General features: G+C 39.8%; 47 protein-coding genes (1 of these 47 running past the window's edge). 26 read left to right on the plus strand and 21 right to left on the minus strand.

Annotated features, from left to right (window positions below; all coding sequences use genetic code 11):
• Positions 1–194 precede the first annotated feature (194 nt).
• Positions 195–623, minus strand: a complete 429-nt coding sequence (locus ACTB0Y_RS07765; RefSeq protein WP_463206246.1) for a hypothetical protein — start codon at positions 621–623, stop codon at positions 195–197.
• A gap of 117 nt (positions 624–740) precedes the next feature.
• Positions 741–2,906 carry a S46 family peptidase gene (locus tag ACTB0Y_RS07770; RefSeq protein ID WP_463206247.1) on the minus strand — a complete coding sequence of 722 codons (2,166 nt, stop codon included), beginning with the start codon at positions 2,904–2,906 and terminating at the stop codon, positions 741–743.
• A gap of 608 nt (positions 2,907–3,514) precedes the next feature.
• On the opposite strand from ACTB0Y_RS07770, the gene rlmN reads away from it, so the two are divergent.
• The 3 genes from rlmN to ACTB0Y_RS07785 all read left to right on the plus strand — a co-directional run bounded on the left by rlmN (position 3,515) and on the right by ACTB0Y_RS07785 (position 6,347).
• Positions 3,515–4,555, plus strand: coding sequence for a dual-specificity RNA methyltransferase RlmN (gene rlmN, locus ACTB0Y_RS07775; protein ID WP_463206249.1), 1,041 nt, complete (start codon positions 3,515–3,517; stop codon positions 4,553–4,555).
• A gap of 147 nt (positions 4,556–4,702) precedes the next feature.
• The gene (locus ACTB0Y_RS07780) at positions 4,703–5,578 is read left to right on the plus strand and encodes a patatin-like phospholipase family protein (RefSeq protein ID WP_463206250.1); all 876 of its coding nucleotides are present in this window, start codon (positions 4,703–4,705) and stop codon (positions 5,576–5,578) included.
• Positions 5,571–6,347 carry a lysophospholipid acyltransferase family protein gene (locus ACTB0Y_RS07785; protein ID WP_463206251.1) on the plus strand — a complete coding sequence of 259 codons (777 nt, stop codon included), beginning with the start codon at positions 5,571–5,573 and terminating at the stop codon, positions 6,345–6,347. Before ACTB0Y_RS07780 ends, ACTB0Y_RS07785 begins: the two co-directional genes overlap by 8 nt.
• A gap of 59 nt (positions 6,348–6,406) precedes the next feature.
• Here ACTB0Y_RS07785 and ACTB0Y_RS07790 read toward each other — a convergent pair whose 3' ends face one another.
• The 3 genes from ACTB0Y_RS07790 to ACTB0Y_RS07800 form a co-directional block, all read right to left on the minus strand.
• Entirely contained in the window at positions 6,407–7,462 is a 1,056-nt protein-coding gene (locus ACTB0Y_RS07790; RefSeq protein ID WP_463206252.1) for a class I fructose-bisphosphate aldolase, read from the minus strand.
• A 138-nt stretch (positions 7,463–7,600) separates the two neighbouring features.
• Positions 7,601–8,587: an FKBP-type peptidyl-prolyl cis-trans isomerase gene (locus ACTB0Y_RS07795; RefSeq protein ID WP_463206253.1), complete on the minus strand. Its 987-nt coding sequence runs from the start codon at positions 8,585–8,587 to the stop codon at positions 7,601–7,603.
• A 15-nt stretch (positions 8,588–8,602) separates the two neighbouring features.
• Positions 8,603–9,061 carry a peptidylprolyl isomerase gene (locus ACTB0Y_RS07800; protein WP_463206254.1) on the minus strand — a complete coding sequence of 153 codons (459 nt, stop codon included), beginning with the start codon at positions 9,059–9,061 and terminating at the stop codon, positions 8,603–8,605.
• 268 nt (positions 9,062–9,329) lie between these two features.
• Between ACTB0Y_RS07800 and ACTB0Y_RS07805 the strand changes: the two genes are divergently transcribed.
• A complete protein-coding gene (locus tag ACTB0Y_RS07805; protein ID WP_463206255.1) occupies positions 9,330–9,854 on the plus strand; it encodes a hypothetical protein in 525 nt (174 codons plus the stop codon).
• A 16-nt stretch (positions 9,855–9,870) separates the two neighbouring features.
• Complete coding sequence (locus tag ACTB0Y_RS07810; RefSeq protein WP_463206256.1) at positions 9,871–10,590, plus strand: hypothetical protein; 720 nt, start codon at positions 9,871–9,873, stop codon at positions 10,588–10,590.
• A 635-nt stretch (positions 10,591–11,225) separates the two neighbouring features.
• Here the strand turns inward: ACTB0Y_RS07810 and ACTB0Y_RS07815 are convergent.
• The 3 genes from ACTB0Y_RS07815 to ACTB0Y_RS07825 form a co-directional block, all read right to left on the minus strand.
• Positions 11,226–13,763, minus strand: coding sequence for an adenosylcobalamin-dependent ribonucleoside-diphosphate reductase (locus tag ACTB0Y_RS07815; RefSeq protein ID WP_463206306.1), 2,538 nt, complete (start codon positions 13,761–13,763; stop codon positions 11,226–11,228).
• 219 nt (positions 13,764–13,982) lie between these two features.
• A complete protein-coding gene (locus ACTB0Y_RS07820; RefSeq protein ID WP_463206257.1) occupies positions 13,983–15,224 on the minus strand; it encodes a 3-deoxy-D-manno-octulosonic acid transferase in 1,242 nt (413 codons plus the stop codon).
• A complete protein-coding gene (locus ACTB0Y_RS07825) occupies positions 15,224–15,973 on the minus strand; it encodes a hypothetical protein (RefSeq protein ID WP_463206258.1) in 750 nt (249 codons plus the stop codon). The genes ACTB0Y_RS07820 and ACTB0Y_RS07825 overlap by 1 nt, the downstream gene beginning before the upstream one ends.
• Positions 15,974–16,419: 446 nt before the next feature.
• Here ACTB0Y_RS07825 and ACTB0Y_RS07830 point away from each other — a divergent pair, with 446 nt between their 5' ends.
• The 5 genes from ACTB0Y_RS07830 to ACTB0Y_RS07850 all read left to right on the plus strand — a co-directional run bounded on the left by ACTB0Y_RS07830 (position 16,420) and on the right by ACTB0Y_RS07850 (position 21,782).
• Entirely contained in the window at positions 16,420–17,148 is a 729-nt protein-coding gene (locus ACTB0Y_RS07830; RefSeq protein WP_463206259.1) for a type III pantothenate kinase, read from the plus strand.
• The gene (locus ACTB0Y_RS07835) at positions 17,132–18,412 is read left to right on the plus strand and encodes a hypothetical protein (protein ID WP_463206260.1); all 1,281 of its coding nucleotides are present in this window, start codon (positions 17,132–17,134) and stop codon (positions 18,410–18,412) included. The genes ACTB0Y_RS07830 and ACTB0Y_RS07835 overlap by 17 nt, the downstream gene beginning before the upstream one ends.
• Positions 18,413–18,427: 15 nt before the next feature.
• Positions 18,428–19,768: a tetratricopeptide repeat protein gene (locus tag ACTB0Y_RS07840; RefSeq protein WP_463206261.1), complete on the plus strand. Its 1,341-nt coding sequence runs from the start codon at positions 18,428–18,430 to the stop codon at positions 19,766–19,768.
• Between the two features lies 1 nt (position 19,769).
• Positions 19,770–20,348 (plus strand): LPS export ABC transporter periplasmic protein LptC, encoded by a 579-nt coding sequence (gene lptC / locus ACTB0Y_RS07845; protein WP_463206262.1) that lies wholly within the window; start codon positions 19,770–19,772, stop codon positions 20,346–20,348.
• A gap of 171 nt (positions 20,349–20,519) precedes the next feature.
• Positions 20,520–21,782, plus strand: a complete 1,263-nt coding sequence (locus ACTB0Y_RS07850) for a hemolysin family protein (RefSeq protein WP_463206263.1) — start codon at positions 20,520–20,522, stop codon at positions 21,780–21,782.
• Positions 21,783–21,833: 51 nt separating this feature from the next.
• On the opposite strand, the gene aspS is transcribed toward ACTB0Y_RS07850, so the two are convergent.
• Positions 21,834–23,603: an aspartate--tRNA ligase gene (gene aspS, locus ACTB0Y_RS07855; protein WP_463206264.1), complete on the minus strand. Its 1,770-nt coding sequence runs from the start codon at positions 23,601–23,603 to the stop codon at positions 21,834–21,836.
• Between the two features lie 309 nt (positions 23,604–23,912).
• Here aspS and ACTB0Y_RS07860 point away from each other — a divergent pair, with 309 nt between their 5' ends.
• Positions 23,913–24,596, plus strand: a complete 684-nt coding sequence (locus tag ACTB0Y_RS07860; protein ID WP_463206265.1) for a fibrobacter succinogenes major paralogous domain-containing protein — start codon at positions 23,913–23,915, stop codon at positions 24,594–24,596.
• Positions 24,597–24,601: 5 nt separating this feature from the next.
• Here the strand turns inward: ACTB0Y_RS07860 and ACTB0Y_RS07865 are convergent, their stop codons facing one another.
• The 4 genes from ACTB0Y_RS07865 to ACTB0Y_RS07880 all read right to left on the minus strand — a co-directional run bounded on the left by ACTB0Y_RS07865 (position 24,602) and on the right by ACTB0Y_RS07880 (position 29,215).
• Positions 24,602–25,123, minus strand: coding sequence for a LiaF domain-containing protein (locus tag ACTB0Y_RS07865; RefSeq protein ID WP_463206266.1), 522 nt, complete (start codon positions 25,121–25,123; stop codon positions 24,602–24,604).
• A 15-nt stretch (positions 25,124–25,138) separates the two neighbouring features.
• The gene (gene lon, locus ACTB0Y_RS07870; RefSeq protein ID WP_463206267.1) at positions 25,139–27,568 is read right to left on the minus strand and encodes an endopeptidase La; all 2,430 of its coding nucleotides are present in this window, start codon (positions 27,566–27,568) and stop codon (positions 25,139–25,141) included.
• Between the two features lie 109 nt (positions 27,569–27,677).
• Positions 27,678–28,859 (minus strand): GlmU family protein, encoded by a 1,182-nt coding sequence (locus ACTB0Y_RS07875; RefSeq protein ID WP_463206268.1) that lies wholly within the window; start codon positions 28,857–28,859, stop codon positions 27,678–27,680.
• 95 nt (positions 28,860–28,954) lie between these two features.
• Complete coding sequence (locus tag ACTB0Y_RS07880; RefSeq protein ID WP_463206269.1) at positions 28,955–29,215, minus strand: type B 50S ribosomal protein L31; 261 nt, start codon at positions 29,213–29,215, stop codon at positions 28,955–28,957.
• A gap of 477 nt (positions 29,216–29,692) precedes the next feature.
• Here ACTB0Y_RS07880 and ACTB0Y_RS07885 point away from each other — a divergent pair, with 477 nt between their 5' ends.
• Positions 29,693–30,049, plus strand: coding sequence for a hypothetical protein (locus tag ACTB0Y_RS07885; RefSeq protein ID WP_463206270.1), 357 nt, complete (start codon positions 29,693–29,695; stop codon positions 30,047–30,049).
• A gap of 46 nt (positions 30,050–30,095) precedes the next feature.
• Here the strand turns inward: ACTB0Y_RS07885 and folB are convergent, their stop codons facing one another.
• Positions 30,096–30,446 (minus strand): dihydroneopterin aldolase, encoded by a 351-nt coding sequence (folB, locus tag ACTB0Y_RS07890; RefSeq protein ID WP_463206271.1) that lies wholly within the window; start codon positions 30,444–30,446, stop codon positions 30,096–30,098.
• A gap of 147 nt (positions 30,447–30,593) precedes the next feature.
• Here folB and ACTB0Y_RS07895 point away from each other — a divergent pair, with 147 nt between their 5' ends.
• Together ACTB0Y_RS07895 and ACTB0Y_RS07900 are read left to right on the plus strand one after the other, a co-directional pair.
• Positions 30,594–32,303, plus strand: a complete 1,710-nt coding sequence (locus ACTB0Y_RS07895) for a glutamine--tRNA ligase/YqeY domain fusion protein (protein ID WP_463206272.1) — start codon at positions 30,594–30,596, stop codon at positions 32,301–32,303.
• Between the two features lie 121 nt (positions 32,304–32,424).
• A complete protein-coding gene (locus ACTB0Y_RS07900; protein ID WP_463206273.1) occupies positions 32,425–32,712 on the plus strand; it encodes a hypothetical protein in 288 nt (95 codons plus the stop codon).
• A 147-nt stretch (positions 32,713–32,859) separates the two neighbouring features.
• On the opposite strand, the gene ruvC is transcribed toward ACTB0Y_RS07900, so the two are convergent.
• Positions 32,860–33,480 (minus strand): crossover junction endodeoxyribonuclease RuvC, encoded by a 621-nt coding sequence (ruvC, locus tag ACTB0Y_RS07905; protein ID WP_463206274.1) that lies wholly within the window; start codon positions 33,478–33,480, stop codon positions 32,860–32,862.
• 92 nt (positions 33,481–33,572) lie between these two features.
• Between ruvC and ACTB0Y_RS07910 the strand changes: the two genes are divergently transcribed.
• Positions 33,573–35,264, plus strand: coding sequence for a DEAD/DEAH box helicase (locus ACTB0Y_RS07910; protein WP_463206275.1), 1,692 nt, complete (start codon positions 33,573–33,575; stop codon positions 35,262–35,264).
• Positions 35,265–35,341: 77 nt separating this feature from the next.
• On the opposite strand, the gene ACTB0Y_RS07915 is transcribed toward ACTB0Y_RS07910, so the two are convergent.
• Positions 35,342–36,562 carry an aminotransferase class I/II-fold pyridoxal phosphate-dependent enzyme gene (locus ACTB0Y_RS07915; protein ID WP_463206276.1) on the minus strand — a complete coding sequence of 407 codons (1,221 nt, stop codon included), beginning with the start codon at positions 36,560–36,562 and terminating at the stop codon, positions 35,342–35,344.
• Positions 36,563–36,969: 407 nt separating this feature from the next.
• On the opposite strand from ACTB0Y_RS07915, the gene ACTB0Y_RS07920 reads away from it, so the two are divergent.
• The 6 genes from ACTB0Y_RS07920 (at position 36,970) to ACTB0Y_RS07945 (ending at position 45,538) form a co-directional block, all read left to right on the plus strand.
• Positions 36,970–40,188, plus strand: coding sequence for a SusC/RagA family TonB-linked outer membrane protein (locus ACTB0Y_RS07920; RefSeq protein WP_463206277.1), 3,219 nt, complete (start codon positions 36,970–36,972; stop codon positions 40,186–40,188).
• A gap of 23 nt (positions 40,189–40,211) precedes the next feature.
• A complete protein-coding gene (locus tag ACTB0Y_RS07925) occupies positions 40,212–41,636 on the plus strand; it encodes a SusD/RagB family nutrient-binding outer membrane lipoprotein (RefSeq protein WP_463206278.1) in 1,425 nt (474 codons plus the stop codon).
• A gap of 66 nt (positions 41,637–41,702) precedes the next feature.
• Positions 41,703–42,944 carry a choice-of-anchor J domain-containing protein gene (locus ACTB0Y_RS07930; RefSeq protein WP_463206279.1) on the plus strand — a complete coding sequence of 414 codons (1,242 nt, stop codon included), beginning with the start codon at positions 41,703–41,705 and terminating at the stop codon, positions 42,942–42,944.
• A 67-nt stretch (positions 42,945–43,011) separates the two neighbouring features.
• On the plus strand, positions 43,012–43,800 hold the full coding sequence (locus ACTB0Y_RS07935) for a DUF3147 family protein (RefSeq protein WP_463206280.1): 789 nt from the start codon (positions 43,012–43,014) through the stop codon (positions 43,798–43,800).
• 68 nt (positions 43,801–43,868) lie between these two features.
• Entirely contained in the window at positions 43,869–44,300 is a 432-nt protein-coding gene (locus tag ACTB0Y_RS07940) for a nucleoside deaminase (RefSeq protein WP_463206281.1), read from the plus strand.
• A 698-nt stretch (positions 44,301–44,998) separates the two neighbouring features.
• A complete protein-coding gene (locus ACTB0Y_RS07945) occupies positions 44,999–45,538 on the plus strand; it encodes a glutathione peroxidase (protein ID WP_463206282.1) in 540 nt (179 codons plus the stop codon).
• Position 45,539: 1 nt separating this feature from the next.
• On the opposite strand, the gene ACTB0Y_RS07950 is transcribed toward ACTB0Y_RS07945, so the two are convergent.
• From ACTB0Y_RS07950 to ACTB0Y_RS07960, 3 genes are read right to left on the minus strand one after another with little or no spacing between them, the layout of a single operon-like run.
• A complete protein-coding gene (locus ACTB0Y_RS07950) occupies positions 45,540–46,250 on the minus strand; it encodes a ComF family protein (protein ID WP_463206283.1) in 711 nt (236 codons plus the stop codon).
• Positions 46,250–46,612, minus strand: coding sequence for a YraN family protein (locus tag ACTB0Y_RS07955; RefSeq protein ID WP_463206284.1), 363 nt, complete (start codon positions 46,610–46,612; stop codon positions 46,250–46,252). The genes ACTB0Y_RS07950 and ACTB0Y_RS07955 overlap by 1 nt, the downstream gene beginning before the upstream one ends.
• Complete coding sequence (locus ACTB0Y_RS07960) at positions 46,609–47,526, minus strand: S66 peptidase family protein (protein ID WP_463206285.1); 918 nt, start codon at positions 47,524–47,526, stop codon at positions 46,609–46,611. Before ACTB0Y_RS07960 ends, ACTB0Y_RS07955 begins: the two co-directional genes overlap by 4 nt.
• A 124-nt stretch (positions 47,527–47,650) precedes the next feature.
• Between ACTB0Y_RS07960 and metG the strand changes: the two genes are divergently transcribed.
• On the plus strand, positions 47,651–49,681 hold the full coding sequence (gene metG / locus ACTB0Y_RS07965) for a methionine--tRNA ligase (RefSeq protein WP_463206286.1): 2,031 nt from the start codon (positions 47,651–47,653) through the stop codon (positions 49,679–49,681).
• A gap of 74 nt (positions 49,682–49,755) precedes the next feature.
• Here metG and ACTB0Y_RS07970 read toward each other — a convergent pair whose 3' ends face one another.
• Positions 49,756–52,782 (minus strand): VPS10 domain-containing protein, encoded by a 3,027-nt coding sequence (locus tag ACTB0Y_RS07970; protein WP_463206287.1) that lies wholly within the window; start codon positions 52,780–52,782, stop codon positions 49,756–49,758.
• A gap of 100 nt (positions 52,783–52,882) precedes the next feature.
• Positions 52,883–54,523 (minus strand): ABC transporter substrate-binding protein, encoded by a 1,641-nt coding sequence (locus ACTB0Y_RS07975; protein ID WP_463206288.1) that lies wholly within the window; start codon positions 54,521–54,523, stop codon positions 52,883–52,885.
• Positions 54,524–54,589: 66 nt separating this feature from the next.
• Here ACTB0Y_RS07975 and ACTB0Y_RS07980 point away from each other — a divergent pair, with 66 nt between their 5' ends.
• From ACTB0Y_RS07980 to ACTB0Y_RS07995, 4 genes are all read left to right on the plus strand, one after another.
• Positions 54,590–55,105, plus strand: a complete 516-nt coding sequence (locus tag ACTB0Y_RS07980) for a DUF7935 family protein (RefSeq protein ID WP_463206289.1) — start codon at positions 54,590–54,592, stop codon at positions 55,103–55,105.
• A 108-nt stretch (positions 55,106–55,213) separates the two neighbouring features.
• Complete coding sequence (locus ACTB0Y_RS07985) at positions 55,214–56,809, plus strand: SPOR domain-containing protein (RefSeq protein WP_463206290.1); 1,596 nt, start codon at positions 55,214–55,216, stop codon at positions 56,807–56,809.
• Positions 56,810–56,820: 11 nt separating this feature from the next.
• A complete protein-coding gene (locus ACTB0Y_RS07990; protein ID WP_463206291.1) occupies positions 56,821–57,576 on the plus strand; it encodes a polysaccharide biosynthesis/export family protein in 756 nt (251 codons plus the stop codon).
• Positions 57,577–57,622: 46 nt separating this feature from the next.
• A protein-coding gene (locus ACTB0Y_RS07995) for a GumC family protein (RefSeq protein ID WP_463206292.1) crosses the window boundary here: on the plus strand, positions 57,623–57,671 show its 5' end (the start). 2,252 nt of this gene lie beyond the right edge of the window; 49 of the gene's 2,301 nt are visible here — the first part of the coding sequence; it begins with the start codon at positions 57,623–57,625; its stop codon lies off the right edge, out of view.

A 57,671-nucleotide genomic window follows, 5' to 3' on the forward strand; every position in this document is an offset into this window, starting at 1 on the left:
TAGAATAACCCATAATTGTAAATTTTAATTAAACATATCTAGTCATATAACTAGATAAAAATAGTAAAAAAAATCACAACTTCCAAAAAAAAGTCGTGATTTTATCTAGTAAAACGCCAAACTCAAGTACCCCGCTGCAAGCGGGGGAACAGCATGATTTAATTTAGGTGAAAAATAGCAAAACAGCAATAAAATTATTCCATAATTTGTATACTATCCAAATACCATCGGTTCTTTTTCTTTAGAAAAAACCGTTTTTCCATGTAGCTGGAGCGAGGTATGTATATTTTTTCTACCATTTTATTGTTAATGGTGTCGATCATCATTTCATAATGATCGGGGTATTCATCCATGCTTCGCACCGTACGCGGCAGTGTTTTACGGGTAAAGCTATTGTGGAATTCCCTGTTGGCATTACCACCTACGGGGTCTTCTTTGACGTGCCCATAAAATTCATAAACATTGAGTGGATAATTGATGCGATTGTAGTGAAAAACACTATCACGGTAAAACTTTTTTTGAAACTGTTGGAAACTTTCCGGTTTGGTAAAAGGGTTTCTAATACCACAACCGGCTCCAACAAGTAACAAAATAATCAAAACTAAAGTCGATTTTAACTTCATTTGGTTTGGGTTTGTATATGTAACAACTTTTTAAGTGTTCTGTTGTGTCCCAGAAAATTGAAGCTAAAAAAAGCAGCGCCGGGTTGACGCTGCTTTTCTGAAATTATGTGAATTGGCTTATTGTTTCACGATGGTCATTTCGTCGATAAGGTTTTGTGCACCTGCAAATTTGTCAATTACGAACAATACGTAACGAATATCAACACATATGGTGCGTTGTACCTCCGGCTCAAATGCAATGTCACCACTCATGGCTTCCCAGTTTCCGTCGAATGCAATACCAATCAGTTCGCCCTTTCCATTCATAACTGGACTTCCCGAATTACCTCCGGTAATGTCGTTATTAGTAAGGAAACCTACGACCATTTCGCCTTTGTCGTTGGCATAGCGGCCGTAATCTTTGGCTTTATAAAGCGCTTTTAGTTTTGGTTTTACATTAAACTCGCGCACATCAGGGTCTTCTTTTTCCATTACTCCCTCGAGTGTAGTGTAATATTTGTAATGTACAGCATCTTTCGGGTCATAGCCGCCTACAGTACCATAGGACAGGCGCATAGTTGAGTTGGCATCCGGATAGTATACTTTGTCTTTGTTCATTTTCATTAATCCGGCTACGAACAGGCGTTGTCCTTTTTCATAGCTTGGGGCCATTGCACGAAGCTTCCCTGCCATACTACGGTAAGTGTCAATGATGTCGTTGCCGGCAGCAAATGCAGGGTCGTTTTGAAGCTTATCCAGTTCAGGCGATTCAAGATATTTGGCCAGTTTAGCGGTATCTACAAAAATTGATTTTTCAAACAGGTTGTTTACCCACTGGTCTATGTTGTCCTGAGTTTTGATTTCTTCTTTTATAAATGCAGGGTATTTGGCAGTGTCTACCATCTCCATGTATGTTCCAATCATGGATTTCATCACTTTTTTGTCGAGTTGTGGCTCGTAATCTTCGAAAAATCCGTTCATGCGACCTTGCATGCGTGTTTTATATTTGTTAAGGAATTCTGTACTGTCGGGATGCTTTTCCAATGCCCGTTCCATCCCGGTTCCGGCACGATAGCTGTAAAACAAAATTTCCGTACCTCCCATAAGTGTTTCATAAAGCACGGTAAGGTCACCTTGTGCTTCAGCAGTTTGTTCCTGGAATTCTTTTATGAGGTCTAATGCTTCGCCATATTTTTTCTGGCGTCTTTTCTTGTCGTTTACCCAATTGCTGAATGCTTCTTCTAATTTTTGTTTTTTCTCCACTACATTCAGGTTGCGCAGTCCTTTATTTTGTCCAATTGAATATTTCCAATAGTTGGCAGAGCGGGCAAATTTAGAAGCGTATTTAATACGTACTTCATCGCTTTTGTCCATGGCTGCTTTCCATATTTCCTGTTTAATCCCACGAATTTCTGCACGGAACTGGTTGGTGTATTTCATTTCATTTTTCACGCCCCATGAAGTAAGGTAACGCTGTGTAGAACCCGGGTAACCCATAATCATGGCAAAATCACCTTCTTTAACACCGTCAAGTGAAATTTTAAGGTGACTTTTGGCTTTCATAGGTTTGTTGTCGTCTGAATAAGGAGCAGGTTTTCCTTCAGGACCTGCATATACGCGGAACATAGAGAAGTCGCCTGTGTGGCGTGGCCACATCCAGTTGTCGGTGTCTGAACCGAATTTTCCGATTGATTCTGGTGGAGCACCTACCAGACGTACGTCGAGGTAATCTTCATAAACAAAAAGTACATACTGGTTGCCTTTATAAATACCGCGCACATTGGCACGATAATGACTGTCTTTAGTTGCTTCAGTAACAATTACGTTACTTACCGAGTCAATAATGTTCTGGCGCTCGCTCTCGGGCATATCTTTGTTTACTTCTTTCAATATTCTTTTGGTCACTTCTTCTGCTCTTATCAGAAATGAAGCTGTTTTGCCGGGGTTGGGCAGTTCTTCATCGTATGATTTTGCCCAGAAACCGTCTGTAAGGTAATCGTGTTGCACAGTACTGTGTTCCTGTATTTCACCATATCCACAGTGGTGGTTGGTGAGTAATAATCCATTTTCTGAAACTACCTCTGCGGTACATGAACCGCGGTCAAGCGCCACTATGGCGTCTTTCAGGCAAGCCTGGTTAATACTGTAAATGTCCTCAGCCGAAAGCTTGAGGCCCATTTCTGTCATGGTACCAATGTTGAGTTTTTCAATTAGCATGGGTAGCCACATCCCTTCATCAGCACGCACCTGGGCGATCTGAAACATCAGGGCTAATCCGGTGAAAATCGCAAGAATTTTTTTCATTTGTAAAGGTTTTATATTTCAATGGTCAGATGAAAATTCCAAAAATTGTCCCCATAAGGCAATCCAGTCTTAGGTTCTTCTGTTGAGATATATCGGAAATTCCATACGTTATTTATTCATTTGGATGGTTTTTGTTTTTAACCGGCACGATAGCGTCCGTTAATTTTTTGCAAAAACCTGTTCTTAATTTTAATTTGGCTAATGCCTTTGCAAATTTAGCACTTTGATAATACAAGGCAAATTTAGCTCATTTTTGTCAAGATTGTGGTCATTTACGTACACTTGTGGGGTATTTTATAGTTTAAAAGTAATTTAGCGCAAAATTGTTCATTTTTTTCAATGCTTTGTTGTGCTGATAAGTACATGTCAGAAATCATTTGCTTTGTGTTGCCTGAGTGGTAGATTCACAGGCGTTGATGCATGTATAAAAAACCCTTCTTTTTATGCTTTATAGTTTTACTTACAACAAATGGGCTTTATAGTATGATTTTTGATAATGTAACATCAGTTCAGTGTAAAAACAAAAGGCTTATAACTTATTCATTTTTTATCCCTTTAACTTACATCGAATAAATAAGGATATAAAGGAATTATTAAAATACGTTTTTGTGGAAAAAAAGGATTTAAGAACGATAACCGAACAGGAGATGCTTGATTTTTTAGAGAGACACAAGCAAAAGCCATTTCGTGCCAAACAGATAAATCAATGGCTGTGGGAGCGTGGTGCAACGAACATCCGTGCAATGAAAAACTTGCCCGGCACATTGCTCGATGCTATGGAAGAGGAGTTTGATATAACTGCGGCACGGGTGCAGGATTCTAAGACCGCGAGAGATGGGACATCAAAAGTAGCTTTTGAGTTTCACGACGGGCAGGTGGCCGAAGGGGTTTATATTCCTTCCAGAAGTCGGGTAACGGCGTGCGTATCATCACAAACAGGTTGTAAACTTAACTGTACTTTTTGTGCTACAGGTCAGCTCACTCATGGCCGCGATTTAACTGCCGGTGAGATTTTCGATCAGGTTGTAACCATTAAGAATATGGCTGAAGCGCAAGGTAACCGGCTCACCAATATTGTTTATATGGGTATGGGTGAACCGCTACTGAACTACGACAATGTATTGCGATCTATAGATTTTATCACCGGTAAGCCCGGGCTTGAAATGTCGCCATCCAGAGTCACCTTGTCTACAGCTGGTATCGTCCCGGGCATCGTAAAACTGGCCGACGATGAGGTGCGTTTTCATTTGGCCATATCTCTGCATTCGGCAATTGATGATACGCGCAAAAGGTTGATGCCGCTCAACAAGAAATATCCTTTGGATGCGCTTTCAGAAGCCATTCAGTATTATCACGAAAAAACCGGTGAACGTATTACTTTTGAGTACCTGATGCTTAGAGGTGTGAACGATTCGCTGGATGAAGCCGCTGCCCTGGCGAAATTTTGCAAGGCATTTCCGGTAAAGATTAATCTAATTGAATACAATCCGGTAGAGGAATTTGATTTGAAACCTTCGACACAAGAAACGCTCAATGCTTTTGTGCAATTTTTGGAAAAGCGCAACATGATTGTAAATGTGCGCAGAAGCAAGGGACAACAGATCGATGCGGCTTGCGGGCAGCTTGCCAACCGCTCTGTAAAGCAATAAAAACAGGTTAGTGTGCTTAATTTATGCGGATTAGCCATTGCGGTTGTTTGTCTGTAAGATTTTCTGTATAATATTTTCACAATAACCTGAATTGTGTAAATTCGTTTTTTGCATGAATTCTCATGCACATAATAAATAGAATCAACCATGGAAAAAAAAGATGCCATATTAATTTTGTCCAGTGGCGGTGCAAGAGGACTTGCGCAAATAGGAGTGATTGAGGAACTGGAAGCCAATGGATGGAATATTACTGCCATTGCCGGAAGTAGTATAGGCGCCTTGATTGGTGGTTTCTATGCGGCAGGTAAGCTCAATGATTTTGCAGAATGGGTAAAAAAGCTCGATCGCATTGACGTAATGCGCTATTTTGATGTAACCTTCAGTAGCCGTGGTTTTATTAAGGGCGAACGCATAATGAAAGAAATGCGCAGAATAATGGGCGATGTAAATATTGAAGACCTGCCCATGCGGTACCGGGCTGTATCGGGTGATATTGTGAAGCATGAACCTGTGGTATTTGATAAAGGCGACCTTATTAATGCAATACATGCCTCTGTGTCTATTCCCGGTGTTTTTACGCCGTATCAACTAAATGGTGCGCTTTTGGTTGATGGAGCTGTTACCAATCCAATGCCCATGAGCCTTTATGAACTCTCTGACCAGGAGAAAATGATAGCTGTAAACCTTAATGCCCGAATTCCTTATGAAATGGAGGGGAAGGTACGCAGCAAAAAGGAGCAGGAGCAATCAGAAAAAGTTTTCCATCAATGGAAAGAAAACGTAAGGAAGGTTTTTAATACAAAAAAAAGCAAGTCAGTGAAAAAACCCGGACTTTATGGCGTGCTTTTTCGTTCATTTGAGATGATGCAGGAATCGTACACCATGGAACTGATTAAAAGATATCACCCCCATGTTTTGGTTGAATTGTCGCGTGAGTCTGCCGATACTTTTGAATTTAATAAAGCTGAAGAGCTGATTGCTTATGGCAGACAGCAAACGAAAAAAGCACTGGAGCATGAATAAATTAGCTATTGTGTTGCTTTCACCTCTCGCTATAGCTCGGTTGCTGGTAGCCGTTTTATTTACGTTTGCATTGTATTTAATTGTAACCAGTATAGATATCTTTGCGCCAAAGAAACCCGAAAAATTGCTCTGGAAATTTATGGGTTGCTGGAGCCGTAATATGCTAAGCATAATGGGCGTAAAGGTTCATGTGGAGATAGAAGAAAAGCCCGATAAACCCGCTTTGATACTGTCTAATCACCGGTCATATATTGATATTTTCATAAATCTTGCTATTAATCCGGGGCGAATTATTGCAAAGAAAGAAGTTGCCAGCTGGCCTTTGATCGGCAGAGGCATAAAAATTTATGATGTATTACAGATCGATCGCAGTAGCATGAACAGCCGGATAGAAAATATCCGGAAAATGGAAAATGTATTGCTCAGTAATCAATCACTGATTATTTATCCCGAAGGCACCACGCACCGCGGACCCGGAATTGGCCCTATCCGCGAAAGTACTTATCGTATTGCATCCAGCAATAATTTTCCGGTTTATCCAGTGGCCATTGAATACAAAAACCCGGATGATGCCTGGGTTGGAAAAGATCTCTTTGTACCGCATTTTATTCGTAGGGCAGGAGTAATTAAGAGACACGTAGGTGTAAAAGTCGGAAAGTCTATCCAAACTACCGACAATAAAGAGCTGAAGGCTTATGTGGAGGGTTTCATGCAAAGAGAGACCATGCACATGCGTGAGCAGTTTGATCGGCAGAATGAGAAGCGTTAGTTCAAAAAAGTGAGGGCTTCTTTAGTGCTGAAACCCTCACATATAAAAACCTTATGTTTTTAAGCAATGTCTATTTGGTCTTCCAGATACACATCCTGTATGGCGTTGAGCAGTTTCACACCTTCTTTCATGGGTTTTTGGAAGGCTTTACGCCCTGAAATGAGTCCCATGCCACCGGCACGTTTGTTAATTACAGCTGTGGTTACGGCATCGGCCAGATCTGATTCGCCCTTGGAAGCCCCGCCTGAATTGATCAATCCTGCACGGCCCATGTAATTATTGGCCACCTGGTAGCGTGTCAGGTCGATGGGATTGTCGGAGGTAAGCTCAGAGTAAACTTTGTCATGCGTTTTCCCAAACTTGATGGCTTTGTATCCACCGTTGTTGGTGGGCTGTTTTTGTTTTATAATATCAGCCTGTATGGTTACACCCAGGTGGTTGGCCTGTCCGGTTAAATCGGCCGAGGTATGAAAATCCTGGTCGCGTTTGAATTCTGAATTGCGCAGATAACACCACAGCACAGTGTACATCCCCAGTTCATGGGCTCGCTCAAATGCGGCAGCTACTTCCTGTATTTGCCGGTTCGATTGGTCGGAGCCAAAATATATGGTGGCGCCTACGCCCATAGCACCCAGTTCATAAGCTTCCTCAACCGAACCAAACATAATTTGATCGTGCGTATTCGGGTAAGTCAGCAACTCGTTATGATTTAATTTAACGATAAACGGAATTTTGTGGGCATATTTGCGCGAAACGGCTGCCAGCACCCCAATGGTAGATGCTACACCGTTCGTACCACCTTCAATGGCAAGTTTCACAATGCTTTCAGGGTCAAAATATTCCGGATTTGGGGCAAATGAGGCTCCGGCGGAGTGTTCTATGCCCTGATCAACAGGCAGGAGCGACAGGTAGCCTGTTCCACCCAACCGGCCATGGTTGAATGTGGCTTGCAAATTTCGCAGCACTTGTGGCTTGCGGTTGGTGTGATAGAACACCCGGTCTATAAAGTCAGGGCCGGGGAGGTGCAACTTGCTTTTGTCAATGGTTGTAGATTTGTGTTCCAAAAGCTTTTTTGCATCATCGCTAAGTAATTCAGCAATTTGTTCGTAATTCATGGTATTTTGTTTTTTTGAGTTTTGTACCCAAATTTACAAAACTCCGGCTAAAATGTTGAGCATGGAACTAATTCATTTTTAGGAAATAAAAAAAGGAGGCCCGAAAGCCTCCCTGTGTATAATCAAATGAGATTTGTTTTATTCTACTACTTCAAGTAGTTCTATTTCGAAAATAAGGGCTGAATAAGGTTTGATTTCACCTTTATTGGTTCCACCGTAAGCAAGATCTTGTGGAATATAGAATTTATACTTAGCGCCTTCTTTCATGAGTTGTACACCTTCTGTCCAACCCGGAATTACCTGGTTCAAACCAAAAGTAATGGGCTCACCACTTTCTACACTACTGTCGAAAACAGTACCGTCAATTAAAGTACCGTGATAATGCACTTTTACCTGATTTGTAGCAGATGGACTTGCGCCAGTACCTTTTTTCAATACTTCGTATTGCAAGCCTGATTCTGTTACTTTCACTTCAGGGCGCTGCTTGTTTTTCTCCAGAAAATCTTCACCGGCCTTTTTGTTATCGGCATATTGTTCAGCATTGGCAGACTGTTGTTGTTGCTGTGCTTCCATTTGTGCGGCACGGGCTTTTTGTACCATTTTATTCAACAGGTCTGTACCTGTTTTCTGGTCAATTTGGCTGGAGTCTGTCATTACGTCATTGATGCCGGTCATTACAAAAGAACTGTCGATATCAGAAGTAGCCTTGAGTTGTACCAATGTGCGGTTAATACCTTCTACTAATTGTGCGCCAAGTGCATATCCAAAACTGTCGCTGATGTTTTGCATTTGCTCTTCGGATGAAGCTTTGGGCATGGTGTAAGTAGAGTCAGCCTGTATTTTTTGAATTACTTTGCTCAGTGTCGTTTGAACTGAACGGAAGTCCATAGCTTTTTCTCCACTGGTAAAGTCTTCAGCACCTTTAAGGAACCATTTGGTATCGATAAATTTCAGTACTTTGAATTTTTCCATTTGGTCGAGAAACCCCTCTGCTTGTAGTGCACCAAGTGCATAGCTTGTAGAGTCTTTTTGGGTTTTCATTTCTGATTTAGATGCATTTTGATTGTTGCATGCAAAGAATACTGTGCTAATAGCCAGTATTGCAATAATTTGTGTCAATTTCATGTTAATTCGTGCTTTTTATGATTCAATAATTGTAATTTTCTTAATTAAGTCGCCAGCTTTAATATCGTCAATAATATTATCACCCTCAATGATTTTGCCAAAACAAGTGTGTTTACCATCAAGATGTTGTGTGTTTTGGCGGCCGTGAACAATAAAAAACTGCGAGCCTCCTGTGTCGCGACCTGCATGGGCCATTGACAATACACCTCTTTCATGGTATTGTTTGTCGGCATCGGTTTCGCATTTTATGGTGTAACCGGGGCCGCCTGTACCTGCGCGTGGGTCGTCCGGGTCTTTGGAATGAGGGCATCCACCCTGTGCAACAAAACCGGGTATTACCCTGTGAAAACGCAGTCCGTTGTAAAACCCGTCATTAGACAATTTTACAAAATTTTCTACTGTGCCAGGTGTCTCTTCTTCATAGAGTGTAGCCACCATTGAGCCTTTTTCTGTTTCAATTTTAGCCTGCTTCATTTTTTAGATTTAAGCCTGATTATCATCAGGTTTTATTTGGTTACTATTTGTTGATTATCAGGAATTATACAAAATACAAAGGTAAAAAAAATGTGCTGCGGTGCAATACGGTCTGGTATTTTGTATTAATTGCTGCGGTGTGCGCCGCTTTGTGTTTGTTAATGAAATGTTTATATCAGGGAAATGCATGAATTTCGATTATATTCGCTTCATTTATAGCCAAAACATTATTACTTTTGCAGATTGGCAGATCAAAACAAGCCGCTATATGAAAATAATACAGTTTGCCCTTTTTCTCTTATTTGCTTTGTCCTTTAATCAGGGTGCAGCGCAAAAATGTCGTTATGAAATAGACGAAATTGATGCTGTAACAGAGCTGATTGTAAAAAGAACTGAACCCGTAGAGATAACCGAAGTAAATGACCACCCGCTTTATATGAAGGCTCAATGTATTGGTGAAAATAAATACCTGAAGGTTCGGTACTACCGTTACAATAGTTTTACCATAAATACTTCAAAACCTTTCGAGATTATTTTCACCGATCAGACCAGTGTGCAAATTCAGGCTCGCGATATGCCTGAGAGTAAAAATACTGGTGGATTTATCAAGGTTTCTTCGTTGCTTATTTTTGACCTTACTAAAGATCAATATCAGCAACTGCTTAAAAAACCGGCCACTCAAATTAAATATTTTATTGATGGGGGTGGTTATATTAGAAAAGATGTCAGAAAACGTGATCAGGAGAATATTCAGTATATCATGCGATGTGTTCTGCTGGACTCTGATTCATAAATAGATCCTGAATAGCATGAAAAATTTATTGTACCTATTCTTTCTTATTTTTTTGCTTTTCAGGGCATGTGCCCCAACTGAAAGTATTTATGCAGGAAAGATTGGTGCTAATAATGAAATGCCACGGTATTGCCTGCAGCCCAGATTATTGTTTTACGAGGTGCTGGTCAACGAAAATTGGGTACGGTTGTGGCTGCATACAAACAATTCTATCACAAAAGGGCAATTGTTAAAGAATCCATTAAAGATTTATATTGCCGAAAAAAACAAACGTAATATTATTTATTTTCTGAAGTATAAAAATGTATTTGATTCTAAAGTTCAGGAAGGAAAAGATACAACAAAAAGCCACCGCCAACTTGTGCTTTATGAACTTAGTGATGAAGATACAACAGATGTTACCTCAAAATATAATTTTAAAGTTACTGCTGATTTGGACGACCAACAATATGACCTGAAAATAGATTGTCCACGGCATCTTATCTCCGGCCTGGAAGAACCTGTAATAGGTATTGAATCTTTAACCAATATAGATCCGGATAATTCAGAAAGGGTGAATTTACGTACTTCACCAGAAAGTGTAAAGCAGTATTCATCCAAGCTTAATACTGCTTCAAACAGAGACTATCCATCGCGCCAAAAGTCTGAATATAGGTCGGCTGCATACCATTCCTTTGATTTAGATATTGAATTATGGTTTAAGTTATATCTCTCCCAAACTACCTCCGACCTATAATGCAGGTTGTAAAGAATGGTGTTAAATACCTGTTGAATAAAATCAAAATAACAACTTTATTTGTAATCAGCTAAAATTGCAGGTTCGTTATAATCGCAAATTTGAAATGAATCTTTAGGCTGAAAAGTTTTTTTTCAGTTACTTTGTTAGAGAAATAGTCGATTTTTAAATATTCTGGTCTCAAAACCGCCAAAATTCAACTCCAGGGGAATATTTGAAAGATCATGCTTAAAAGTTTGCGTGGTCTTGTCTTTACCTGGAGGGGTGCTTGGCGGTACCTTGAGGCAGAAGCATAAGACCACGCATTTTTTATGAATTATGAAAAGGAAATAATTCTCTATGGATTATTATTCGATTGCCCTTTTGGTAAAGAGTTACCTGGCTGTCCTTTTCATGAAATTCGGAAACTTTCATTTGAGGAAAGATACGATCTTGTACAGAAGTTACCGGAATCTGTTATTGACAGCTGGTTGGCTCATCATCGGCAATGTTTAAAGTCACGCTGATTTCTCAAAGGTTTATAAACAAATAAACAACATTTTCATATAATTTGCTATTAATTAACGAATTCGTTGATTTTTTGCTCATAAAAAAACCCGCTCACCGAGCGGGTTTTAATGTACTCATAATTTTTATTAACCGCATTCTGAAGAACCGCAATCAGAACAAATCAGACATCCTTCCTGGTAAACCAGGTTTTCTGAATTGCAGTTTTTACAGCGTTGACCGTCTGCTTGGGTCCCGTTTGGTATGTAACGCTTAAGAGCCCGCTCTACACCATTTTTCCATGTGTTGATGTTGGCACTATCCAATTGCAGCGATGCTACAAGCGTAACCACGTTAGGTATGGGCATTCCGTAACGCAATACGCTGGAAATTAATTTGGCGTAGTTCCAGTACTCTTTATCGAATTTATGAGAAAGGCCTTCAATTGTAGTACGATATCCGTATTTGTTTACATACTGGAAGTCATACCTTGTAACATTATTTTCATCTTTATTTTTGATGATGTAACCTGTTGAAATTGATTTGGGTACCGGTAGTACATCTTCATCTACCATACCGGTGAAAATTTCGTAAGGTTGTCCTTCGAGCAAGCCAATGAATGCAATCCATTGTTCCTGGTTGTTTTTAAACCTGACAATATCTGCTTTTAGCTTATTGGGGCGTTTAAGTTCACGGGTTACTTTATTCTCTTTTTTATCGTCTTTTGAGATGAGTACACCTGAACGTGAACCATCACGATACACAGTAATACCTTTACAGCCTGATTTCCATCCTTCTTCGTAAACTTTGCCAACCACTTCTTCTGTTACATCTTTGGGGAGGTTAACTGTAACAGAGATGCTGTGGTCTACCCACTTTTGAATGGCACCTTGCATCTGCACTTTTTTCACCCAGTCTACATCGTTGGAAGTGGACTGGTGGTAAGGAGATTTGGCTACTACTTTATTTAGTTCCTTTTCGTCGTATTCGCGTACTTTTTCTACATCGTAACCGTTGGCTTCGAGCCAAATGATGAATTTATGATGAAACACAGCATATTCTTCCCAGCTGTCGCCTACTTCGTCGATAAATGTAACTTTTACGTCTTTATCGTTGGGGTTTACTTTTCTTCTTCTTCGGTATACGGGAAGAAATACGGGTTCAATTCCCGAAGTGGTTTGGGTCATTAGACTTGTGGAGCCTGTTGGCGCAATTGTGAGCATGGCAATGTTTCTTCTACCATTTGTTTCCATGCTTTTGTACAATTCCGGGTCTGCTTCTTTTAGCCTTTTTATAAATGGGTTGTTGGCCTCTTTTTTTGTATCGTAAATGGGGAAAGAACCACGTTCTTTTGCCAGGTTTGCCGATGATCGGTACACTGACAACGCAAGTGTTTTATGTACTTCTACAGAAAAGTCAATACCTTCTTTGCTGCCATAGGGTAGCCCCAGAGCTGCCAGCATATCGCCTTCAGCGGTGATTCCTATACCTGTGCGTCTTCCCTGTTCAGCTTTTTCTTTTATTTTTTCCCAAAGTCTTTTCTCTACATGTTTTATTTCTTCGTCTTCCGGGTCATTGTTGATTTTTTCCAGAATGGCATCAATTTTTTCAACCTCCAGATCAATAATATCGTCCATCATTCGGTGGGCAATAGCTGCATGTTTTTTGAATTTTTCGAAGTTGAATTTTGCTTTTTTATTAAATGGGTTTTCAACATATCCGTATAGATTTATGGCCAGCAAACGGCAACTGTCGTAGGGGCATAATGGAATTTCTCCGCATGGGTTTGTCGATACAGTTTTAAATCCATGCTCCGGGTAGCTGTCGGGCACCGATTCTTCTGAAATCGTATCCCAGAACATAATGCCGGGTTCGGCTGATTTCCATGCATTATGTATAATTTTTTTCCAAAGCCTGCGTGCATCAATTTCTTTGGTAAATGTAGGCTTGTCACTATCGATCGGGTATTGTTGAATGTATGGTTTGTTGTCAATTACAGCACGCATGAACTCATGGTCGATTTTCACCGAAACGTTGGCTCCTGTGATCTTTCCCTGTTCAAGTTTTGCATTGATAAAGTCCTCGCTGTCCGGATGTTTAATGCTAACGGTAAGCATTAGTGCTCCGCGGCGGCCATCCTGGGCTACTTCACGAGTTGAATTCGAAAAGCGTTCCATAAAAGGTACAAGTCCGGTAGAGGTAAGTGCACTGTTTTTGACCTGGCTGCCTTTGGGCCTGATATGCGACAAGTCGTGCCCTACGCCACCTCTACGCTTCATAAGTTGTACCTGTTCCTGGTCGGTTTTCATAATTCCACCATATGAATCTGCAATACGGTCGTTGCCTACCACAAAACAGTTCGATAGTGAAGCTATCTGATAAGTGTTGCCAATTCCAGCCATTGGACTTCCCTGAGGTACAATATATTTGAAATTTTTCAAGATATCGAAAATTTCTTGTGCCGACATGGGGTTGGCATACTTCTTCTCGATGCGGTGAATCTCGTTGGCAATGCGCCAATGCATGTCATTGGGGTCTTTTTCGTAAAGATTACCCTGTGAATCCTTCAGAGCATATTTATTAATCCATACGGTTGCTGCTAATTCGTCTCCATTGAAATATTCAATTGAGCTTTCCAACGCCTCCTGAAACGTGTAATTCTTTTGTGCTTTTTTGGTTGCGACCATTTCCATTTTTTCGACCCGGTTAGTGTGTTAATAATCAAATGCTTAGCGGGCAAAAAGCATAAGCTGCTTTTTTGCCAATTTAGTTTCTCAGCGAATTTAAATTTAAAGATGATAAAAGTAAAATTGGTTTATTAACACTATGAAGAAAGAGGGGGGTAAAAAATTGGATAATAGTTGGTTAATCGGTTGATTTCTATTTTCGCAAAAATAATGTGTTAATCATTGGTTAATGATCTGCTTTTCAATTTCTTGCAAGATCATGTCAGTGGCTCCCAACTGGTGCTCAACGAATAACCGGGTTTGCTCTGACTTCTCCTTTAGATATTCTTTGTTACTATGGAGTTTTTCGACTATCGTTTTCAGTTCTTCGTAGCCAGTTATTGGAAAAGCAATTTTGTTATTGACCATTGAAACAGCTTCGTGGAATTTTTTATATGCCGGTCCAAAAATTACGGGTATACCATAAACGGCCGGCTCCAAAATGTTGTGAATGCCTTTACCAAAACCTCCGCCAATGATTGCTATATTGCCATAACGGTAGAGTTTTGACAACAGGCCAATGCTGTCGATAATGAGCACGCGTGCTTCAGCTGCCTGTTTTTCAGTTGTGTCTGAAAGTCTTACTACCCGGGCTTCTATATTTTTTTCGATGCGTTCATACTGTTTTTCATTTAATTCATGCGGGGCAATGATATATTTTATGGTTTCGGAGCCGTTATTACAAAGTTTTATCAGCATCTCGTGCTCGGCCGGCCAGGAGCTTCCTGCTACCAAGGTGAAGTGATTGGCAGCAAAGTTTTTAACCAGACTGATTTCAGTGTTTTGTTCGGCAATTGCTGCAACTCTATCGTACCGTGTGTCACCAGCAACAGTAATATTCTGTATGCCATGTTTCTTTGCAATTTCGGCTGAATTGTTGTTTTGCGCGAAAAAGTGTTCGAAATAATGCAAATGTTTTTTGAACCATTTGCCCCAGGGTTTATAAAAGATTTGTCCGGGACGAAACAGGGTTGAAATGGAATATAATTTTGCATCACGTTTTTTGGCGTAATGAATAAAGTTGTACCAAAATTCATATTTAATGAATATGGCTATGTCGGGATGAGCATGCTCTACAAAATACCGGGCATTTCGAATAGTATCTGCAGGCAAATACATAACGAGATCGGCATTTTTGTAGTTTTTTCTTATCTCATATCCCGATGGTGAATAGAAAGTGAGCAAAATGAATACATCGGGATAACGGGTTTTGATTTTTTCAATTAATGGCCGTCCTTGTTCAAATTCACCGAGGCTTGCGCTGTGGAACCAGCAAACCTGCTTGTCGTGGGGTATATCAGTGAGCTTGTTTTTCCAATTTTGCCTGCCTTTCACGAGCTTTTTTGCTTTAGCATTGCTAAGAGCGGCAATTCTGATCAGAACCGCATAAAAATATATGCCGGTGGAGTATAAAATGCGCATTAATAATAATAAATTTCAGTTGCCATTCTTTTATGCAATGAAATCACCCATCCTATTTTTATTGAATAAAGTAAATCGAGCCGTTGCTCATCAATTTTGCGTTCTTCAATAATATCCCAGCTTCGCCGGTTTTGTGTAAAACCCTGAGTGAATTCCATACCCGCATAAAAGTTCCATGTTGCTTTTTCATGAAAAAACATATAACCCACAAACTGTTTTGTCATTAATCCGTTACAAAGCCTGTCGTAGCCTTTTATGTATTTGTCGGTTAGCTGAGGTATGTTATTGCCACGTTCCTCTATCCAGATTTTATGTTGTAAAAAACCCACGCCGCCTGAAACCATAATCCCCGAATTGGGGTTTGGGTTGAGCACAGGAATAATATAGCCTACATTTGCAGCAATGCTAAATCCATCAAGTTTTTCAGCAACAATACCGGGTTCACCGTAAAAGTTAGTAATCCATCCATCTTCATTTTCCAGGTAGTTGCGATATTCAGGATCTTTGATTCCCTGACTGAAAAGATAATGACCTTCTATACCTATAAAAAGATTTGATTTGAATTTGAGTTTAAATGCAGCCCCAACCTGTCCACTGCCGCTAAATCTTTCGGCAAAGTCTCCTCCCGGATGGTTGTAGCCTAAGTTTGCAGATATCATGGGTATGAGTATCCGGTCCTCTTTAATTGTTTGTGCTGAAAGTTGACCAATTACAACAAATAAATATAATGTCAGTATCCATTTATTCATTCAACGAAATTTAATTATTAGAATGCTACAAAATTAACGGACGAAATTATAAATAATTTGATGGGCGCTGTAATTTAAGATTATAAATTTTCAATCTTATTTTAACCCGGATTGAGTAAAAATTGAATTCACATGATTGTTAATAAATTTTTCTGTGAATTATAAGATGATTTTTTAATTGGCTGTTTATGTTAAAAATTGCACTCTGATTATAATAAATAACCTGTCAAAATAAAAGATAAAGATGTCTGTAAGTAATTAATAAACAAATTAATGCGTTTATGAGTGAATTTATTTTAAACATAGTTTACCTTATACATTTGTTCAGAAAACTTTAAATTAAAAATTTGTGGGCATAAACATCGTTTTATGTGCTATGAAAGATTAATTTTGTAACGACTATGAAAATGTGTTGATTAAAGAATTAGGCAGAAAGAGACCAATTAATGAACTTGATTGTTGACGCTGGGAATACGAGAGTCAAAATATATGTGGCTGAGGACGATGAGATGCGTCCGCCAAAAATTTTTAGCGGGAAAGACCAGCAACGCATAAAAGAATATGCCGATGCGCTGGAGTTTACACACTGTATTTTGAGCAATGTAGGCGATCAATCGCCAGCATGGATGGAGGCATTAACTAAAGTTAGCGGTAGGTTTGTTAATGTAGGTATACATACACCAGTACCTGTTTCCAGTCAATACAAAACCCCCGATACTTTAGGTTATGACCGCTTGGCCAATGTGGTTGGAGCCGATTTTCTTTTTCCCGGCAAAAATGTATTGGTTATTGATGCTGGTACCGCACTAACCTACGATTTGGTCACTGCCGGCATTTTTATGGGCGGTGCTATTGCACCCGGAATGCAACTGCGCTTTGATGCACTGCACCAATTTACAAGCCGGCTACCTAAATTAAATTATTCGCCAGATTATGATATCCCCGGCAAAACAACCAGAGATTCAATTTTAAACGGGGTTATTGAAGGCATAGTAAATGAGATAAGAGGCACAATAAATACATATCAAAAAGAATATTCTGATTTGATTACCGTTATTACCGGTGGCGATGCAGATATTTTTGCGAAAATAATAAAAAATGGCATCTTTGCAGAGCCTTATTTATTAGCAAAGGGCCTAAATAGAATTTTGAACTACAATGTGGAGAAAACTTAGTATTTTAATCGTATTAGCAGGGATTGCACTTGGTGCATTTGGACAAAGTAAATCAAACTCCCCATACTCGGTATTTGGATTAGGCGATATTTATACGCCGGGTTATATTCAGTTTCCTGAATATGGAGGAGCTTCAGCAGGCCTTGTAGAAAAAAACAAAATTAATTTTTCAAATCCGGCGGCCTATCGTGCAATTGATAGTATGCGGTTTCTTATAGACTTTGGTCTGTCAGGAACCACCAGGCGTATAGCCGATGAGAACGATGCGCATATTACAACGGATTTTAATTTTTCCTACTATGCCATTGGTTTTAGAATAACTCGCTGGTGGCATGCCAGTATAGGGCTAACCCCGGTATCGAATCGTAATTACCGCATCGGACTAAAAAGCAATGTAAACGATATTTTTTCCGAAACATATTACATTGGGAAAGGTAATTTAAATCAGGCTTATCTTGGACAATCATTTTCCATTACACCAAATTTGTCAGTAGGTTTTAATGTTAAATATTTGTTTGGTGAGCTTACAGAAACCAAAACTATATTGTTTCCACAGACCTTTAGAAACACCCAGGAAGGTTATACGAAACAAATACACGATTTTGGCTTTGATGCTGGTGTAATGTACACACAACCATTGGGCGACGATAAAAGTTTAAATGTTGGTTTTACGTACACGCCATTACAAGGAATAAATTATACCGAAGATTATCTGTTCGGAGCCGGTGGTGGTGACAATATCGAGAATATTAATGATAATATAATTCTCGATACAACAGCCTTCTATGAGGACCGTGAGCGGAGTTTTAACCTACCACAATCTTTTAGCTTTGGTGTAAGCTATGTTGAGCCGCAAAAACAAACGGCCACGGTTGCTTTTGATATGTCGATGTGGGGTGATGCTAGTAATGAAAATCTTGAAACCGCAGCAACAACATTGAATAATAGTTACCGTATTAGCAGTGGTTATAGTTTCATTCCCAAGTGGAATTCCGCTTCAAGTTACTTTGATCGAATGACTTACGTTTTTGGCGCATTTTTTGAAAGACAGTATATGGATGTACGAAATGAAAATATAAATAATATGGCCATTTCTGCAGGAGTTGGATTACCAATCAGACGAGCAGGTATGATGTTAAATATCGGAGCAGAGTTTGGACAGCGGGGAATGATGAAGAATGAGCTTATACAGGAAAATTATATTAAATTAAACATAAAACTTAATTTCAGAGAGGTTTGGTTCTTTGAAAGAAAGTATGACTAATCAAAATAGGACATTATGAAAACTAAAGCAACCAAAATTCTTTTAGTGTTTTCAATTACACTTCTTTCGCTGCCAGCGCTTATGGCTCAAAAAGGCGTAGAAGACGGTTCGAAATACGGACATGGCGAAGATAGTATCCGTGCTTTGCAGAACCTATCAATGTATAAGCAGTTTTATAGACAAAAAAGTTACAACGATGCTATTAAACCATGGCGTGTTGTCTTTAATGAAGCACCAAGGATTAGTAAGAATATGTACATCCATGGTGTGAATATGTACAAAATTTTCTTTAAAAATTCTAAAAGTGTTGAGGAGCGTGAAAAATACGTCGACACCATTCTGATGATCTATGATCAACGAATGGAATATTTTAACAGCAAGGGGTATTTAACTGCCCGGAAAGGTGTTGACCTTGCTAATCTTAGCCCGAAAAGAACCAAAGAAGCTTATGATTTGCTGCATAAATCTGTTGAGATGATGGATAAACAAACCCCGGGTTTTGTTTTTAATGAAATGATGCAAACCGCACTCAAATTATATAACGATAACCAAATCAGTGAAGATGAGATGGTAAATAACTTTGCCCTTGCATCGAAGATTCTTGATTATCAAATGAAGCATTCGAGCAGCACCGAAAAACGTGAACGTTACGAAATAATTATGAATAACGTAGAGCTTATTTTTACTAAAAGTGGAGCTGCAACATGTGAATCATTAATACCACTACTTACTAAACGCTTTAAAGAAAATCCGGAGGAGCTTGAAAATCTCAAAAAGATTGTAGATCTCTTGCGTAATTTCGATTGTGAAGAGTCTGATTTATTTGAGAAAAGTGCTGAAAACTTATACGAACTTGAACCATCGGCCAATTCAGCCTATAGTCTTGCACGGGTTTTTATTAAGAAAAAAAATTGGGATAAAGCCATTAGTTACTACCAGGAAGCTATAAAAAGGGAAACAGACAATATAACCATCGCCCGTTACTATAAAGAATTGGCGGAAATATTGCTCGCTACGGACGGAAGCCCTGCCAAGGCCGTTGAATATGCAAGAGCAGCACTGAAACAAAACCCTAATGACGGAGAACCTTATATAATTATCGGACGTGCTTATGCCAATGCAGATGGTTTCGGAAAGAATAAATTCGAAGAAAAAACTAAATACTGGGCTGCTGTCGATATGTTTTATAAAGCCAAAGCCGTTGATGCTTCAGTTGCCGATAAGGCCAATAAAATGATTGAAACTTATTCGCAATATTTTCCGGATAAAGAGGAGGCCTTTTTCTACAATGTAACAGAAGGAGCAAACTATACTGTTGGCGGTTGGATTAACCATACTACCAAAGTTAGATTTTAACATGAATTCGAGTCACAATATTATTTCAAAGATGATTCTGGCGTTGGCCGGAATCATCTTTTTTGTTTCATGTAAGAACGATATACAAACCGTGAAACAAATTACTAATATTGAGAGCCATCCAACAATGGAAGTCGAGGATTTTAAATTTCTCAGAAGCGATTCGGGACAAATTACAGTTAAAGTTATAAGTCCGCTCGTAAGGGAATTTGGAGCCAAAGAAAATCCTTACAGGGAATTTCCCGAAGGCCTGGTTGCTACCTTTTTAAACCGGGATGAAGCCGTAACTTCAAAAATTTCAGCTAATTATGTAATTCAAAAAATCAAAGAGGAAAAATGGATTGCACGGCATAATGTGGAAGTGATTGACCAGGAAGGTCGAATTATTAATACTGAGTATATGGTTTTGGACCAAAAAAAAGGTAAGATATATTCTGACCAGTTTACAAAGTTTACCGAAAAAGATGCCATCATTTATGGGAAGGGCTTTGAATCTGATATGAACCTTACCAATGCCCGAATTTTAGAACCTACCGGATTTTTCTATGTCGATGAAGAGCAATACAAAACACAAAATTGAACAGGTATTAAAATATACCTGGTTAGCTGCAACCATTGTACTGATGGGCATGGCCGTTTATTATACTACACAGATAGGAGCTAAGGCTTCCGCAAAGTTTTACCTGTTAGGTGCAATTTCTTTTTTATTTTTTATTCGGCGTCACTATTTTAGCAAATAAATTACTGCCAAATGAATTATTTGCCATGGATTTTAGTTACTTTAATTTTTTCTGCCTTCTTTTCGGGTATGGAAATCGCTTTTGTATCATCTAACAAACTTCGTATTGAATTAGATAAAAAGCGCGGATTCATTGCATCATCTTTACTTACTGTTTTCACCAAACATCCATCGCATTATATTGCTACAATGCTAATTGGTAATAATGTAGCACTTGTAATTTATGGTTTGGCCATGGCAGAGCTTTTAAATCCATTTTTACATGAGCTAACGATTAGTGACGGAGGTATTTTAGCACTAAAAACAGTTATCTCAACCGCTATTATACTGTTTTTTGCAGAGTTTTTACCCAAAACTGTATTCCGGGTCAATCCGAATAGTGTGTTGCGTATATTCGCCTTCCCGGTTATGTTTTTTTATTCTTTATTTTATCCGGTTACAAGGTTTAGTACCGCTATTTCTTCACTAATATTACGTTTGTTTTTTGGAATACGGACAAGTGAGGCAGATAATAAAGGCGTCTTTGACCGTTTTGATCTTAATGATTTAATCGGAGAACAAAACGAAGACAATGAGGCGCAACCTGAATTGAAGAAGGATGTGAAGATATTCAGGAATGTGTTGGATTTTGGCAATATAAAAATAAAGGAATGTATTGTACCAAGAAATGAACTGGTTGCTGTTGAGATGCAGGAAAAGGTTGATGCCGTAGTTAGGAAGTTTAATGAAACCGGTTTTTCGAGGTTGCTCGTTTTCAACGAAACCATTGACAATATCGTTGGTTACATTCACACCATCGATATGTTTAAAAAACCCACGGAACTGAAAAATATTGTACATTCCCTTCCCATTGTGCCCGAGTCAATGCCAGCCAATAAGTTGCTTGCCATTTTTACCGCCAATAGCAAAAGTATTGCATTGGTCGTGGATGAATTTGGAGGAACAGCAGGTGTAGTTACGCTCGAGGACCTCATAGAAGAAATTTTTGGAGAAATAGAGGATGAGCATGATACAATAGAATTGGTTGAAAAGAAAGTGGCTGAAAGTCATTATCTTTTTTCAGGCAGACACGAGATAGATTATCTCAATGAGCGCTATGGCTTTCTGTTACCTGAGGATGATAATTATGAAACCCTGGCCGGATTTATATTGCATCATAACGAGGACATTCCCAATCCCAATGAAGTTATAGAAATTGGGAAATACCGTTTTCGCATTACAAAAGCTTCCGGATCGCGTATTGAAGAAGTTGAATTGTGGTTGCTTGAAGCATAAAAAAACCGGACCAGTAAGGCTAATCCGGTAATGTGAAAATAAGAAAGTATTCTAGTTGTTTTTTTCCTGTTTGTTTAAATCGAGTTTTAGCCCTAATTCAGCTAATTGAGCTTCAGATACACCTGATGGTGAATCGATCATCACATCGCGGCCATTATTGTTTTTCGGAAATGCAATTACATCGCGAATGGAGTCGAGCTGTGCAATTAGCGATACCAGTCTGTCGAATCCAAAGGCAATCCCGGCATGAGGTGGAGCACCATATTTAAACGCATTCATTAAAAATCCAAACTGGTTTTCAGCTTCCTCTTTGGTAAACCCGAGGGCTTCGAACATTCTTTGTTGCATCTTCTGGTCATGTATACGAACGGAACCTCCACCAATTTCTACTCCGTTAATCACTAAATCGTAGGCATTGGCGCGCACTTTTCCCGGATCTTCATTCAGTAGTTCTACGTCTTCTGGTTTTGGCGCAGTGAAGGGGTGATGCATTGCATGGTAACGTTTCGACTCTTCGTCCCATTCAACCAGTGGGAAATCGACCACCCAAAGCGGCACAAAAGTATTTTTGTCTCGTAAACCCATGCGGTTACCCATTTCCAATCTTAATTCCGACAATCCGTGCAAGGTGATGGGTTTATCACCGGCCAGAATCAAAATGAGGTCTCCGGGGTTTGCATTGAATTCTTCTGCCCAGGTTTTGAGCTGTGCTTCATCAAAGAATTTGTCGACTGAGGACTTAAAAGAACCATCTTCATTGTATTTGACATATACTAAACCTTTGGCACCTATTTGAGGGCGTTGCACCCATTTGGTAAGTTTATCGAGTTCTTTTCTGGAGTAATTTGCCAGTCCCTGCGCACAAAAACCCCCAATATATTCCGCGCTGTCGAAAACCTTAAAATCATGACCTTTTGCCAAATTGCTGAGTTCATGTATTTCCAAATCAAATCTGAGGTCTGGCTTGTCGTTGCCATACTTAGCCATAGCTTCGTTAAACGGCATGCGGCGGAAAGGTGTGTATATGTCTACATCCAGCACATTTTTAAAAATGGCTTTAGTCATGGTTTCAAATGTGGATAAGACATCTTCTTGTTCTGCAAACGACATCTCACAGTCGATTTGTGTAAATTCCGGTTGGCGGTCGGCTCTAAGGTCTTCGTCTCTAAAGCATTTAACAATTTGGTAGTAACGATCGTAGCCCGATACCATTAGTAATTGTTTGAAAACCTGAGGAGACTGTGGCAAAGCATAAAACTGACCCTGGTTCATACGTGAAGGTACTACAAAATCGCGTGCTCCTTCGGGCGTTGATTTTATTAAAACAGGGGTCTCTATTTCATAAAATTCTTCGTGATTAAGGTATCTGCGCACTTCCTGAGCTACGCGGTGTCGCAGTGCTATTTGTCTTTGAAGCGGCGCACGCCTGAGGTCAAGATAACGATACTTCATGCGTAACTCATCTCCGCCGTCTGTGTCTGCTTCTATTGTGAATGGTGGAATTTCTGATTTGCTCAATATATTGATATCGTAGCAATTTATTTCAATATCGCCTGTTGGCAAATGCTTATTCTTACTGTGCCTTTCAATGACTTTACCTTTCACCTGTATTACATATTCACGTCCTACTTCTCTTGCCTTGTCTGTCATTTTAGGATTGGCATGCTCGTTAAATGCAAGTTGGGTAATGCCATAGCGGTCTCTCAGGTCGATAAAAGTCATGCCGCCCAGATTTCTGATTTTTTGAACCCATCCGCTAAGGGTGATTTCATCTCCTACATTTTCTATACGTAATTCTCCACAGGTATGCGTTCTGTACATAAGTCTTGATTTTCAAATTTCCACGCAAAGATAGAATAAAGATTTTGATTATTTACAGGCTGACGGCCCCATTTATTTATGGTGAATATTTAAATTTTAAATTTGCAATTTACACTTATATGAAATCTTTGTTGAAGGTAGTTATTCATTATTTTTTATGCGAAAGTCTTCAAGATGAAATAGATATTGCCTGTGTTTCGTGTAAAAAGTTTGATATGAAAGCGATTATGAAACAAATATCCAAATATCGCCGTATATATTTTAACATCCGTATTTGTGACTTGAGATGAACATATAAATATTACCATTATGAAAAAAATGTCTGTTATTATTAGTCTTTTCTTTATTGGCATGTTTTTTCCTACGTGTCTCGGCCCGGCAGAAATGATTCAGGGTACCATGGAAGTGAATAATAAGGAGGTTCCTACAATAATTATTGGCAATCAGGAATGGATGGCAGTAAATCTTAATGTTTCAAAGTTTTCAAATGGAGAGCCCATCCTACATGCTAAAACTTCCAGTGAATGGATTAAGGCCGACCAGGAAGGTGTGGCTGCGTGGTGCTATTACAATAATGACCCGGAGATTGGAGAAAAATACGGAAAATTGTATAATTGGTATGCTGTAACTGACCCCAGGGGATTAGCTCCTGAAGGCTGGCGGGTGCCGGATGATGCCGATTGGGATAAGCTGATTAATGCGATGGGGAATGAACATAATGCTGGTGAACGCTTAAAAAGCACAACCGGCTGGATAGATGGTGGTAATGGAGAGATTGCCAACGGGCTTAATGTTTTTCCGGCTGGTGGCCGATATAATGACGGTACATTTAGTTCAAAAGGATCCAGTGCTTTCTTTTGGAGTGCCAGTGATCACTTGATGTTTTACGGCCGCTATCGGGTTATTTATCATAATAAGTCTTCAGTTGAAGATAACAGCCTCGATAAGAGCTATGGCTTCTCTGTTCGTTGCGTAAGAGATGTTGAAAAGTAGTTGCTTTAACGCCAGGTTAATCCCCCAAAAGCCACATCAGCTTCAATGGTAAGGTGATTTCTGTTGGGATTAAAATTGTCTGATTCTGAAGAAAAGTCCCCTAAACCACTATTGTTTGGTCCATTCCCGTTGGTGCTTCCAAAAGCAATATTGTTGATGATGCGATATGGAATACTATCGGGTAAATAAACTTCTGCATGGCCAAAAACTACTGAAATAGTAACTTTGGGCAGTGAGTCTGCTAATTGTGTTTCGCTCAGATCAATGGTAGACTCTCCAAATACCACAGAATATTCATTTTCACCAGTAATGTGATGCGCAAAATTGCTGTGCGTAAACCAAACCCACTTTGACTCATCTTCTTTATCTTCTTCCAGCTGTATAATCAGAAAATGTACGCCAACCAGCACAATAAAGACACCCGTAAGGTAACGGGGCATTGGCAAATCGACTCTAAAAATGTGCTTGATAATGTATCCAATGCCTGCCGCAATAAGTAAAAGCGCAATAAAGGTTATGAATGTCATTTTTTTCTTATAAATTTAAGAAAATTTCAGTGGATTGGCCACTTTTTGTTTGGTCAATGCAATATTGAGCACATCATTAATGGTTTCTACAAAATGGAACTTCAGGCCTTTCAGGTATGTGGGCTTGATTTCTTCCAAATCCTTTTTATTTTTCTCCGAAATGATGATTTCTTTTAACCCGGCTCTTTTGGCTGCAAGAATTTTTTCTTTAATTCCACCCACCGGAAGTACTTTTCCCCTGAGGGTAATTTCGCCAGTCATTGCAATGCTTTTCTTGACTTTTCGTTGCGTGAAAGCCGATGCCAGCGACACAACCATGGTTATCCCTGCAGAAGGACCATCTTTGGGAATGGCTCCTTCCGGAATATGGATGTGGATATTCCATTGATTAAATATCTCCGGATCAATATCGAGCGTGTAGGCATGGGATTTTAAATATTCTACAGCTAATTTGGCCGATTCTTTCATTACATCCCCCAGATTTCCGGTTAGGGTAAAGTTGCCTTTTCCTTTGCTTAAACTGGTTTCAATAAATAATATTTGTCCGCCGGCCGCTGTCCATGCCAGTCCTGTAACTACGCCTGCCTGGTCGTTTCCCTGGTACTCTGTTTTGAAGAAGTCTTGTACACCCAGGTAGTCTTTTATATCTTCAACTTTGATGTTGATATTGTATTTCTCTTCTGTGGCTATGCGACGTGCAATTCTTCGCATTACCTGTGCGATTTTTTTATTCAGTGTACGCACACCCGATTCACGTGTGTAATTTTCTATGATGTGGGCCAATACTTCATCACTGAATTTGAGTTGACTGGGTTTTAGTCCGTGATTGCTGAGTTGCTGGGGTATTAAGTGACGTTTGGCTATTTCTACTTTTTCTTCAAGCAGATATCCACTTACCTCAATCATTTCCATGCGGTCCCGCAGGGCAGGGTGTATTTGGCCTATGGTATTGGCTGTAGCAATAAATAGTACCTTTGAAAGGTCGTAATCTAATTCAAGGAAATTGTCATGGAAAGTGTTGTTTTGTTCAGGGTCTAATACCTCAAGCAATGCCGATTCCGGATCTCCGTGCACATCGCGACCTATCTTATCTATTTCGTCGAGAATAAATACCGGGTTGCCTGCTTTTGCTTTACGCATATTCTGGAGTATGCGCCCGGGCATAGCTCCTATGTAGGTTTTTCGGTGTCCGCGAATTTCAGATTCGTCGTGCAATCCACCCAGTGACATTCTGACATATTGCCGGTCGAGTGCTTTGGCAATAGATTTCCCCAGCGATGTTTTACCAACTCCTGGAGGGCCATAGAGGCAAAGTATGGGGGATTTCAGGTCTCCCTTGAGCTTGAGTACTGCGAGATGTTCTATGATTCGCTCTTTTACTTTTTCTAGGCCGTAATGGTCTTCCTCAAGTACGTTCTGTGCGCGTTTTAGGTCAAAATTATCCTTTGTGGTGTGTTCCCAGGGTAAATCGAGCAATACATTAAGGTAGTTAAGCTCTACAGAATACTCAGGAGTGGCTGGGTTGATTCGGCGGAGTTTTTTTATTTCTTTATTGAAAGCTTCCTGAATGTCTTTAGGCCAGTTTTTCTTTTTAGCTTTTGCCTTCAGGTCTTCCACTTCTTGTTGCACAGGGTCGCCACCCAGTTCATCCTGAATGGTTTTCATTTGCTGGTTAAGCAAGTATTCTTTTTGTTGTTTATCCAGTTCTGTTCTTACCTTCGATTCAATGTCTGTTTTGAGATTCAGCATCTGTATTTCCTGGGTGAGATGCTCAAGAAGTTTGAGTGAACGTTCGTGGACTGAATTGATTTCGAGAAGCTTTTGTTTATCTTCGGTTTTTAGGTTACTGTTCGAAGTAATATAGTTGACCAGAAAATCTGGTTTTTCAATGTTTTTTATGGCAAAAGCAGCCTCTTCAGGCATATCTGCTGATAGTTCCACAATTTTAAGAGCCTGATCTTTAATGCTGCTTACTACAGCATCAAATTCACGTCCTGCTGGTTGTGGGTCTTCATGAAGTTTAACTTTTCCGGTCAGATAAGGATCTGTTGCTATGATGTTTTCGAGGTCGATTCGTTTTTTTCCCTGGATTATAACGGATGTGGTGTTATCCGGCATGTTGAGGATTTTAATCACCTGTGCAATGGTTCCTGTTTTGTGCAGGTCGTCGTAACCAGGATCTTCTACACTCATGTCGTATTGTGAAAAAGTTCCGAGTAGCCTGTCGCCATCGTAAATTTCACGAATCAACCGGTTTGATTTTTCCCTGCCTACCGTGATTGGTATAACCACGCCAGGGAATAATACCGTATTTCTTAATGGTAATATGGGAAGCGGGTTTTCGTCGTTAAAACGTAGTTCGCTATCTTCGTCTGCTGATATTATCGGTACAAAATCGGGTGAATTCTGTCCTTGTTGCGAAAAAAATCTATCTTCAAATTTCATATTCAATCTCCACCGTTATTTTTTCAACTTTTTAATTCTGTAATATAAACACAGAATCGTATTGAGTGTTTTTTATTCCTAATAGAAAGTTCTGCAATCACAATGCCAATCAGTTAAATTTGCGGTATTTGGCACTTTCATCATATATGTGTGTCAAAATGTCTATTTCTGTCTGGTCGAGTTCTTTCTGACGACGTTCAAATACTTTTTGGGTAACTTCCAGTGCTTTGTTAAGTTTAAATTCTGTGAATCCTCCGGGGCCACCCCAGGAAAAGGAGGGAATTAGGTTTCGTGGAAAACCCGATCCAAAAATATTGGCACTTACTCCAACCACAGTGCCGGTATTGAACATTGTGTTTATTCCGCATTTTGAATGATCGCCCATTATTAGTCCGCAAAATTGTAATCCGGTTTTAATGAAATGTTCTGCGTCATAATTCCATATTTTTACTTCCGCATAATTATTTTTGAGGTTTGAGTTGTTCGTGTCGGCGCCGAGGTTACACCACGCTCCAATAACGGAGTTGCCCAGAAAGCCATCATGGGCCTTGTTGCTATGCCCCTGAAACACACTGTTGTTTATCTCGCCGCCTACTTTTGATGCGGGACCAATTGTGGTTGGTCCGTATATTTTGGCGCCCATTTTTACTACTGCTCCTTCTAGCATGGCAAAAGGGCCGCGTATTACGCTGTTTTCCATTATTTCTGCATCTTTCCCAATGTATACCGGGCCACGATCGGCGTTGATCGTGGCAAAATTCACTTTAGCGCCCGGTTCCACGAAAATATTTTCTTTACCTGCTATACGATTGTCTTCGCTCAAGTGTGCTCCCTCGCGTCCTTTTGTAATCATTTCAAAATCTTTGATGATTTCTTCGCCATTCCATGAGAAAATGTGCCATGGAAACTGAACTTCACGGTAGGGGTGGCTAAATTCAACAGGTTTAAATGATTCTATATCGTCTTTTTTGAATTGCTTTTTTGTTGTTCTTGCAGCTATGAAATTACTTTCGTTTACGAGTTTCTCACCCTTTTTTAATTGCTTTATGGCTTGTATCAGATTGCTGTTGGGTAAAACGCCCGAGTTGATAACAAGGTAATCTTCGCCGGGAGCAAAAGAATATTTTTTTTGCAGATATGCTTCGGTAATGTAGCCGATTTCTGATTTAAGTAGTTGTTTCCATTTTTCTTCAATGGTTAATATGCCTATTCTTAATTCGGCAACTGGTCTGGTATAAGTTAATGGCAAAAGGTTTTTGTGATTGAAATCCAGAAAGTTGAGCTTGTTCATGGTACAAGGCTTTTTTAATTTTTAATACGATATAAAAGTAATAAAAAAAGCTCCGTTGGACGCAACGGAGCTTTAAATATCGTATAGAACAGCGACTACTTGCGGTTCTCGTAGTGTTTTTTGTAACGGTTTTTAAATTTATCAACACGTCCTGCAGTGTCGACAAGTTTCATCTTACCTGTATAGAATGGGTGAGATGTGTTTGAAATCTCTAACTTTACCAAAGGATACTTTTCGCCCTCAATTTCAATCTCTTCTCTGGTGTTTGCAGTGGAACGGGTTATAAATGTATCCCCGTTTGACATGTCTTTGAATGCCACTAGCCGGTAATTCTCTGGATGTATACCCTTTTTCATTGCTGTATATTTTTTATAAAATTTTCTTTATTTGGGGTTGCAAAAATAATGATGGATTTTGAAATATCCAAATAATAAAACTTATTATTTCGGTATTTTTCAGATTTATTCGAAATTCCGCAAGTATTTAATTTGTTATGTTCAAAATACTTGTGGTATTTGGCTTAATAATGATTCAAAGTCCCATTCTATTCAAAATATTCAAATGCATCATATACACCATGGAATCCTGCTGCCTTAATTTTATTCAGGTAGACATCCGAATGGACAAAGATAATATTTTGCCAGTCCTCACGCCAATATTTAATTTATACATCTGTACATAACCATGCAGGACTGTTCGATAACGAACATAATTATTGCACCGGTAAGAATGTTAAGTGTTTTAAATCATAGCATTAAGTCCTTTGGCACGGGTTTGGCAACTATTAAGTCAGAAACAAACAAACCCAAAATTAACCCTTAAAACCCAAACCCATGAAAAACTTTAAATTAATCACCGCAACGCTTATCTTAGCTTTGACTTTCAGTGCAAATATTAGCCATGCCTTCCCGGCAATCAAAGCTACAGCAAACTCCGACAAAGAACTTTATACAGCTATTCAGCAATTGGTGGCTTATCCTGAAAAAGGTGTGAACCATGGAACTTCCGGACACGTGTGGGCCACTTTTCATGTAGACGAAGAAGGGTGGATTACTGTGAAAGATGTGCAAGGAAAAAAAGTTTTTACAGATTATGTAAAAAAACAACTGGATGCAATTTCAGTAGAGAACCCTGACCTTTATGGCAAAAATTACAGAATAAAAATACGATTTGATTTTCAGGAGAAATAGTTGAATTAGTTTCCAATTATAAGCCGGCATAACCACCGGCTTTTTTTTATCTTTCTAAAGTTACGCTCACACTTTCCATTTTACCTCCAAGCGGTGGATTCATTTTTCGTACTTTGACAATGGCATGTTCAATTTGATTAAACTCTGCGTAGAGCGTGTCTAAAATTTTGCCTGCAACATGTTCAAGCAGGTGCGATTTTATGTTCATTTCTGCTTTTACAAATTCATATACTTTCAAATAATTGAGTGCATCTTCCAGATTATCAGTCTTCATTGGTTTTTCACAATTGGTTTCCAGTGTCAGGTCTACCAGAAATTGGTTGCCCACCACTTGTTCTTCTTTGTAACAGCCATGGTAAGCATAAAACTCCATGTGCTCTATTTGTATTTTACCCATAATTTTAAGTTTTTTGTATTAGTCCGGGAATAGATCATGTAAATACGAGGTGTAAAAGTATAAATTATTATTTTTGTAAGTCGAAATTATTTCAAACCAAAAGGTTTGAATCACATTTATATACAATTTAGCATAATTACAATTCCCATGAACAAACCAGAAACGCAAAACGAAGAGAAAAAAAAGTTCAACTTTATTGAACAGATTATTGAGGAGGATTTGAAAAACGGGAAAAATCAAAGCCGTGTGCATACTCGTTTTCCACCTGAACCTAACGGGTATTTACATATTGGACATGCAAAATCAATATGTTTAAATTTTGGCCTGGCCCGGCAATACAACGGAAAATGTAATTTGCGTTTCGATGACACCAATCCCGAGAAAGAAGAAACAGAGTACGTTGATTCTATAAAAGCTGATATCCGATGGCTGGGATTTGAATGGGATGGGGAGGAGATGTATGCTTCAGACTATTTTGACCAGCTTTATGAATGGGCTGTGAAATTAATCAAGGCAGGTAAAGCATATGTAGATGACCAGACTCCTGAAGAAATTTCAAGACAAAGGGGCACCACCAAAGAACCTGGCAAAGAAAGTCCCTTCAGAAACCGCAGTATAGAGGAAAATGTAGAGCTTTTTGAACGGATGAAAAACGGAGAGTTCGAAAGCGGTTCGAAAGTGCTCAGAGCCAAAGTTGACATGGCTTCGCCCAACATGCTTCTGCGCGACCCGATAATGTATAGGATTTTAAATCGTGCGCATCATCGCACAGGTGATAAATGGCATATTTATCCAATGTATGATTATGCCCATGGAGAATCCGATTATATTGAAGGTATTACGCATTCGCTGTGTACCTTGGAGTTTGAAGTGCACAGGCCACTTTATAACTGGTTTTTGGATCAGATTGCCGAAGGCGATTATCGCCCGCAACAAATAGAATTTGCACGGTTTAACCTGGGATATACCGTAATGAGCAAACGGAAATTACTGGAGCTCGTTAACGAAGGTTATGTGGCCGGCTGGGACGATCCCCGCATGCCAACCATTACTGGTATTCGCCGGAGAGGTTATCCACCGGAAGCTATTCGTCGCTTTTCAGAAGTAATAGGTATTGCCAAGAGAGATAATTTGCAGGATGTAGCACTTTTAGAACATACCGTACGCGAATCGCTAAATAAAACAGCCCCTCGGGTGATGGCTGTACTCAATCCAGTGAAGCTTGTTTTGACCAATTACCCGGAAGACAAAGTTGAATATGTGGAAATAGAGAATAATCCGGAAGATGAAAATGCGGGTACTCGTGAGATGCCCTTTTGCCGTGAGCTGTATATTGAGCGAGAAGATTTTATGGAAGATGCTCCACGGAAGTTTTTCCGCATGACACCTGGTAAGGAAGTACGGCTGAAGGCAGGTTATATTGTAAAATGTACGGAAGCTGTGAAGGATGATGAAGGTAATGTTACTGAAATTCACGCCACATATGATCCGGAAAGTAAAAGTGGTTCCGGAACTGAAGCTTCCATGCGTAAAGTGAAAGGAACATTGCACTGGGTATCTGCACCTCATGCGATCGATGCTGAAGTTAGGCAATACGACAGACTTTTTACTGTAGAAGAACCCACCGCCGATAAAGAAAAAGATTATAAAGAATATATTAACCCCGAGTCCCTGGAAATTTTTAAAGGGTGTAAGGTTGAGCCTTCGCTGGCAGAGGCTAAACCTGAAGATAGATTTCAGTTTCAACGTAAAGGCTATTTTGTAGCAGACCGGTATGATCACAAACAAGATTATTTAGTGTTCAACCGTACTGTGCCGCTTAGAGATACCTGGGCAAAAGTTAATAAGAAAAAATAGATAATAGCACAATATTTTAATTACTAAAAGGTTAACAGTCCCAAGGGGGATTACTTTCGGAAAACAGGGATAGTCGTTTTGTAATCCAATTTAATTAAAGAATATTTTTAAATTGATCGCATTGAGTTACAAAGCAATCATATCTGTACCATTGTTTATTTTTTTAGTAGGAATGTTTAATTATAGTGTGCGCAATAATTCATTGGATGCAGAATCACCGCACGGAATAATTGTACAGCTCGAAAAGCATGCATTTCCGGAGTTAGACAGTGAAATAACAGATACATTGCAGAGCAATTTTTATTCGGATGTTTTTATGTCCGATCATCCGGAGGTGCACATTAATGAGGAAGAGGTTGGACTTGTGATGGCAGAGTATCAGGGTTTTGATCCAGTTTGCTATCAATAAAGCAGGTTCGTGTCTGTAGGGTAATATTTACATCAATTGCTTCGAAAAAAATAGTCTGTCTATTGCCGCAACAGATCAGCAAATTTCTAAATCAGCAGAAAGAGCACATATAAAAAAGCAGTTTGGTTTTTAGTGGCTATCTATAACCTATTTGATTCTTCCCGGATTTTTTTTCACAAAGTCTGACCAGCTATTACTTTTTTTAGCGTCAGGCATTCTTCGTTGGTAAAAGTGGCAAACCGCTGCAGCCAGTCCGTCGGTGGCATCGAGGAATGATGGCAGTTTTTTTATGTCCATCATGCGCACGAGCATGCCCGCAACTTGTTCTTTTGAGGCACTACCTGAGCCTGTAATGGCTTGTTTTATTTTTCTGGGAGCGTATTCCACAATTGGCACCGAGTGAGATAGTGCAGCGGCAATGGCTACACCTTGTGCCCGGCCAAGTTTAAGCATCGATTGCACATTTTTCCCAAAAAATGGTGCCTCAATAGCAATTTCGTCTGGCAGATATTGCTCTATGAGCATACGGGTCCTGTCGTAAATGTAGGTTAATTTTTGGTAGTGATCTTTGTATTTACGCAAATCTACTACACCCATGCTCAACAACACAGGTTGTTTGCCAGTGGCATCTATTACACCGTAACCCATGATTGTTGTGCCCGGATCAATACCTAAAATTATGTTGTCAGCGTCTTTCAAATAGTCTTTATTAAACAATAATAAACAAAAGTAATAATTGTATTGGGCTTTTTTTACTGATTTGGGCATCAAATTTGTTAAAGAATTGAGAATAAATTAATAATAGGCTCCCCCAGCCATAAAATAGTATTATCTTTACACGCTAATTATTTAAGATTTTTATGATTCAAACTTTCGCCGAATCCGGATTGCAATCAGAGATACTGGACGCAATTCAGGAAATGGGTTTCGAGCAACCCACGCCTATTCAGGCAGAAACAATACCTTTTCTATTAAACTCCAGACAAGATTTTATAGGTTTGGCACAAACAGGTACAGGTAAAACCGCTGCTTTTGGTTTACCTGCATTACATTTAACTAATATTGACGATAAACAAACACAAACACTAATTTTGTGTCCAACACGCGAACTGTGTCTGCAAATTACAAGTGACCTCAAAAAATATTCTACCCGCATAAAGGGTTTAGAGGTTGTGCCTGTTTATGGTGGAACCAGTATTGAAACGCAGATAAGGGCTTTAAAAAAGGGTGCACAGATTGTGGTAGGAACCCCGGGCCGCTCATTGGATTTAATAAAACGCAAAAAACTTAAGCCGCACAATATCAGTCGGTTGGTTTTAGATGAGGCCGATGAAATGTTATCTATGGGCTTTAAAGAAGACCTGGATGCCATACTTGAAAATACGCCAGAGGATAAACAAACTTTATTGTTTTCAGCTACCCTATCGAAAGAAATTGCCCGCATCACCAAGAAATATATGAACAACCCGGAGCAGGTTTCAGTGAGCCCGCGCAATACTGCTGCTGAAAATCTTTCGCATATCTATTATATGGTGCAGGCAAAGGACCGCTATGAGGTGTTGAAACGTATTGCTGATGTGAATCCTGAGATTTACGGTATTGTTTTTTGTCGTACACGTCAGGAAACAAAAGATATTGCTAAAAAGCTGATGGAAGACGGCTATAATGCCGATGCATTGCATGGCGATTTGTCGCAGGCGCAGCGCGATGAGGTGATGCACCGTTTCAGAAACCGTCAGTTGCAAATTCTGGTAGCTACCGATGTGGCTGCCCGCGGTATAGATGTACATGACCTGACGCACGTAATTAACTATAACCTTCCAGATGATAGCGAAGCCTATGTGCACCGAAGCGGACGTACTGGCCGCGCAGGTAAAAAAGGCTTATCTATTGCCATTGTTCACTCACGTGAGGGCCGTAGGATCAGGGAAGTAGAAAAGGTTGCCGGTGTAAAGTTTACCAGGGGAACAGTTCCCGGAGGAAAAGAAATTGTAACGAAACAGTTATTCGCTTTCATCGATAAGGTTACGCAAACCAATGTAGACGAAAAACAGATAGAGCCGTTCATGTCTGCAATTTATGAGAAACTGCAAGATATGAGCCGCGAAGAACTCGTGAAACATTTTGTTTCTGCGGAGTTTAACCGTTTTCTTGATTATTACAAAGATGCACGTGACATAAATGTGGCAGAATCAAACAGAAAATCAGATAAGCAGGCAGGAGCACCCAAAAGAACCCGGCAAGGGGGCGGTAGAATTAAGTTCTCAAGACTATACATTAATCTTGGCACCAAACATAAAGTTAATCCCACAAGACTTATTGGATTGATTAATGAGACCCTGCGTTCAAGAGATGCTGAAATTGGCAAGATCGAAATACTGAAAAATTTCTCATTCTTTGAAATAGAGGATAGTCTTACCGATAAATTAGTCGATGGTCTTATAGGAAGAAAATTTGAGGGTACCCCGATACTTGTAGAGTTGTCGGAGGCCAAAAAGGCCGGTGGGCGTAGCAAAGGAGATAAGCGACCCAGGACTAAGAAACGTCGTTAGTATTCTTACATAATATGGTACAAATACAAAAGCTCTTCAAAATTGAAGAGCTTTCGTTTTTTATGTACACTCATTAATTATGCATAATTGCTGAGTACCTCAAGTACAGTATCAATATCTTTTTCGGTGTGCGATGCATTGATTTGAAAACGAATTTCTTCATCACCTTTTGGTACTACCGGGAAGTTGAGTCCTGTGGCAAGAATTCCATTTTTATTTAAATGTTTTACAATATCACTTGTTTTTTGTGAGTCTCTCACCATGAGTGGTACCACCGGGTGGTCGCCTTCGATTGTTTCTAAACCTAAATCGCGCAACCCTTGATCGAATTTTTGTGTCATAGCGCGTAAATGGGCCAGGATATCTTTACCTTCCGGAGTGTCTACAATTTCTAATGCTTTAATAGCTGCTTCGCTTTCTGAAACCGTAATCGGATTGGAATAAATATAGGTAGGGGCACTTTCGCGCAGGTATTTAACTACTTCTTTCGACGATACCACGTACCCGCCGTTCACGCCAAAGGCTTTGCCCAGTGTGCCGACTAAAATATCTACTTTGCCGTTGGTGTACTCTTCGGTTCCGCGGCCTGTTTTGCCAAAAGCCCCTACACCATGTGAGTCGTCAGCTATGGTGATAACGCCTTCTTCAAATTTATCGTTAAACTTTTCACAAACCTTTACGAATTCATTCAATGGGGCATGGTCACCGCGCATACTGAAAATGCCGTCTGTAATAACCAATGCGCGTTTGCCTCTGCCTACACTGCGCTTAAGGGCTTTTTCAAGGTCTTCCATGTTGTTGTGCGCATAGATTTCTTTGGCCGCAGGGCGTCCCAGGCGCATTGCGTTGATGATACAATTATGGTTAAGTTCATCACTAATTAGTACAGTTTCTTTTGTGGTCATTGGGAAAATGGCGCCGATACTGGTTACATAGGCCGAACTAAAAATCATGCCGGCTTCTCTGCCGTGAAAAGCAGCGAGTTTGGCTTCCAGTTTCGTGTGAGATTTGAATGTACCGTTAATAAAACGAACAGCTCCCGGTCCTACGCCGAATTCTGCTGCCCCTTTTTCTTCCGCATCAATCATGTCTTTGCGGAGCGACAATCCCAGGTATGAGTTGGAGTTCATTCGAATGAACTCTTGATTTTCATATCCTTCTAAAAGGTAGCGGGGGCCTTTCCCTTGTTGAGCAGGAATGCATTTAGTGATAACTTTTTCTTCACCTTTGGCACGTCCGCTTTTTTCAAGCTCATCCACGTTTTGTGTGAGCACCTGATTCAGTTTATTTAATGACATAATACCTCCTGATTATATTTATGTGCTTATCTTTTTGTTATTGCAAATGTAGCTAAAAGTATGTAAAATTGAATAGTGACGATAAAACCTCCTTTCGAAAAATATTATTAGTGAGTAACAGCATAAATACAAGTAATATCTTTTGAGTTGCCGGAGCTAACTATATTAAATTAGATTTTTATTTTTTGTCAATACAAAACCACTGTATCCCTTTAGCATACAAACATTCGTCAAAACCTGTTAAAATCACAGAAAATAATTGTGTTGCACAACATACTAAATAACAGCACGTTATAAGGGGTTGCCTAATAGATAGTTAAACTGAAGTTAAATATTCGTTAAAAAAATTTGCAATAATTCAATATAAGCGATACTTTAGCCCATACATTAAATAAAAGTTAAGTGTTATGGGAAAATTTTTATTTACACTGGTGTTCCTAAGTTTTTTAGGGATCCAGTCGTATGCACAAAAAACAGTAACAGGGACTGTAACCTCCGCCTCCGATGGTAGTGAGATGCCTGGAGTTACAGTAGTTGTAAAAGGAACTCAAGTGGGTACAATTACCGCTAATGACGGTAGTTACTCTATAGAGGTTCCACAAGGTGCGGATACGCTTTTATACTCGTTCATTGGTATGAACAAGGTGAAAAAAGCTATTGGCAACCAAACCGTTATTAACGTCCAGATGGTATCTGCCGTTACAGAGCTCGATGAGCTGGTGGTTACCGCTTTGGGTATTTCGAGAGAGAAAAAGGCACTCGGTTATTCCGTGCAAGAGGTCGGAGGAGATGACCTGGCAGAAGCCAAAGAGGCCAATATTGTCAATTCGCTTTCCGGTAAAATAGCCGGTACGCAAATTACCAATGCCAGTGGTGCCGTGGGTTCTTCATCACGTATCACCATCCGTGGTAATGCTTCGTTTAATAATAACCAACCACTTTGGGTTGTTGATGGTGTACCCATCAGTAATGCCTCCACAGACGTTTCTCAGTGGGGCGACACTGACTTTGGTAACGCAGCCATGGACCTTGATGCTTCAAGCATCGAGTCGGTTAGTGTACTGAAAGGTGCAAACGCGGCAGCGCTTTACGGATCACGTGCTGCAAACGGTGTTATTGTTGTAAAAACCAAAACCGGTAAAAAGTCTAAAAAAGGTATTGGTGTAAGTATTAGTTCAGCCGTTACTTTTGACCAGACTTACAACTTTGTAAACTATCAGAATGATTATGGTCAGGGTGTTGGCGGTAGCGAATATAATTACCTTGCTAACGGAGCTTATCAGCAAGGCGTTTCTTATCAGGATTATGCCGATGGAACATTTAGTTCAAGTTCGGGTTTTACTTATTTTGATGGTAATGGTGGTGGTGTGAACGATAACGTGGACGAAAGTTGGGGACCAAGATTGGATATTGGTTTGTCAATACCGCAGTTTAACAGCCCGCTTACAGATCCTAATGATCCGACCACACGTCAGGCTACACCATGGGTGTCCAATCCGGATAATATTGAGAACTTTTTCCAAACCGGTGTTACATTAGATAATAGTGTAAACATTACTTCTAATGGTGAAGAAGGTGCCATGAGACTCTCTTTATCTCATTATGATCAAAAGGGTACAATACCCAACACCGATTTGACAAAATATAGTGTTTCATTTAATGGTACTCAAAATTTATCAGAATGGTTGAAAACTAACGTAACATTTAACTACGTTAACAATGCAAGTGATAACCTGCCAGTACAAGGTTATAGCTCAAATAACGTAATGCAGTCTATGGGTGGATGGTTTGGCCGTCAGGTGAATATGGGAGACCTTGAGGCGCATTACGATGAGTTGAATGTTTTTGGTAATCCTTACAACTGGAATACATCATATCACAACAATCCATACTGGAACGTAAACTACAATACCACAAGTCGCGAGCGTGACCGGATATATGGTACTGCAAGTTTAGATGCAGAGATCACAGACTGGGTAAAAGTTACCGGCCGTGTAGGTATAGATTATTACAGTGAAGTGCGCAAACACGTTGATTATGCCATGTCTAATGAGCAACCTTATGGTGCCTTCTGGCAGCAAGACCGGAACAATAGGGAAGTAAATGCTGACTTATATGCATCTTTCAATAAAGATTTTGGAGACTTCAACTTAAATGGTATTTTAGGTACCAACTTCCGTAGAAACGATTATGGATCGATGTATCTGGAAGCTGCTGAGCTAACTGTACCGAACCTCTTTACTATTTCAAACGTGCAGGGTAATCCGGTTACGGATATGTATGATGAGGAAATGGAAACCAATAGTGTGTATGGACAGGCTTCTCTTGGATGGAAAAGCGCGGTTTACCTTGATGTTACAGCACGTAACGACTGGAGTTCAACGCTTCCAGCAGATTCATGGAGTTATTTCTACCCATCATTTACCGGTAGTGTAATTGTTACTGAATTGTTAGAGCTTGAATCAGACATTTTATCATTTGCCAAAATACGTGGTGGATGGGCCAAAGTGGGTAACGACACCGATCCTTATCAGTTATCACTGATTTATAATGGAGTTACTCCATTTGGTAATTTTACCCCTTTTGCCACAAACAGAATACTTCCTCCTGTTGGTTTGGAACCTGAAGAGGTAACCAGTACAGAGGTTGGTGTAGATTTAAGGTTCTTAAAGAATCGCTTTAGGCTGGACGTGACATATTATGACGAAATTACCTACAACCAGATTATGGAGGTGGATATTTCGCCAGCATCCGGTTTCGAAAGTCAGTTGATTAACGCCGGTGAAATTGAGAACAAAGGTTTTGAAGTACAAATTGGTGCTACCTGGTTTAAGAACCCGGACGGTTTCAGCTGGACAACTGATGTTAACTGGGCCAAAAACTGGAACCAGGTGAATGAACTTTATGGAGACCTCGAAGCTTACCAAATCTCCAGTTCATGGGGTGGCGTAACAATCGAAGCTCGTCCTGGCGAGGCATTTGGTGTAATCAAAGGCGGTGGCTTCATGTACGACGATGATGGAAACAAAATCATTGGTTCAAATGGTTTACCTGTTAAAACAGAAGCTCCTGTAGCAATTGGTAATATTACACCCGACTGGACCGGAGGTATTCGCAATACATTCTCTTACAAAACCATTTCTTTGAGTTTCTTAATTTCTGGCCAATATGGTGGTGACCTGTTCAGCGTATCTGACTGGTTTGGTGCTTATGCTGGTGTTACAGAAGAAACTGCAGAAGATGGTATTCGTGAAAATGGTCTTGTAATAGATGGTGTATCAGAAGATGGCACCCCTAATGATGTAGTTGTATCAGCTTACAATTACTATAAAGGATATTGGGGAAGAGAAGCTTATTCACTTATTGACGGTACATATATCAAATTACGTGAACTTGTTATTAGTTACAAGGTTCCACAAAAAATCATTAATAAAGTAGGCTTTATTCAGGGAGCTAGTGTATCATTTGTAGGTCGTAACCTGGCAATGCTATATGTTCACCCAAGTAATGATGTAGGTATTGACCCCGAAACAGGATTTGGTGCGAATCTGGGAGGTATGGGCCTTGAGCAGTTCCAGTTGCCGACAGCACGCACGCTTGGTTTCAGGGTAAACCTTAACTTCTAAAACTACACAAAAATATTTTTGCTATGAAAAAGAAATTTCAAAACATATTTAGCTTACTAATTGTCGGACTACTCATGTTTACAGCATGTACAGATGATTGGGAGGAGATGAACGAAGATCCCAACAGTCCGACCACGGTACCGGGCACAAACTTGCTGGGTAATGGTATCCGTTATTTCGGCGAGTACTATTATGATGCCTGGTTCAACATGAACAACGTATCTACTTATGCCGGACATCTCGGTAAAATTCAATACGTTGATGAAGCTCGTTATGAAGAGCGCGAATCTGTAATTAACACTGCATGGAATGACCTTTATCGCGTGGCCATTGATATGGAAAATGCCAAAAAATTTGCCCGTCAGGAAGGTAATCCAAACCTCGAAGCTGCAGCTTTGACTTTCCAGTCACTGGTTTTCCAGATTGGAACTGATAGCTGGCGCGATATGCCTTTTACTGACGCCATTGGTGGATTAAATGGCGTAACAAATCCGGAGTACGATGAGCAGGAAACTATATATCCCGCTCTGATGGATAGTTTGGCCAAAGCCAATTCATTGTTTGCAGAAGGATCTCAGCGTGAAATAGGTGCTGGTGATGTCCTGTTTGCAGGTGATTTGCTTAAATGGCAAAAATTTGCCAATTCAATTCGTTTGCGCATGGCCAACCGGGTTGCTGCTGTTTATCCGGAAGCTGCTACTATCAGAAATGAAATATTAACCCAAACAGGTACTTATCCAATTATGGAAAGTAATGCAGACAATGCATTTCTTTACTGGCCCGGATCTTCTCCATATAAAGAGCCCTGGTATGAAGATCAGGAGACACGTGATGACCACGCTGTTGCCACTTTCCTAATCGATTACCTCGTTAATAATTCAGATCCGCGTTTAAGTGTAATTGCTAAGCCAAACAAAAATGATGTATATAATGGCGTAGTACCTGGTGTTGCTCCGGATAATGTAGGTGATATTAACCTTTATAGCCGTATTGGTGAGCTGTACAGAGAAACAGTAGATGGTTATATACCATTTATGCGTTATGCTGAAGTGAAATTTATTGAAGCTGAAGCTAACGCCGATCAGAACGCTTTCGAAGAAGCTATAGTTGCTTCATGCGTTGAAAATGGAATAGATGCTACTGCTGCTGAGTCTTATGCTTCAGGGTTTGTTGTGACAGATCCTGAAGATTTATTCAAACAGAAATGGGTAGCACTCTTTAAGCAGGGCCACGAAGCATGGGCTGAAACACGTAGATCAGGCTTTCCTGAAATGCCAGCAGCACCATCCAGTCCATATACAGGTCATACAGATCCACCATTTGTGTTCCCATACCCAACCGATGAATCTAACTTAAATTCTGCCAATTTAGCTCCTTATGCTGCAGATATTGTAGATAAATTCTGGGGCAAACAAATGTGGTGGGACACAAGAACAGATGAACAGTAAAATCTCAAAATTTTTAGAATTATGAAAAAAATACTCTCATTAATAATTAGCTTACTCGCCCTTGCAGTGCTCTTTACCGCCTGTGAGGAAGAGGAGGATGATTTTTATACAGGCACGACGATATATGTTTCAGATGCCGATTATTATATTCTTGATCCTGGAGTAAGCGGTACTTTAAATACATCAAGACCAAATATTGATGTAGAAATTAGTTATCAAGGTAACGTTATAAGTACGATAACTACCGAAGATGGTTCGGCCCAGTATTCTATTGCTCAGGCAGATATTGGTAGTCCTGCTACAGGCGAAGACGCTGAAGTCCGCTTTGCAACAAAAGTAGATGGCGGTGATGCTGCCAAATATGTGACAATAACAGTAGATAATCCATTAATCATTGAAGGCCCAAGCAATTTCTATCCCGCTGAGGATACTACTATTTATCTCAAGTATTCTATTGCAGATGATTGTACAGCTCCAACTAGCTTGAATATCTATGAGGCTCTTAACGACGCTGATTCAGTTGATATCACAGGTACATATGGATTACTCGAAGATTCAATAGCTGTTGCTCTTACTCCTTCGATGATCAATGATACCCTTTATTATGACTGGGTTTTCTCAAATGCTAATGGTACACTGATGGCAGAACATACGCTCGCCATTATTGTAAAACGTGCATGGGACTTCGAAGAGTACGAAGCATGGTCAACAGATTTTGCCCCATGGGTACTGGAAGACCGTGATGGGTTAGCACAATATGGTGTTAGTGCATTTGATTATCCCGGATCAGGTGATCCAGCTGCTTTCACTATCTTTAGTTGGGAAGCTGCAGCAGAGTCTGCTGGAGAGGATCCCGCAGGTTGGGAACCCAACAGCGGAGATAAAATGGCCTTTTGTATGGCTGCAGTTCCTGATGCAGGTCAGGGTAATGATGATTGGATGATCAGTGACAACTTCGATATCGACAGTTCTTACACATTATCACTCTATGCCCGTTCAATTACTGATGCATATGGACTGGAACGACTAATTGTGAAGGTTGTTGATAATGCAGATGACACTGAAACTCTTATGACTCCAAGCCCTTACCAGGAAGTACCAACAGACTGGACCAACTTTACCTATGACCTTTCTGACTTCGCCGGTAAGAATGTTAGAATAGAAATTGGATGTGTATCAATGGATGCTTTTGCATTATTTATTGATGATTTTGAGGTTCTTACAAATGAAGGAAAATCTGTTTTCAAAAACAGTTTCGAAAACCAGCCTTCCTTTGTGCCAACTAATCTTAGAAAAGTTCGCCCATAACTTAAATAATGGATAAAATCAAAGACTGCCCCGCGGGGCAGTCTTTTTTTTGCTTTATTTTGTACCCATGGGATCATTTGCATTTCAGGTGCTTCAAGCTTTTCTTATAGCCGGGTTTTGGATTGCCGGGGCTACTTTGCTGGCTGAAAGGCTTGGTAGTAAGGCTGGTGGAGCTATAGCCAACTTGCCCTCAACCATTTTGGTGGCGCTTGTTTATGTCGCTATTGTGCAAACCCCTGCCTATGCTGCCGATGCAGCCCTGGCCGCCCCGCTCGGGATGGCCGTTAATACGCTTTTCCTTTTCCTGTTTGTTGTAATGCTTAAATTTCATTTAATTTGGGCGCTCTTCACTTCGCTTGCCTTTTGGTTTGCAATGGCAGGAACGATTTCCCTTGTAGGAGATATTACAGTGCTTTTTTCACTGAGTTTCTATTTTATTGCCATGGGCAGCGCATTTTATTTGTTGGAATACCGGCTAAAGATACCTTCTGCAGGTAAGCAAAGCCGAACTTTCCGATGGTGGGCTTTATTTGTAAGGGCTGGGTTTGCAGGTACAGTTGTAGCTACTACCGTGGTAATTAGTACCTTTGCCAATAGTTTCTGGACGGGAATTTTTTCTACTTTCCCGGCTGTTATGCTTAGCACCATGACCATTTTAACCATCTCACAAGGAGCTAAATTTGCGCAGGCCGTTGGTAAAACTATGGTTTTGGCCTCGATTAATATTGTAATTTACGCCATTGCAGTTCATTATTTTTATGATGCTATCGGAGTTTTGTGGGGTACAATTATTGCCTTTTTGCTTGCCGTTTTATTTATCGTTCTAATACGTCCTTATTTGTTACGAATGAAATAATGTAATGCTGTTTGTTTGGGTTTTTAATAGGTCAAAATTGTATTTTTGTTGCGAAAACTATTACAGATATGATAGAAGAAGATTTCTTTATGAAAATGGCCCTTCAGGAAGCTCAAATGGCTTTTGATGAAGGCGAAATTCCTGTTGGAGCTGTTATTACATGTAATAATCAGGTTATTTCGAAGGCGCATAATCAAACCGAACAATTAAATGACGTAACCGCACATGCCGAAATGCTTGCCTTTACCGCCGCTTCAGAAGCACTGGGTGCCAAATATCTTACAGATTGTACACTTTATGTTACGCTGGAACCTTGTGTGATGTGTGCGGGCGCTGCCTTTTGGACTCAGATATCGAAACTTGTTTATGCAGCTTTAGATCCCAAAAGAGGTTTTACTAAGCAAGGTAATTTGTTACATCCCAAAACTATTGTTGAACAGGGAGCCTTTGCTTCCGAATCTGAAACCTTATTGAAAAAGTTCTTTGCTGCCAAAAGGTGAGGTTTTTAGCAAAATGTATATAAAGCATCGTTTCGCTCTTGCCCATAGCGTGCATTTGCCAGGGTTGGTCTTTTGGGAAATGGGGTTTTTGGTACGTGTATATTGCATGCATTGGTTTTGCCTTTTTTTGGGTAAAATATTCGACTCCTCCGGAGACTTTTTTTCTTTCGTTGATTCTCTGTGCTACAGCTATTCAAATCCTCCGGATTTGTAAGAAGGCCATTTTTAATTTACTGATGCCGGTGACATCACGTATTTATAGAAACGACGTTGCGTTTGGGCGCCGATTCCGGAAGAATCGCATGTTTTAACCCTAACCTGCCATGTTTAATGTATCAAAAAGAATAATCCCGCTGCAAACCGAGTGGTTTTGCAAGCGGGATTAAAAGAATAGGGACAGGGATAGTTCTTGCTAAATCTAAATTGATATTTGCTTTAACACAAACATCAACATTTTTTCTTGATTCTACCCACTGATTAACAGGGTATTAACACTCCCGGAAAACCGTGAGTAAGCCCCTTGTATCCCTTGTCTACAAAGGCCTGTGGAGGTTATTTAAAATTGTTCTAAATTGTACTTTTGTGCGTTGTTTGAGATTCTGTTAACAACAAATTTTACTTTTACATATCAATTTTCACATGCTTTTTAAACATAATTTTTTCTACAGCGTTTTCTGATAAACCTAAAACTACTTATTATGCGTATTTTTTCTTTCATTGTGCTTATGGCATTAGCTACACTTGGCACTGCACAAAATAAAACCTTACATGATTTTACGGTAACGGATATCTCAGGTGATGAATTCAATTTAGCCAACCTTAAAGGTAAAAAGGTTATGGTGGTAAATACGGCTTCGGAATGTGGCCTTACACCTCAATACGAAGGGCTTGAGGCTTTATATGAAAAATATAAGGATGATAATTTTGTAATTGTTGGGTTCCCGGCCAATAATTTCATGAATCAGGAACCAGGAACAGATAAAGAAATTGCAGCTTTTTGCAAAAAAAACTATGGTGTTACTTTCCCCATGATGTCTAAGATTTCTGTTAAAGGAGATGATCAGCATGAGCTCTATGCCTGGTTGACACAGGAGGAACTGAATGGGATAAAGGATTCAGAAGTGAAATGGAATTTTCAGAAATACCTGATTAATCCGGATGGGACATTAGCCAAAGTGTTTTCACCAAGAACGAAGCCTCAATCTGAGGAAATAATAGCGTGGATAGAGCAAAAATAGGTTAGTTGTGAGCAAGGCCCAAAGTGGCAAGTGATACGTGGGTGGCACCCTTCTCTAATAGTTCTGCTACGCAGGATTCAAGAGTTGCCCCGGTGGTTACCACATCATCTACTACAAGTATATGCTTGTCTTTAATTTTGTGTGTTTCTTCTACGGTGAAAATCGATTTTACATTCTCCCATCGTTCATACCTGCTTTTACGTGTTTGAGTTGCTGTGTGTGTATTTCGGATTAAAATATTTCCACTCCAGGGTTTGTCCATGCCCTCTGAAAGGCCTTTAGCTATCATGGAACTTTGGTTATAACCTCTGATTTGTTCTTTCCTGGGGTGTAGCGGAACGGGCAATATGATGTCTATTTCACTAAAAACCGAATCTTTTATTTCATAACCCATTTCGCGACCCAGCATTATACCAATTTCCGGTAATCTTTTGTATTTAAGTTTATGAATGAGTTTACGATATGGGCTTTCTTTTTCAAAAAAATAAAATGCCGTAGCATACATTACCGGAATACGTCCCCAGAACAACTTTTGAAATTCGTTTTCGGCCCATAAGTGGTAGTTTGTGCGGGGAAGGTTAGCCAAACAGTTGGTACAAATGGCTTCTTCTGTTTTGAATAAACGCTCACCACAAACCTGACAAAGCGTTGGCCATATCAGGTTGAGCAAATCGGCTGTTAAATCTTTAATTTGATATGTTAAATTCTGCATCACCATTGCGGACTAAAAGCATTTGGTATGTGTTTTAATTTATGTTCCTTGCCGTTTATCCAAATTGAAATTACATCGAAGCGGGCCTCTTTATTAATATTGCGGTCGATAATATAGGCATTGGCTGCCTGTAATAAATGTTTTTGCTTTGCCCTGGTAAGCGCCTCTTCAGGTTTTGAGAGTACGCCGGCTGTGCGGGTTTTAACCTCTACAAAAATTATTTCGCGGTTGTTACTTACAATTAAATCGATTTCTTTATTGCGCCAATGCCAGTTGGTTTCCTCTATTTCGTATTTTCTTTTTACGAAAAAGTCTACTGCGAGAGCTTCACCCCACTTTCCTGTGTCTGAATGCTGACTCATAGTTTATAAGTTAAGTTCCACATATTGCCATTATTTGTAATACTTGCCTGAGCACCGCATACCATAGGTTGGTTCTCCGAGAAATGTCCGAAAGGCGCATTAAAGAACAGGGGTACATCTTCCCGGATATGGCTTTCGATGATTTCTTCTGCCTGATAGCCAAAAGAGATTGTATTATCGTTCATGTCGGTCATGCCACCTATAACCAATGCTGAAATTTTATTTAAGATATCACTTAGTTTGAAATTAATCATCATGCGATCAATGTGGTATAAATATTCATCCAGATCCTCGATAAACAATATTCGCTGATCAGGCTCGAAATCGTACCGTGTGCCCCTTAGGCTGTAAAGCATTGAAAGGTTACCTCCGGTAAGGATTCCTTCCGACGGAGCAAGGTGGTTGAGCTTATGTGATGGTAAATTAAGACTGAAACCGGTTTCCCCACACATAATTTTCAGCGCAGCATCAAGTGCCTCTTTACTCTGGTTGTCGCGGATGTTTATCGGCATAATTCCATGCAAACTCATTATGCTCATGCTCGACAGGGTATTGTGCAGGGCAGTAATATCAGAATAGCCCATTATCCATTTTGGATTTTCCCTAAAGTTTGTCCAGTTTATATCGTCTAATAGTCTTGCTGTGCCGTAGCCACCCCGCGCACAAATAATGGCATCTACTTCCGGGTTGTCAATCATGGTTTGCAGGTCGTTTAGTCTAAGCTCATCATTGCCTGCAAATTGATGGTGCCGGGCACCTATTGTAGCACCGTAGATTACGTTAAAACCTTTGGAAATAAGATGTTTTTTTGCCATTTCCAATTCTTTTTGGTCTATGGCTCTTGCGGTTGATAGAATTCCAATTGTGTCTCCTTCCTGAATTGATGCAGGGCGGGTAAAATTAGTAATTGTCATACATTCAGTTTTATAACTTGCTATGTAATCGCTATATTTGTGGGCTGAAAAAGCAAAATATGCGACTTTTACGAAGTTAAGGTTTTTCAGTTATTCTAAAAATATTGAAATAAAAATACATTCCATGGACTACAAACGTTATTTAATTACTTCGGCATTGCCTTATGCTAATGGCCCTGTGCATATTGGGCACCTGGCGGGTGTGTATGTGCCTTCAGATATTTATGTACGCTATTTGCGCCAACAGGGGAAAGATGTAAAGTTTATCTGCGGTTCGGATGAGCATGGCGTTCCTATCACAATAAAAGCACGCAAAGAGGGTATCACTCCACAGGATGTGGTAGACCGTTATCATGAGTTAAATAAGTCATCTTTCGATCGTTTCGGCATATCTTTCGATATTTACAGTCGCACGAGCAGTAAAGTTCATCATGAAACCGCTTCAGCGTTTTTCAAAGAAATGCATGAAAAGGGGGAATTTGTAGAACAGACCTCTGAGCAGTATTTTGATGAGGATGCCGGTCAGTTTTTGGCCGATCGCTATATAAAAGGCACCTGCCCCCACTGCAATTATGAAGAAGCCTACGGCGACCAATGCGAGCAATGCGGAACTTCACTTAGTCCTTTGGAATTGATTAATCCGCACTCTATGCTTACTGGTAACAAACCGGTAATGAAAAAGACAACGCATTGGTATTTGCCGCTCGATAAGTACGAGGGACATCTTCGTAAGTGGATTTTAGAAGAACATAAAGAATGGAAGTCTAATGTGTATGGTCAGTGCAAATCATGGCTCGATGATGGCCTGAAGCCCCGGGCGGTTACTCGCGATTTGGACTGGGGCGTACCTGTGCCAGTAAAAGGCGGAGAAGGAAAAGTTCTCTACGTGTGGTTCGATGCCCCAATAGGATATATTTCTGCTACAAAAGAACTGACTCCTGATTGGGAGAAATATTGGAAAGACGAGCAGACAAAGCTGGTACATTTTATCGGGAAAGATAATATTGTTTTTCATTGTATAATTTTTCCTTCAATGCTCCATCGTTCAGGTAAATATATATTACCAGACAATGTGCCGGCCAATGAGTTTTTGAATTTGGAAGGCAATAAGATTTCGACCAGCCGTAACTGGGCAGTGTGGTTACATGAATACCTTGAAGAGTTTCCCGGTAAAGAAGATGTATTGCGCTATACTTTAACCGCCAATATGCCGGAAACTAAAGACAATGACTTTAGCTGGGCCGATTTTCAGTCGAGGAACAATAATGAGTTAGTAGCCATACTGGGTAACTTTGTGAACCGGGCGCTAGTTTTAACCCACAAGTATTACAATGGCGAGGTGCCTGCACCCGGCGATTATACAGATTTCGACAAAGCGACCATCAAAATATATCATCAGGTAAAAGAAAAGGTTGAGCATGCACTTGATCATTATAAATTCAGGGAGGCCTTGCGGGAAGCAATGAATCTGGCACGCTTAGGTAATAAATACCTGGCTGATACAGAGCCCTGGAAAGTTGTTAAAACTGATGAGGAGCGCACCCGGACTATCATGTATATAAGTTTACAAATATCAGCCGCCTTAAGTGTACTTATGGAACCCTTTATTCCATTCTCTGCTCATAAATTGAATGATATGGTCAATGCATCTGGTTTAAAGTGGCAGGATATAGGAAATATGGATTTATTGAAACCTAAACACAAAATTAATAAGGCCACTTTATTGTTTGAGAAGGTTGACGATAAAATAGTTGATGAACAGCGTCAGAAACTGGAAGATACCAGGAAGCAGAATGAAGCTGAAAAGGCAGAGGTTGAACCTTCGAAGGATGAAGTAACATTTGACGATTTCACGAAAATGGATATCCGTGTGGGAACCATATTGGAAGCAGAGAAGGTTAAAAAGACCAGGAAACTGTTAAAAATGACTGTTGATACCGGCATTGATCAGCGCACTGTTGTATCGGGAATAGCAGAATACTTTACGCCGGAAGATGTTGTAGGTCGACAGGTGAGTATTCTCGTGAATCTTGCCCCCAGAAAAATAAGGGGAATTGAATCCCAGGGTATGATATTAATGGCACAGGATGCCGATGGTACTTTGCGTTTTGTACAACCTTCTGCAGAGGTTAAGAATGGAAGTATGGTAAATTAATAAGTAGTGCTTTATATAAAAAAGCCCCGATAGCTTTTAATGTTATCGGGGCTTTTTGGTTATCATGAAAAGAATTATTCGATAATTATTTTTTGAACAGCTTTACTTTCACCGTGTGTAAGTTCGATAAAGTAAACACCTGAGGTTAGTTCTTTGACATCAATTACACCTTGACTATCAACGGTCATTTCCTTCAGTATTTTTCCGCTTTCAGTATAAAGTTTTAGTTCGTATGTGCCGTTAATATCTATGTAAATATTGTCTGATGCGGGATTTGGGTAAATTTCAAAATCTTTTGCATCTATGTTGGTAAGACCAACGGCATTCATTGTAATATTTACTGCTGTTGCACCATTTACCGTAAAAGATTCACCTGTAATTGAATCATAACCATCTGCAGTTACGGCGTAATTGTAACTACCTTCTGGTAAGGTTGTTGAGGCATCGCCTGTGCTGTTTGTAGTCAGGGTTGTATCGCCTTCAATAGCAATTTCTGCATTTTCTATGGTATTCCCGGTACTGCTGTTACTTACATTAAAATCGACAGTGTAAATAGCTTGTGTCATTGTAAGTTCTACAATATTGGTACTACTGATCAGGACTGTATCATTAAACTCTTCATATCCTGCGGCAGTGATAGTAATTGGGTAATAACCACTAAACAATTCAGTTGTCACCAATCCTCCGATATTAGTAAGAAGCGGGTCAAACCCTTCAATGTTAATCATGGCATAAGGTACATGGTCATCATTCTCGTTAATAACGTGAAAAGTTACATCGTTTTTAAATGTAATCGGGGTTTCCCAAAGGCCACGTCCATAAGTTGCTGCTCTGAGCATACTGTTTTCAGGTGTGGTTTCATCATAATATATTTCCAGTTCATCAACCTGTACATTTGGGAGGTTGCTGTCGAACGGTTCCCATGCATTGGAGTCCACCTTAATGTAGACACCTATTTCAGAACTTAAATAAAGAATTTGGGGGGCGGGGTCAGCACTTAATTTGTTTTCAACAATGCTTGTGGCAGGGATTGATGGAAGACCTGCAGAAATATCTGTCCAGTTAGTGCCACCATTGGTTGATTCGAAGACTTTTACGCTGTTGTAACCACCTACGGTAACCCAGAGTTTATTGGGGTCGTCATTCGATACTGTGATGTATGTAATGCTGTTGGAAATTCCCTGAGAAATATTATCCCATGTTGCACCACCATCTGTTGTTCTCCACATACTGTACTGGTCTGCTGCATAAATGTAATCGGAGTTTGAAGGTGCAACGGCTAATGAACGTAGTTTGTTGCTTGAGTTCATTGTAGAAATCTGTGTCCAGCTGTTACCCTGGTTTGTGGTTTTCCAAACATTTGCATAACCAGCATAAAGTGTGTTGTGATTGTTATGGTCCATGACATAAGGGGACACCCAGGCTCCTTGCTGAGCTCCGGCAGGGGTTATATCAGTGCTGTAGCCCCAGTGGTTTGTTGTACGCCTTATAGCGCCATAATAAACAGTGTTGTATTGTGTGTTTTTGTCAGTATAATCGATAATACATTCCATACCATCGCCACCTCGTACATCGGCCCAGAATCCATCGTAAGTAAGTTTAGATCCATTATCCTGCAAGCCAAGTATTACTTCGTCGCTATTGGTTTGAGAGACTCCCAGCCTGTAGATCTGGCTGATTGTCATTCCATTGGTTTTGTCGTTATAAGAACCACTACTGCCATCGGTTGATGAGATATACACTCCACCATCATTACATTCGAATAGGTCTCCGTTATCTCTGTATTTCAACATATGCTTGTCAGCATGTACAGCCTGAGCTCCGTAACTACCTGTCCAGTGGTTAACCATGTTCCAGGTTGTGCCACCATCTGTTGTCCTCCAGGTGTTTACACCTCCTATAAGCGCTACATCAGCGTCTAATGGAGATACAGCAATGGCAAGGTCGTACCAGCCTTGTCCACCATCATCGGTTCCGGCATCCCAACCCAGGTAATTTTTACCATATGCACTTCCGTCAACTAGTTCGGTAAAAGTAGCACCTCCATCAATAGATTTTTGGATAGAATAAAGGCCACCTGAACCATTTGCTGAGATTGAATAAATAACCTCCGGGTTGGCGGGTGTTACAGCTATTTCTGTGCGACTTGCCGAGAGGCTTAGTATAGTTGACCATGTTACGCCTCCGTCGACAGATGACATTATTTGACCGTTTTGTTTAGCGCCATAGAGCGTGTTAAAATCACCCGGTTTGTATTCCATGTCTATAAAATAGGCATAAGCATACAGGTTTTCATCCCATGTTGCACCGCCGTCGGTAGTTTTGTAAACACCATTGCTTGTTGAGGCAATTATGGTTTGCGGGTCATTAGGGTCTTGCAGTAAACGTGACACCATTTTTCCCTCGGCAATATTATAAGAAATGCCTGTAGTATTCCATGTTTCACCTGCATCGGTGCTTTTTAAAACGCCAATACTGTTGTTATCCCAACCGTCCCGATCGCCTGTTGCGATGTAAATTGTTTGAGAGGTTTCGTAATCGCTTGATATTAGTACATCACTTATGCCAAGTACTGGGTTTTCGTCAGTAAGACAGTTCCATGATGTGCCATTATTTTCAGTATACCAAAGACCTCCGGAAGGAGCTGCTATCCAATATTTGTCATTGTCAGTAGGGTGGAAGGCTATGGTGTTTATTCTCCCTACACCGGCATAACCGCCAGCAGAGGAGTGTGGCCCCATACTTTGCCAATTGTCGTTGTAACTTTTGGATGTTGGGTTTTTACTTTCCCATTGTTTATAAATTTTCAATGGGTTTACATTTGGGAATTTTCCTGTTTTTTGGTCTACTCTTGGTTCCCAATACCATTCCCATCTTTTAAAATGTTTCCATCCGGGAGCTTTTTGCTTTACACCACTGCTGTTTATGATGTAACCATCTTTTACGTTGTATGGTTCCCAGTATGCTTCAAATGCTTTTTGGTAGTCAGAAAGGGTAAGCTCACCTTTTGATTTGTCAGCGGGGAGGTTCTGGGTCCATGGCTGGGCTGAAAGAACAGTCGCCATAATAAGACCCATGAGTAACAAACTAATACGTTTCATAATTAATAAAAATTTAAGTGATTTTTTCTTGTGCGATATGATTTATTAACGGGTTTTAAATGTCTAAGCTATTAGAAAAACGCATAATATCAAAAAAAAGTTACAAATTACTTCTTTTTTTGTATTTCTTTATATGTTTCAATTCCAAAAGATTAAATGGATTGACAGGCAAGCCATGTACTTCATTTTGTACAAACCTTACAACCTTATCGTAGTACAAAGGGACTACAGGGCTGAAAGATAAAATTCGTTTTTCCATTTTGTAATAATATTTATCCCTTATTCTTTGATCTTTAGTTTTGAGTGACTTTATATAAAAGCGATCTGCAATGGTATCCTGAAAGCGGGTGTAATTTGGCCCTTTTGGACTTTTGTTTTCGCTGTAAAACAGCGCGAGGTAGTTTTCAGGATCCGGATAATCAGCAATCCAGCTGGCTCGAAAAAAAGGCGCTTTTCCTTTAGAAATCATATTTCTGAATGATGCCCCTGTTCCCAAAGATATATCAATTTTGATACCAATCCGTGCTGCTTTGTGTTGGATGTATTCGCAAATATCAACATAATCGCTTGTTGTCAATAATTCGATTGTTTTTGGGTAACCATTTGTATATCCGGCTTTTTTTAGCATGGTTCGGGCCAATTCAGGATTGTAATAATACCCTTTCACTTGCTCTGGATAATTTGTGGTAAGTGCAGGTGGTACCATACCATTGTGGGCCGGATAGGCCATGTTGTTTCTCAAATATGTGACCATTTCGTTTCGATCGAAACAATAGTTTATGGCCTGCCTTACAACTTTAGGTACTACCTGGCCTGTTGTTGAATCAAGGTTGAAGCCTAAGTATTCAGTATTAAGATAATGTCCGGTTTGGAGGTAAATTTTATCCTTGTGTTTTTCTCTCAGTTGCCCATCTCTGGTTAGTAATGCATCTTTGTATTGGGCATTTATGCCGGATATAAAGTCCAGATTACCAAGCATAAACTCCATAAATTCACTTTGCTTGTCAGTAATAAAACTAATAACCACCGATTGCAGGTAAGGTAACTGGTTTCCTGAAGAGTCTTTTTGGTAATAGTCCGGGTTTTTTCTGAGTAAGATTGCCTGCCCCTGACGCCATTTGTGCAACTGGAAAGGACCGGTACCAACAGGGTGCTGTCCAAAAGCATTGCCGTAGTGTTGAGTTATTTCCTCGGGAACTACCGCACAGTATTTCATTCCCAACAAGCCGAGAAAAGGAGGAAACGGTCGGTTTAGTTTTATTTGCAGGGTAGAGTCATTTAATGCTTTGCACCCGTTTTGTCCAAAAGAATTATCCAGGTCTGTAAACACCCAGGCTCCCGGGCTGGAGAGGGCAGGGTCCATAATTCGGTTAAAACTATACACGAAATCCTGTGCCTTGACTTTTCTGCTTTCTTCATTGTTGAAAAGCCTGTGTTGATGGAATTTTACATTATTTCGCAAGTTGAAAGTATAAAGCAGTCCATCAGGAGATATTTTCCAGCTTTTTGCAATAGCGGGTCTAATGTTTAGTAAAGAGTCATATTGCACCAGGCCATCGAAAATCTGATGTACGGGCCAAATAATGGTTTGGCTTCGCGCATAGGCCGGATCGAGGGTGCTGATGCCCTTAGATTCATTGTATCTGAAGGTTTTTGTAGCATTTTCCTGATGTGAATTGCAGCCCACTGAAAGCAGTGTACTAAGGATTATTATGACTAAAATGTTAAATTTTCCGGGCATTAGATAGGGTTAATGTTATTGAAAAAGCCTAATTTCGTTACAAAACTATAAATATCTGTTTAAATCATGGTGGAAATACTAAAATACATACTGCCAGCACTTGTGGTTTTTGCGGCAGTTTATCTGGTATTGCATTATCACTTAAAGCAACAGCGGGAAAAAGCAAAAGTAGAAGTGATGTTGAATAACCGTAAAGCAATTATTCCCCTTAAGTTACAGGCTTATGAGCGTCTGATTCTTTTTTTAGAGAGAATTTCGCCCGAGGCTTTAATTATGCGTATTCAGCGGCCTAACTTAAGTGTTTTTGAATTGCAATCGAAGATGCTGCAAACCATTAGAACAGAATTTGATCATAACCTGACGCAGCAACTTTATGTTTCTAATGATGCCTGGAAATATGTGCGCAATGCCCGTGAGAATGTGGTAAAGCTAATCAATAGCAGTGCAGAACAGCATGACCCCAAAAAGCCAGCCATGCATTTGAGCAGAACTATTTTGGAAGAAAGCACCGGAAGCAACGATCCCACAAAGAAAGCAATTGGATTTCTGAAAAGTGAAGGGCAGGTTATTTTAAAATCATAAATATTATGGCCTACTCGGGTCCATTAATACGTAGAATCACCCGTTTTTGCTAATCACAACAGTTACAGATCTTTTTTTTAAAAGTTATGTTGTAATTTGCAAGTTCTTATGGGAATTAAGGGCCTGTTTTTAATAATCATTCTAATGTTTTTCGCTGATCATTTATCCGGTCAGACGATGTGGAATACCCTTTTCCCTAATGGTGAATCAGAAAAATTGGAAATTGCTTACCAGAAGATTACCAGCGATACGAATAGTAATATTCCTTTTGAACAATTAAAAGATCACGTAAAAATACTTAATGACTATGCTTTATTGCATTTCCCGGAACTAAATGATGAGTTTCAGAAAAAAATAATCAATCATCTCGCCAGCACAGATTCAATGGAGTTGTACAACAAGCCAGCGTCATATTCATGGTGGCAATCGAAATTTTTACATCTTAGTGAGGTTATGCCGGTTTTTGTGATTCAACAGCAGATGGGTAAATTCAGCAAGCCAAACGATACGCTGGAAATTAAGGTGCCAGGTACGGATAAAGTTATTTCTGTTATTGTCAATAATAAAATTATAGAAGGTTATTTGCTTTCGCAGCATTCTGATAATTTGATATCCGAACAAGATCTTAGACATTTGTATACCAACGATGTATATGATTTAATTGCTTTTTACAGAACAGGTAAATTGCCTGCTAAAGGATTAAAACCGGATGATTTGTCTGAAGGAGATGGCCTGCCAGATGTCAAACATGAGCCTGATGCAACGGCATCAATAAGCAATGAAGATGAATCATCGGCCAATAAACAAGTAAAAGATGGTACGGCTAACAGACAGGAGGCTATTGAGGATGATTTACCTCCTGCAGATTTGTCAAAAGGAATCGCTTATCGCATACAGATTGCGGCCGCCCATAATCCATTATCAGAAAAAGAGCTAAATGGAAGATACCAGGGAAACAGAAGTAAAAAGCATTTTCGTGAAAATGGCTGGATAAAATACTATGTAGCGGAACTTCCCACGCTCGATAAAGCAAGAAAAATTGTTCAGGAAGAAGGTATGCCCAGAGATGCTTTTATTATGGCTTATAAGAATGGGCAAAAAGCACCTGAATATTTGAGAAATACTTTTGGCAGAAGATCTAGAAATTTTAAAGATTTAGCCCCTTTGACTTATGATACCAAAATTTGGGTAGTGCAAATTGCAGCCGATCAAAAACCGTTATCATTAGCGGATATCAATAATAAATATGGCGGTAATAAACCTGTTTATTACATAAACGAAGGCGCGTGGCACCGATATTCTATCGGAGCTTTTGACAGCTTCAGTGCTGCCGATGATTTAAGGCAAACCTGTGGAGTGCCCGATGCATTTATCGCCGCATATTTAAACGGTCATCGGCTCGATTCATGGAGTGTTAACCAAAAAAAGCTGTCGGGGGAGCCAATAAAATATATCGTGCAGGTGGCAGCATCATTTAAAAAGTTACCTGACGAAGAACTTAAAAATCGTTATGCAGGCGATAGTGCTGTTATGCATTTTCAGGAAAATGGCTATCATAAATATGCCATAGGCCACTACGATACTTTTAAGGAGGCGCTGAAAGCCAGGGAGGAATCAGGGGTGCCCGATGCTTTTATTAAAGCCTATCAAGGCGCTAAAAAGGTGAGTCTATTTAAAGCGAAAAATATTACAGATAAAAACTAAAAATCCAGGATATGAAAAAATTAATTTTCTTACAGGCTTTAGTCGTCATTGTACTGCTAAGTTCATGTATTAATCAAAAGAAAATATGGTTAATGCAGGATCAGGAGCCACCAATACAAACAGAATTTACCAACCCTCGACAGAAGGCTTATAAAGTGAAACCAGGCGATAGGTTGTTTATTAAAGTTTATAGCAGCGATAAGCAAACAAGTAAGTTTTTTCAAACAGACTTGCCCAATTTTATGAATAGTACTTATCAGTATTTGAACAGTTACCCGGTAGATACTGAGGGGTATCTTAATTTTTCATTTATTGAGAAAATAGAAGTTGAAGGGCTTTCTGTAAGAGAAGTCGAAAAAGTGCTGCAGGAAACATTGAATGAATACTTCAAAGATGTTACCGTTGTTGTGAAATTGGTGAATTTTCAGGTGACTGTGCTCGGGGAAGTGAAAAACGAAGGGAAATACACCATCAATGAAGAACGGATAAACCTGTTGCAGTCAATTGCGCTCGCAGGCGGTGTTAAAGAGTTTGGCGACCGTGAAAATGTTTCTTTGATACGGCACTCTAAAGATGGATCGAATGTGCATTATCTGGACCTGACCGATAAAAGTATTTTGGAATCTGATTATTACCACATACAACCCGGTGATGTTATTTATGTAAAGTCGTTAAAGACTAAGTCATTTGCCTACGAGACATTCCCCTATTCAGTTTTGTTGTCTTCAATGGCCGTTATAGTATCAATGATTTCAATTTTAAGATAAATATCAGTCTCAAAATGTTTAAAATGCCATTTGGTAATTCGTGATAATGGAGCAGAATCCGGCACAAATACTGGAATCGGAGTCGATAAATATAC

The organism is Salinivirga sp. (assembly GCF_055145285.1).

Coding starts and splice junctions, on each gene's coding strand:
- ACTB0Y_RS07955 (WP_463206284.1), bottom strand. CDS start 46,612: ATGAGTCAGCATTCAGACACAGGAAAGTGGGGTGAAGCTCTCGCAGTA.
- lptC (WP_463206262.1), top strand. CDS start 19,770: ATGAATTCGAGTCACAATATTATTTCAAAGATGATTCTGGCGTTGGCC.
- ACTB0Y_RS07875 (WP_463206268.1), bottom strand. CDS start 28,859: ATGAACAAGCTCAACTTTCTGGATTTCAATCACAAAAACCTTTTGCCA.
- ACTB0Y_RS07895 (WP_463206272.1), top strand. CDS start 30,594: ATGAACAAACCAGAAACGCAAAACGAAGAGAAAAAAAAGTTCAACTTT.
- ACTB0Y_RS07795 (WP_463206253.1), bottom strand. CDS start 8,587: ATGAAATTGACACAAATTATTGCAATACTGGCTATTAGCACAGTATTC.
- aspS (WP_463206264.1), bottom strand. CDS start 23,603: ATGTACAGAACGCATACCTGTGGAGAATTACGTATAGAAAATGTAGGA.
- lon (WP_463206267.1), bottom strand. CDS start 27,568: ATGAAATTTGAAGATAGATTTTTTTCGCAACAAGGACAGAATTCACCC.
- ACTB0Y_RS07785 (WP_463206251.1), top strand. CDS start 5,571: ATGAATAAATTAGCTATTGTGTTGCTTTCACCTCTCGCTATAGCTCGG.
- ACTB0Y_RS07935 (WP_463206280.1), top strand. CDS start 43,012: ATGGGATCATTTGCATTTCAGGTGCTTCAAGCTTTTCTTATAGCCGGG.
- ACTB0Y_RS07980 (WP_463206289.1), top strand. CDS start 54,590: ATGGTGGAAATACTAAAATACATACTGCCAGCACTTGTGGTTTTTGCG.
- ruvC (WP_463206274.1), bottom strand. CDS start 33,480: ATGCCCAAATCAGTAAAAAAAGCCCAATACAATTATTACTTTTGTTTA.
- ACTB0Y_RS07810 (WP_463206256.1), top strand. CDS start 9,871: ATGAAAAATTTATTGTACCTATTCTTTCTTATTTTTTTGCTTTTCAGG.
- ACTB0Y_RS07920 (WP_463206277.1), top strand. CDS start 36,970: ATGGGAAAATTTTTATTTACACTGGTGTTCCTAAGTTTTTTAGGGATC.
- ACTB0Y_RS07790 (WP_463206252.1), bottom strand. CDS start 7,462: ATGAATTACGAACAAATTGCTGAATTACTTAGCGATGATGCAAAAAAG.
- ACTB0Y_RS07975 (WP_463206288.1), bottom strand. CDS start 54,523: ATGCCCGGAAAATTTAACATTTTAGTCATAATAATCCTTAGTACACTG.
- ACTB0Y_RS07805 (WP_463206255.1), top strand. CDS start 9,330: ATGAAAATAATACAGTTTGCCCTTTTTCTCTTATTTGCTTTGTCCTTT.
- ACTB0Y_RS07770 (WP_463206247.1), bottom strand. CDS start 2,906: ATGAAAAAAATTCTTGCGATTTTCACCGGATTAGCCCTGATGTTTCAG.
- ACTB0Y_RS07960 (WP_463206285.1), bottom strand. CDS start 47,526: ATGACAATTACTAATTTTACCCGCCCTGCATCAATTCAGGAAGGAGAC.
- ACTB0Y_RS07970 (WP_463206287.1), bottom strand. CDS start 52,782: ATGAAACGTATTAGTTTGTTACTCATGGGTCTTATTATGGCGACTGTT.
- ACTB0Y_RS07850 (WP_463206263.1), top strand. CDS start 20,520: ATGAATTATTTGCCATGGATTTTAGTTACTTTAATTTTTTCTGCCTTC.
- ACTB0Y_RS07990 (WP_463206291.1), top strand. CDS start 56,821: ATGAAAAAATTAATTTTCTTACAGGCTTTAGTCGTCATTGTACTGCTA.
- ACTB0Y_RS07865 (WP_463206266.1), bottom strand. CDS start 25,123: ATGACATTCATAACCTTTATTGCGCTTTTACTTATTGCGGCAGGCATT.
- ACTB0Y_RS07880 (WP_463206269.1), bottom strand. CDS start 29,215: ATGAAAAAGGGTATACATCCAGAGAATTACCGGCTAGTGGCATTCAAA.
- ACTB0Y_RS07825 (WP_463206258.1), bottom strand. CDS start 15,973: ATGAATAAATGGATACTGACATTATATTTATTTGTTGTAATTGGTCAA.
- ACTB0Y_RS07860 (WP_463206265.1), top strand. CDS start 23,913: ATGAAAAAAATGTCTGTTATTATTAGTCTTTTCTTTATTGGCATGTTT.
- ACTB0Y_RS07820 (WP_463206257.1), bottom strand. CDS start 15,224: ATGCGCATTTTATACTCCACCGGCATATATTTTTATGCGGTTCTGATC.
- ACTB0Y_RS07985 (WP_463206290.1), top strand. CDS start 55,214: ATGGGAATTAAGGGCCTGTTTTTAATAATCATTCTAATGTTTTTCGCT.
- folB (WP_463206271.1), bottom strand. CDS start 30,446: ATGGGTAAAATACAAATAGAGCACATGGAGTTTTATGCTTACCATGGC.
- metG (WP_463206286.1), top strand. CDS start 47,651: ATGGACTACAAACGTTATTTAATTACTTCGGCATTGCCTTATGCTAAT.
- ACTB0Y_RS07835 (WP_463206260.1), top strand. CDS start 17,132: ATGTGGAGAAAACTTAGTATTTTAATCGTATTAGCAGGGATTGCACTT.
- ACTB0Y_RS07800 (WP_463206254.1), bottom strand. CDS start 9,061: ATGAAGCAGGCTAAAATTGAAACAGAAAAAGGCTCAATGGTGGCTACA.
- ACTB0Y_RS07840 (WP_463206261.1), top strand. CDS start 18,428: ATGAAAACTAAAGCAACCAAAATTCTTTTAGTGTTTTCAATTACACTT.
- ACTB0Y_RS07915 (WP_463206276.1), bottom strand. CDS start 36,562: ATGTCATTAAATAAACTGAATCAGGTGCTCACACAAAACGTGGATGAG.
- ACTB0Y_RS07885 (WP_463206270.1), top strand. CDS start 29,693: ATGAAAAACTTTAAATTAATCACCGCAACGCTTATCTTAGCTTTGACT.
- ACTB0Y_RS07950 (WP_463206283.1), bottom strand. CDS start 46,250: ATGCAGAATTTAACATATCAAATTAAAGATTTAACAGCCGATTTGCTC.
- ACTB0Y_RS07765 (WP_463206246.1), bottom strand. CDS start 623: ATGAAGTTAAAATCGACTTTAGTTTTGATTATTTTGTTACTTGTTGGA.
- ACTB0Y_RS07780 (WP_463206250.1), top strand. CDS start 4,703: ATGGAAAAAAAAGATGCCATATTAATTTTGTCCAGTGGCGGTGCAAGA.
- ACTB0Y_RS07910 (WP_463206275.1), top strand. CDS start 33,573: ATGATTCAAACTTTCGCCGAATCCGGATTGCAATCAGAGATACTGGAC.
- ACTB0Y_RS07925 (WP_463206278.1), top strand. CDS start 40,212: ATGAAAAAGAAATTTCAAAACATATTTAGCTTACTAATTGTCGGACTA.
- ACTB0Y_RS07940 (WP_463206281.1), top strand. CDS start 43,869: ATGATAGAAGAAGATTTCTTTATGAAAATGGCCCTTCAGGAAGCTCAA.
- ACTB0Y_RS07815 (WP_463206306.1), bottom strand. CDS start 13,763: ATGGTCGCAACCAAAAAAGCACAAAAGAATTACACGTTTCAGGAGGCG.
- ACTB0Y_RS07830 (WP_463206259.1), top strand. CDS start 16,420: ATGAACTTGATTGTTGACGCTGGGAATACGAGAGTCAAAATATATGTG.
- ACTB0Y_RS07945 (WP_463206282.1), top strand. CDS start 44,999: ATGCGTATTTTTTCTTTCATTGTGCTTATGGCATTAGCTACACTTGGC.